Annotated in this window: 58 protein-coding genes and 1 pseudogene (1 of these 59 only partly in view); 12 read left to right on the top strand and 47 right to left on the bottom strand. The window is 39.0% G+C overall.

All coding sequences use genetic code 11. From position 1 onward, the window contains the following. Window positions 1–43: 43 nt before the first annotated feature. Together K7887_RS20250 and K7887_RS20255 are read right to left on the bottom strand one after the other, a co-directional pair. A complete protein-coding gene (locus tag K7887_RS20250) occupies window positions 44–592 on the bottom strand; it encodes a DUF2812 domain-containing protein (RefSeq protein ID WP_223491425.1) in 549 nt (182 codons plus the stop codon). Beyond that, a complete protein-coding gene (locus tag K7887_RS20255; RefSeq protein ID WP_223493715.1) occupies window positions 592–927 on the bottom strand; it encodes a PadR family transcriptional regulator in 336 nt (111 codons plus the stop codon). Before K7887_RS20255 ends, K7887_RS20250 begins: the two co-directional genes overlap by 1 nt. Before the next feature lie 666 nt (window positions 928–1,593). Between K7887_RS20255 and K7887_RS20260 the strand changes: the two genes are divergently transcribed. After that, the gene (locus K7887_RS20260) at window positions 1,594–2,364 is read left to right on the top strand and encodes a TerC family protein (RefSeq protein ID WP_223491426.1); all 771 of its coding nucleotides are present in this window, start codon (window positions 1,594–1,596) and stop codon (window positions 2,362–2,364) included. 373 nt (window positions 2,365–2,737) lie between these two features. Continuing rightward, complete coding sequence (locus K7887_RS20265) at window positions 2,738–3,001, top strand: hypothetical protein (RefSeq protein ID WP_223491427.1); 264 nt, start codon at window positions 2,738–2,740, stop codon at window positions 2,999–3,001. A gap of 83 nt (window positions 3,002–3,084) precedes the next feature. On the opposite strand, the gene K7887_RS20270 is transcribed toward K7887_RS20265, so the two are convergent. From K7887_RS20270 to K7887_RS20300, 7 genes are all read right to left on the bottom strand, one after another. Beyond that, on the bottom strand, window positions 3,085–3,714 hold the full coding sequence (locus tag K7887_RS20270) for a DJ-1/PfpI family protein (RefSeq protein WP_223491428.1): 630 nt from the start codon (window positions 3,712–3,714) through the stop codon (window positions 3,085–3,087). A gap of 75 nt (window positions 3,715–3,789) precedes the next feature. Next, complete coding sequence (locus tag K7887_RS20275; RefSeq protein WP_223493716.1) at window positions 3,790–4,743, bottom strand: helix-turn-helix transcriptional regulator; 954 nt, start codon at window positions 4,741–4,743, stop codon at window positions 3,790–3,792. Between the two features lie 548 nt (window positions 4,744–5,291). Next, complete coding sequence (locus tag K7887_RS20280) at window positions 5,292–5,711, bottom strand: SMI1/KNR4 family protein (protein WP_223491429.1); 420 nt, start codon at window positions 5,709–5,711, stop codon at window positions 5,292–5,294. A 34-nt stretch (window positions 5,712–5,745) separates the two neighbouring features. Continuing rightward, window positions 5,746–6,195, bottom strand: a complete 450-nt coding sequence (locus K7887_RS20285; RefSeq protein WP_223491430.1) for an SMI1/KNR4 family protein — start codon at window positions 6,193–6,195, stop codon at window positions 5,746–5,748. Between the two features lie 55 nt (window positions 6,196–6,250). Next, window positions 6,251–6,670, bottom strand: a complete 420-nt coding sequence (locus tag K7887_RS20290; RefSeq protein WP_317849225.1) for an immunity protein YezG family protein — start codon at window positions 6,668–6,670, stop codon at window positions 6,251–6,253. A gap of 187 nt (window positions 6,671–6,857) precedes the next feature. Next, entirely contained in the window at window positions 6,858–7,397 is a 540-nt protein-coding gene (locus K7887_RS20295) for a SecY-interacting protein Syd (RefSeq protein WP_223491431.1), read from the bottom strand. Window positions 7,398–7,415: 18 nt separating this feature from the next. Continuing rightward, window positions 7,416–9,302 (bottom strand): T7SS effector LXG polymorphic toxin, encoded by a 1,887-nt coding sequence (locus K7887_RS20300; protein ID WP_223491432.1) that lies wholly within the window; start codon window positions 9,300–9,302, stop codon window positions 7,416–7,418. A gap of 700 nt (window positions 9,303–10,002) precedes the next feature. Between K7887_RS20300 and K7887_RS20305 the strand changes: the two genes are divergently transcribed. From K7887_RS20305 to K7887_RS20315, 3 genes and pseudogenes are all read left to right on the top strand, one after another. Then, a complete protein-coding gene (locus tag K7887_RS20305; RefSeq protein WP_223491433.1) occupies window positions 10,003–10,638 on the top strand; it encodes a hypothetical protein in 636 nt (211 codons plus the stop codon). 66 nt (window positions 10,639–10,704) lie between these two features. Then, a pseudogene (locus K7887_RS23095) lies at window positions 10,705–10,887 on the top strand (cell wall-binding repeat-containing protein); the annotation flags it as partial. A 26-nt stretch (window positions 10,888–10,913) separates the two neighbouring features. Next, window positions 10,914–11,255 carry a cell wall-binding repeat-containing protein gene (locus K7887_RS20315; RefSeq protein ID WP_223493719.1) on the top strand — a complete coding sequence of 114 codons (342 nt, stop codon included), beginning with the start codon at window positions 10,914–10,916 and terminating at the stop codon, window positions 11,253–11,255. Between the two features lie 985 nt (window positions 11,256–12,240). Here the strand turns inward: K7887_RS20315 and glyA are convergent. The 29 genes from glyA to spoIIID all read right to left on the bottom strand — a co-directional run bounded on the left by glyA (window position 12,241) and on the right by spoIIID (window position 42,616). Beyond that, window positions 12,241–13,470 carry a serine hydroxymethyltransferase gene (glyA, locus tag K7887_RS20320; protein WP_223491434.1) on the bottom strand — a complete coding sequence of 410 codons (1,230 nt, stop codon included), beginning with the start codon at window positions 13,468–13,470 and terminating at the stop codon, window positions 12,241–12,243. Window positions 13,471–13,510: 40 nt separating this feature from the next. Then, window positions 13,511–14,344: a bifunctional 5,10-methylenetetrahydrofolate dehydrogenase/5,10-methenyltetrahydrofolate cyclohydrolase gene (locus tag K7887_RS20325; RefSeq protein ID WP_223491435.1), complete on the bottom strand. Its 834-nt coding sequence runs from the start codon at window positions 14,342–14,344 to the stop codon at window positions 13,511–13,513. A 93-nt stretch (window positions 14,345–14,437) separates the two neighbouring features. Continuing rightward, the gene (locus K7887_RS20330; RefSeq protein ID WP_223491436.1) at window positions 14,438–15,604 is read right to left on the bottom strand and encodes a nucleotide sugar dehydrogenase; all 1,167 of its coding nucleotides are present in this window, start codon (window positions 15,602–15,604) and stop codon (window positions 14,438–14,440) included. 5 nt (window positions 15,605–15,609) lie between these two features. Then, window positions 15,610–16,518, bottom strand: a complete 909-nt coding sequence (locus K7887_RS20335) for a glycosyltransferase family protein (protein ID WP_223491437.1) — start codon at window positions 16,516–16,518, stop codon at window positions 15,610–15,612. A gap of 22 nt (window positions 16,519–16,540) precedes the next feature. Beyond that, a complete protein-coding gene (locus K7887_RS20340; protein ID WP_223491438.1) occupies window positions 16,541–17,884 on the bottom strand; it encodes a flippase in 1,344 nt (447 codons plus the stop codon). Between the two features lie 3 nt (window positions 17,885–17,887). Next, complete coding sequence (locus K7887_RS20345) at window positions 17,888–19,159, bottom strand: glycosyltransferase family 4 protein (RefSeq protein WP_223491439.1); 1,272 nt, start codon at window positions 19,157–19,159, stop codon at window positions 17,888–17,890. 37 nt (window positions 19,160–19,196) lie between these two features. After that, complete coding sequence (locus K7887_RS20350; protein ID WP_223491440.1) at window positions 19,197–20,483, bottom strand: O-antigen polymerase; 1,287 nt, start codon at window positions 20,481–20,483, stop codon at window positions 19,197–19,199. A 160-nt stretch (window positions 20,484–20,643) separates the two neighbouring features. Beyond that, window positions 20,644–21,861 (bottom strand): glycosyltransferase, encoded by a 1,218-nt coding sequence (locus K7887_RS20355; protein ID WP_223491441.1) that lies wholly within the window; start codon window positions 21,859–21,861, stop codon window positions 20,644–20,646. A 3-nt stretch (window positions 21,862–21,864) separates the two neighbouring features. Then, the gene (locus tag K7887_RS20360) at window positions 21,865–22,722 is read right to left on the bottom strand and encodes a glycosyltransferase family 2 protein (protein WP_223491442.1); all 858 of its coding nucleotides are present in this window, start codon (window positions 22,720–22,722) and stop codon (window positions 21,865–21,867) included. After that, the gene (gene wecB, locus K7887_RS20365) at window positions 22,719–23,852 is read right to left on the bottom strand and encodes a non-hydrolyzing UDP-N-acetylglucosamine 2-epimerase (RefSeq protein WP_223491443.1); all 1,134 of its coding nucleotides are present in this window, start codon (window positions 23,850–23,852) and stop codon (window positions 22,719–22,721) included. Before wecB ends, K7887_RS20360 begins: the two co-directional genes overlap by 4 nt. A gap of 4 nt (window positions 23,853–23,856) precedes the next feature. Then, window positions 23,857–24,966: a capsular polysaccharide biosynthesis protein CapF gene (locus tag K7887_RS20370; protein ID WP_223491444.1), complete on the bottom strand. Its 1,110-nt coding sequence runs from the start codon at window positions 24,964–24,966 to the stop codon at window positions 23,857–23,859. Continuing rightward, window positions 24,966–25,985 (bottom strand): nucleoside-diphosphate sugar epimerase/dehydratase, encoded by a 1,020-nt coding sequence (locus tag K7887_RS20375; protein WP_223491445.1) that lies wholly within the window; start codon window positions 25,983–25,985, stop codon window positions 24,966–24,968. The genes K7887_RS20370 and K7887_RS20375 overlap by 1 nt, the downstream gene beginning before the upstream one ends. A gap of 2 nt (window positions 25,986–25,987) precedes the next feature. After that, the gene (locus K7887_RS20380; RefSeq protein WP_223491446.1) at window positions 25,988–27,223 is read right to left on the bottom strand and encodes a glycosyltransferase family 4 protein; all 1,236 of its coding nucleotides are present in this window, start codon (window positions 27,221–27,223) and stop codon (window positions 25,988–25,990) included. Window positions 27,224–27,227: 4 nt separating this feature from the next. Continuing rightward, window positions 27,228–28,100, bottom strand: coding sequence for an NAD-dependent epimerase/dehydratase family protein (locus K7887_RS20385; RefSeq protein ID WP_223491447.1), 873 nt, complete (start codon window positions 28,098–28,100; stop codon window positions 27,228–27,230). Further along, window positions 28,069–28,755 (bottom strand): sugar transferase, encoded by a 687-nt coding sequence (locus K7887_RS20390; RefSeq protein WP_223491448.1) that lies wholly within the window; start codon window positions 28,753–28,755, stop codon window positions 28,069–28,071. The genes K7887_RS20385 and K7887_RS20390 overlap by 32 nt, the downstream gene beginning before the upstream one ends. Continuing rightward, window positions 28,755–29,579: a formyltransferase family protein gene (locus K7887_RS20395; RefSeq protein ID WP_223491449.1), complete on the bottom strand. Its 825-nt coding sequence runs from the start codon at window positions 29,577–29,579 to the stop codon at window positions 28,755–28,757. The genes K7887_RS20390 and K7887_RS20395 overlap by 1 nt, the downstream gene beginning before the upstream one ends. A 17-nt stretch (window positions 29,580–29,596) precedes the next feature. Further along, the gene (locus tag K7887_RS20400) at window positions 29,597–30,277 is read right to left on the bottom strand and encodes a PIG-L deacetylase family protein (protein ID WP_223491450.1); all 681 of its coding nucleotides are present in this window, start codon (window positions 30,275–30,277) and stop codon (window positions 29,597–29,599) included. A 232-nt stretch (window positions 30,278–30,509) separates the two neighbouring features. Next, window positions 30,510–31,403 carry a UTP--glucose-1-phosphate uridylyltransferase GalU gene (gene galU / locus K7887_RS20405; RefSeq protein ID WP_223491451.1) on the bottom strand — a complete coding sequence of 298 codons (894 nt, stop codon included), beginning with the start codon at window positions 31,401–31,403 and terminating at the stop codon, window positions 30,510–30,512. A gap of 15 nt (window positions 31,404–31,418) precedes the next feature. Beyond that, on the bottom strand, window positions 31,419–33,254 hold the full coding sequence (locus K7887_RS20410; RefSeq protein ID WP_223491452.1) for a polysaccharide biosynthesis protein: 1,836 nt from the start codon (window positions 33,252–33,254) through the stop codon (window positions 31,419–31,421). Window positions 33,255–33,348: 94 nt separating this feature from the next. After that, window positions 33,349–34,059, bottom strand: coding sequence for a CpsD/CapB family tyrosine-protein kinase (locus tag K7887_RS20415; RefSeq protein WP_399208835.1), 711 nt, complete (start codon window positions 34,057–34,059; stop codon window positions 33,349–33,351). Then, window positions 34,049–34,795: a YveK family protein gene (locus K7887_RS20420; RefSeq protein ID WP_223491453.1), complete on the bottom strand. Its 747-nt coding sequence runs from the start codon at window positions 34,793–34,795 to the stop codon at window positions 34,049–34,051. Before K7887_RS20420 ends, K7887_RS20415 begins: the two co-directional genes overlap by 11 nt. Before the next feature lie 477 nt (window positions 34,796–35,272). Then, entirely contained in the window at window positions 35,273–35,503 is a 231-nt protein-coding gene (locus tag K7887_RS20425) for a hypothetical protein (RefSeq protein ID WP_148965337.1), read from the bottom strand. A 119-nt stretch (window positions 35,504–35,622) separates the two neighbouring features. After that, window positions 35,623–36,054 (bottom strand): 3-hydroxyacyl-ACP dehydratase FabZ, encoded by a 432-nt coding sequence (gene fabZ / locus K7887_RS20430; protein ID WP_223491454.1) that lies wholly within the window; start codon window positions 36,052–36,054, stop codon window positions 35,623–35,625. Window positions 36,055–36,134: 80 nt separating this feature from the next. Further along, a complete protein-coding gene (locus tag K7887_RS20435) occupies window positions 36,135–36,431 on the bottom strand; it encodes a DNA-directed RNA polymerase subunit beta (RefSeq protein WP_223491455.1) in 297 nt (98 codons plus the stop codon). Between the two features lie 37 nt (window positions 36,432–36,468). Next, window positions 36,469–37,311 (bottom strand): flagellar hook-basal body protein, encoded by an 843-nt coding sequence (locus K7887_RS20440; protein ID WP_223491456.1) that lies wholly within the window; start codon window positions 37,309–37,311, stop codon window positions 36,469–36,471. 27 nt (window positions 37,312–37,338) lie between these two features. After that, on the bottom strand, window positions 37,339–38,160 hold the full coding sequence (locus K7887_RS20445) for a flagellar hook-basal body protein (RefSeq protein WP_223491457.1): 822 nt from the start codon (window positions 38,158–38,160) through the stop codon (window positions 37,339–37,341). 408 nt (window positions 38,161–38,568) lie between these two features. After that, window positions 38,569–40,572 (bottom strand): acyltransferase family protein, encoded by a 2,004-nt coding sequence (locus K7887_RS20450; RefSeq protein WP_223491458.1) that lies wholly within the window; start codon window positions 40,570–40,572, stop codon window positions 38,569–38,571. 274 nt (window positions 40,573–40,846) lie between these two features. Continuing rightward, complete coding sequence (mreB, locus tag K7887_RS20455) at window positions 40,847–41,848, bottom strand: rod shape-determining protein (RefSeq protein ID WP_148965331.1); 1,002 nt, start codon at window positions 41,846–41,848, stop codon at window positions 40,847–40,849. A gap of 504 nt (window positions 41,849–42,352) precedes the next feature. Further along, complete coding sequence (gene spoIIID, locus K7887_RS20460; protein ID WP_010200304.1) at window positions 42,353–42,616, bottom strand: sporulation transcriptional regulator SpoIIID; 264 nt, start codon at window positions 42,614–42,616, stop codon at window positions 42,353–42,355. A gap of 346 nt (window positions 42,617–42,962) precedes the next feature. Here spoIIID and K7887_RS20465 point away from each other — a divergent pair, with 346 nt between their 5' ends. The 6 genes from K7887_RS20465 (at window position 42,963) to K7887_RS20490 (ending at window position 47,743) form a co-directional block, all read left to right on the top strand. Continuing rightward, complete coding sequence (locus K7887_RS20465; RefSeq protein ID WP_223491459.1) at window positions 42,963–43,829, top strand: DUF4309 domain-containing protein; 867 nt, start codon at window positions 42,963–42,965, stop codon at window positions 43,827–43,829. A gap of 163 nt (window positions 43,830–43,992) precedes the next feature. Next, complete coding sequence (locus tag K7887_RS20470) at window positions 43,993–44,331, top strand: BsuPI-related putative proteinase inhibitor (RefSeq protein ID WP_223491460.1); 339 nt, start codon at window positions 43,993–43,995, stop codon at window positions 44,329–44,331. Between the two features lie 90 nt (window positions 44,332–44,421). Then, complete coding sequence (locus K7887_RS20475; RefSeq protein WP_223491461.1) at window positions 44,422–44,991, top strand: RNA polymerase sigma factor; 570 nt, start codon at window positions 44,422–44,424, stop codon at window positions 44,989–44,991. Further along, window positions 44,966–45,778, top strand: a complete 813-nt coding sequence (locus K7887_RS20480; protein WP_223491462.1) for an ABC transporter permease — start codon at window positions 44,966–44,968, stop codon at window positions 45,776–45,778. Before K7887_RS20475 ends, K7887_RS20480 begins: the two co-directional genes overlap by 26 nt. Then, window positions 45,762–46,637, top strand: coding sequence for an ABC transporter ATP-binding protein (locus K7887_RS20485; RefSeq protein ID WP_223491463.1), 876 nt, complete (start codon window positions 45,762–45,764; stop codon window positions 46,635–46,637). The genes K7887_RS20480 and K7887_RS20485 overlap by 17 nt, the downstream gene beginning before the upstream one ends. Beyond that, window positions 46,637–47,743 (top strand): hypothetical protein, encoded by a 1,107-nt coding sequence (locus K7887_RS20490; protein ID WP_223491464.1) that lies wholly within the window; start codon window positions 46,637–46,639, stop codon window positions 47,741–47,743. The genes K7887_RS20485 and K7887_RS20490 overlap by 1 nt, the downstream gene beginning before the upstream one ends. Window positions 47,744–47,874: 131 nt before the next feature. On the opposite strand, the gene K7887_RS20495 is transcribed toward K7887_RS20490, so the two are convergent. The 8 genes from K7887_RS20495 to K7887_RS20530 form a co-directional block, all read right to left on the bottom strand. Further along, a complete protein-coding gene (locus K7887_RS20495) occupies window positions 47,875–48,015 on the bottom strand; it encodes a hypothetical protein (protein ID WP_223491465.1) in 141 nt (46 codons plus the stop codon). Next, window positions 47,984–48,682 (bottom strand): helix-turn-helix domain-containing protein, encoded by a 699-nt coding sequence (locus tag K7887_RS20500; protein WP_223491466.1) that lies wholly within the window; start codon window positions 48,680–48,682, stop codon window positions 47,984–47,986. The genes K7887_RS20495 and K7887_RS20500 overlap by 32 nt, the downstream gene beginning before the upstream one ends. 64 nt (window positions 48,683–48,746) lie before the next feature. Next, window positions 48,747–49,391 carry a 3'-5' exonuclease gene (locus K7887_RS20505; RefSeq protein WP_223491467.1) on the bottom strand — a complete coding sequence of 215 codons (645 nt, stop codon included), beginning with the start codon at window positions 49,389–49,391 and terminating at the stop codon, window positions 48,747–48,749. 40 nt (window positions 49,392–49,431) lie between these two features. Continuing rightward, a complete protein-coding gene (locus tag K7887_RS20510; protein ID WP_223491468.1) occupies window positions 49,432–51,396 on the bottom strand; it encodes a DUF294 nucleotidyltransferase-like domain-containing protein in 1,965 nt (654 codons plus the stop codon). A 71-nt stretch (window positions 51,397–51,467) separates the two neighbouring features. Beyond that, the gene (locus K7887_RS20515) at window positions 51,468–53,120 is read right to left on the bottom strand and encodes a sodium:solute symporter family protein (RefSeq protein WP_223491469.1); all 1,653 of its coding nucleotides are present in this window, start codon (window positions 53,118–53,120) and stop codon (window positions 51,468–51,470) included. A 110-nt stretch (window positions 53,121–53,230) separates the two neighbouring features. Further along, window positions 53,231–53,533, bottom strand: coding sequence for a DUF4212 domain-containing protein (locus K7887_RS20520; RefSeq protein WP_223491470.1), 303 nt, complete (start codon window positions 53,531–53,533; stop codon window positions 53,231–53,233). Between the two features lie 109 nt (window positions 53,534–53,642). Next, window positions 53,643–53,825 (bottom strand): hypothetical protein, encoded by a 183-nt coding sequence (locus K7887_RS20525; protein ID WP_148979935.1) that lies wholly within the window; start codon window positions 53,823–53,825, stop codon window positions 53,643–53,645. Window positions 53,826–54,243: 418 nt separating this feature from the next. Next, a complete protein-coding gene (locus K7887_RS20530) occupies window positions 54,244–54,750 on the bottom strand; it encodes a hypothetical protein (RefSeq protein WP_223491471.1) in 507 nt (168 codons plus the stop codon). 191 nt (window positions 54,751–54,941) lie between these two features. On the opposite strand from K7887_RS20530, the gene K7887_RS20535 reads away from it, so the two are divergent. Continuing rightward, on the top strand, window positions 54,942–57,548 hold the full coding sequence (locus K7887_RS20535; protein WP_223491472.1) for a calcium-translocating P-type ATPase, PMCA-type: 2,607 nt from the start codon (window positions 54,942–54,944) through the stop codon (window positions 57,546–57,548). A gap of 69 nt (window positions 57,549–57,617) precedes the next feature. On the opposite strand, the gene K7887_RS20540 is transcribed toward K7887_RS20535, so the two are convergent. Beyond that, window positions 57,618–57,671, bottom strand: partial view of a pyroglutamyl-peptidase I gene (locus tag K7887_RS20540; protein WP_223491473.1) — the 3' portion only. The gene runs 600 nt beyond the window's last position; only the last 54 of its 654 coding nucleotides appear in the window; its start codon lies beyond the right edge, outside the window — the gene reads right to left on this strand; its stop codon occupies window positions 57,618–57,620.

Raw genomic sequence — 57,671 nt, forward strand, 5'->3', positions numbered from 1 at the left:
TTAAAGGGAAGACGGGTTGGCGTGCCTGTCCCCTCAGTCCTTTCTACCTTTTCCACTTTCTCACCCGATACACATAACCCAAGTAAGGCAGTCCGGTAAATATGAGGCCGATTAGTGCTATCGCTTCAATGACAGTAAAGGTTAGTTTGATTGGTGTTTCATAGATTTGGTAGAACGATGCAGTGGTGAAAAGATAAAACACGACGGTAAGGGCAATGTTTACGAACAGCATCAAGAGTGCCGCTTTCCCCATCGACTTTTTCTCGATTTGGTACTTTTCTAGAATGGAAGATTGGTCCGTATAGATCGGCGCAATGCCCTTTGGCGCGCTGAACAGATGAATGTATCCACCTGATGTCCCTTCATGCTTCCATCCGGCCTCTTCAAAGTATGCAAAATAATCTTCATCTGCTTCCTTTCGATAATCCAGGGCATATTGCAATTCCTCAGGGGAGGACTTTCTCAACTTATATCCCAGAAACGAAAATTTCTCAAACACCCAACCTTTTCGTGCAAGGTCTGCCAGCTTTCTCATATCCTTTTCTTCATCAAATGCCAACCCACCTGATGATATATATTTTGTTTGTGCCATTACTCCTTCACTCCCCCGTTTAATATTTGCTTTGCGTGCTGGATCATCATTTCTCGCCTTTGAATATCTTTATTCAATAAATCCAAGCCTTTTTTTGTAGCAATATAGGTTTTGCGTTTGTCCGCTTCCTCCGCCAATTGTTCAATCATCCCTGCAGCCAAAAGCTTCTTTATTGTCGTGTACATAGATGCCGGTCCGATGGAAAATTCATTGTTTGTCAGCTCTTCAATGTTCTTCATGATTAAATAACCATGTCGCGCTTCCACTAAAGAGAGCAAGATATAAAAGGAAGTATCGGTAAGCTCCCCTGTCTCCAGTGCATCATTTCTCGCCATCATTTCACCCCTTTTATATCATTTAATGATATATCATTAAATATAATATATCGTTAAATGATATAGTGTGTCAACTATTTTTTGGAGGGGTGTGGGGGACAAGTCACCACAACCACAAAATATTTCTCTTGCAAAATAATTCAGAACATAATATTATAATCTTAATAGCACATGAGTTAGTGCTTCGCTCGATATGAGCCTATATACTCCAAAGGGGAGTAGCTGACAGTTATGTCGACAATACGTGATAGCAATATCACCGGCTTAACTGGCAACGTTAACGTTGTTTGCGAGACCTTTGCCATTATGGTAAAGGGATATATTTGTGTATATTCAAACCTTTACCATTCAATTGGTAAAGGTTTTTTGTATTTTCCAAGGAGGGAATAACCATCTAAACATCACGATTGCAAATACCAATTTAAATTAAAAACTCAACCTAAAAAGGAGAAGAACGTCTAAATTGAACCACCTTTCTGAGAAGAATATATTAATCTGGTTAACCTTCATTGTCACATTAAAACTGTATGCCGTATCGATTTTAATCTTGGACATTCACAACCCACCAAGATCCTTGGCATTGCCGTCATCACCAGCCATTTAAATGAACCTTGTTTTACATGATGGACAAAAATAATAGATTAATGGAGCGGAGGAAGATTTTAGTTGGATATTGGATTATTGCTTGAATATGGTTGGGTGTTACTTATATTGATTGGTTTGGAAGGAATTTTAGCAGCCGATAATGCGCTTGTTATTGCAACAATGGTAAGGCATTTACCGGAAAACCAACGAAAGAAGGCTTTGTTTTACGGATTAGCAGGGGCATTTGTGTTCCGATTCGGATCCTTGTTCCTTATCTCCTACCTTGTACACATTTGGCAGGTTCAGGCTGTAGGGGCACTATATTTGTTGGGGATTGCTATCTATCATCTTCTGAAAAAGCATGTATTAAAGCCTAAGCTCATAAAGCATGCGGAGGAAAAGAAAGGCTCCGGCTTCTGGATGACTGTTATCAAAGTAGAGCTAGCTGACATTGCATTTGCTGTTGATGCAATCCTTGCTGCAGTTGCACTTGCCGTTATGCTTCCGACGACAAACCTACCGACAATTGGTGGTTTAGATGGTGGACATTTCGCTGTTATCTTAGCAGGCGGAATCATTGGATTGGTCATCATGCGATTTGCAGCCGGCTACTTTGTTACCTTGCTTGAAAAACGCCCTGGACTCGAGACCGCTGCCTTCTTTGTGGTCGGCTGGGTAGGGGTAAAACTTGGAGTGTACGCACTTTCCCATCCGGAACTGGCGATTCTTTCGGAGGGATTTGCTAAAGGAGCTCCATGGAAAATTACGTTTTGGGTTGTGCTTGTGTTAATTGGGTTGTTTGGGTGGATTCTTTCCAAAGAGAAACCAAAAGTGCAAAACGCAGAAATTTGATGTGATGGGTTGCAGGGACATGGTGTCCTGCAACCCTTTTTTCTAGATGTATTTCAACACCTTCCAGAAACTATCGCAACATACTATGCGTAAATAGTCGATATTCCTCGATGTAATCTCAGTTCATATTTACCAACTTCAAGAACGAAATTAATCAAACGTTTGTTTTAAAAAAATTATCTAAGAAAAATATGATTCTGGAATACTTCTTAAACCTTACTTTTTTACATTAAAGCGAAAATGGGTAGACATGTTTATCCCAACGACTCCTAATATCATCACTCCATAAACTCCCACAACAACTACAACACACTTTATAAGAAACTGAAGATCAAGCACAAACAACCCAAATGTCCTCCATGGTACCCCGGCAATGATTAGCGATTCCTTCTTCTTAGGCAGAAATGGACTTTTGCTTGGCCACAGCACGGGAAGTTTTGAGGAAACGGATCGCCTGTCCACTCACGGTGAAGTACATGCACTGCTTCAAAATAGAGATGACATTGTGATTATCTCTCATTTTTACGAAGATGAGTCCACTGTTCCGTTGACAGGGGTGGAGGTTTTCAAAAAGAATTGGTTTGCCGGAGAATTTGCTGAGAAGAAAGTGGAATTAAACAACGAAGAAATAAATTAAATGATAATAGCAAGCACCTTAGAAGCTGGGCTCTAAGGTGCTTTTTTGTGGAATGGAAAAGAGGACTGTCCCCCTACTTCCCCTTAAACCGATCTCATCAATTCAAAAAAATATTCTGGTTTTTGCGTTTTGTTAAGTTGATACCATGAGTTTAGTGTTTCGGGTGATAGTACTTCTAGTTTTTGGAGTACTTCCCTTGCGAATTCAAGGGGGGCGATGCCGGATGCGGTAATTAGGTTATCACTGGTAGTTGCCAGGAGGTCTTTTTCGTGAAAATTTTCTCCTTTATAATCGGGACATACCATCTTCAAATAATCCAAATTATTGCTTGTATGCTTTCTATTATTGAGGTATCCCATATTGGCTAGGGCTTCTGTTGCGCCACAAATTGCCGCAACGATGGTCCCTGTATCTAATGCTTTCCCTATTCTTTGTAGGATGGGGTGTTGTTCTTTTTCTCCCCAAGTAAATCCTCCAGGTAAGATGAGCAAGTCTGCTTTATTAAAAGTACATTGATCGAGGGAAAGGTCTGGCGTTATTTTCAATCCACCCATTGTGGTGATGGTTTCTGTGGTTGTTCCTAGTGTCACAATGTTTAGAGGAGGGATGTCTTTTTTAAAATATCTCCCTGTGTTCAGTTCCGCTATTAAGTGACCATATTCCCAGTCTGACATGGTATCACATACATACAGATACGCCTTCTTTGTTTGCATTTTATATTCGCTCCCATCATCATTGATATCACCTAGTATAATAAAACTTCCCTGACATCCGCTGTCAGGGAAGTTTTATTCTTGGTGAAATTTTATCAATGTTGATAAGGTTGTTATCATTTCCTCTTTTAGACTTTGCGGTTCCTTGACTTTGATTGAGGTGCCAAAAGGGATAAGTAAGGATGGAACATACTTGTGCAAGACTTCCTTCTCGAGAAGGAAAGTTGCTTGATTATCTGTTCTTTGTTGTAGGTAATTCTCAAAGAACCAATGTTGGCAAATATCCTTTAGTGCATGCATACTCCCTGTAAGTACGAGCACAGCAGTTTCTTCCTTATCAATAGATGGAAAAAGATTGTTTAGAAAGGCAGCGCTTGTTGAAAAATCCTCTGGTTGTGTAAACTGGTTTTCCGTTGGTACTAGCGTTTCTATTCGATCGACCCTAAAACTTCGAATATCATTTCTAGAATGACAAAACCCGGATACATACCAATTGAGGTTCCAATGAATAATTCGGTATGGATCTATCGTCCGATTTGATGGTTCTTCCATTTTATTTTTGTATTTGATTTCTACGGAATATCCACCCAAAATAGCTTGTTCCAAGGCTTGGAGAGTGGACTGGGGGTGGGAGATTATACGATTTAATACTTCCAAACTAGTAAACTGTTTGGCTATCTTTTCTTCCTGTTCTTGATTTGTATAGTTGTTTAGCTTGGAAACAGCCCTAGCGAGCGCTTCCCCGCCATAATATCCAGCTCCCTCTGCAAATGTGGCAGCATGTAGTAAGGAAGTTTGTTCTTCCTGATCAAAAAAGAGAGGGGATTCATAAAATTGACTCAGTAATGTGTACCCTCCATTATGTCCTGTATCTGAAATGATAGGAACACCGCTTGTAGAAAGTGTATCCATGTAACGATAGACCGTCCTTATATTCATTTCTAGCTTTTCTGCTATTTGTTTGGCCGTTATTTTTTCTCCTGTGCGAAGCATCCAAAGAATCGCAAGGGTATTGTCCGTTTTAGGGATGATGTTTCACCTCCGTGGAGTGATTGTGTGGGCTGAGGGGACAGGCACGCCGACCCATTTTTGTGCATTTCAACGTATTGGACGACGCTTCTCTTGTAAATATATGGATTCTCGATCATTTGAAGTGATTTATTGTATACTTGGACGGTTTTATTGTATACTTCTAGGCTTTTATTGAATAATTCATCTTGTTTATTGACTAATTCATCTTTTCTCGGCTCGATTGGAGAGATGCCCAACTCTCACACTCCTCATACCAAAGGAACCTATCAATATATCAATATACTTTGCAGAAATAGTCGATATTAGTCGTAAAGCTCTCCTTCTCTTCATAACAATACAATAATTCAGGTTAAACAAACGCTTGTTTAAAAATTATTATATGTAGAAAATTTTCGAGCAGAGCGTTCGCGTTCAGAAGGAAGGTCCTATCTTTAAAAACTATTTAGAATGTACCTACTTCGTGCAGGGATTTTGTGAGTTCCACTAATTAATGAGAGAAAAGAAGCAGAGGTTCGTCCCCTGCTAACTCTTAATCATACTTTTCTCTACCAGTTATCTATCGCTTCTTGAAAGCTGTCCTCTAAGTACTCGTCAAAGGAATGATACCTCTCAACTTCTTTCTTGCTGAATTCATCCCATCTGATTATGTTATAATTCTGTTCGGTATTAAGACAATTTATAAACTCGTCTACATTCTCAATAACTACATATTTATGAGGTACACCTAACCCTCTAAACTTTTTAGTAGTTTCCTCCACCGAAAAATAGCTTTCATTTTCTATTCCAAGTACACTAACGCTACAAATTCCACCTGATCCGAATTTTAGTAAAAACTCACGGTATTCATCTGGGAAAACAACTTCTAGCTTGCTTTCACACAATTCAATAATCTGGACCGAAACTTCGCCACTAAAGTCACGTTTTTCCTTAAAGTTCTTAATCATACTTAGTAACTTTTGATTCATTTTAATTTCCATCCTCTTTGTTTTAACCGTCACCTTAAAAATCTTCATTCCATGCTTCTTTTGCGTCTAATAACCTTTGAGATAAGAACTCGTAGAAATTCTCTGCTGTGTAGTAGTCATCAAGACCTCCAACTCTATTCCATGCAATAATTGGACATTCACCATTCTCCATTTTAGATGTATATAGACAATAAGCGTATTCTCCTGCATTTTCGATGACAACTAAGTCCTCTTCCATTCCTAAATCTCTGAATCTTTTTGTATGAACAATAACAGGAGGACGGTTTGATTTACCCACTCCTTGTATATCTACTCCAAACATACCCCCGGAACCATAATTGGATAGAAACCATTTATAACTCTCAGGGAGTTCCACCCCTAATTCATTTTGTACGAAAGTGATTTGCGCTTTATCTACTCCACCTGTGAAATCGTCTAATTCCTTGAACCTGGTAATTAAAGTCGTTAATTCCTTACAATCCATCAGCTGCCTCTTTTCATCTACTTATCTATAAAGTTCAGACGGTTCGATATGCCTCTCAACCCAGTAAATTTTCCTTTTCCCATCTATTCTGCTTTTCTACTGGACTAATTTCAGAGACATCCTCGTAATTATATTTTATGTTCACTTTCCCTTTGTGATTTAAAGTGTATGTTAAGTAGGTCCACTCTTCTTGTCCTTGATTCTTAAACTCTTGTTGAAGTTGTAAGAAAGCATCATACATTTCATCTTCTAGCCTGTCATACTCTTCATCATCCATTGAAAATAAATCAGGAATGTCTAGGCTATAAATATATTCAGAACTACTTGTTGAATAATAGTAAAAATAGCACTTTTTATAACCTTCTCTAATTTCAGCATATAATAAGATTTTTTCCCACTCTTCAGGAATCATATCGTTCACAATATTTGCTATACTCTGGTACAAATGTTCAATTTTTTCAGTATTTATGTTCATGTTTCTCCTCCCAAAATTCACTCACAAAAATTCATAAGGTAGTAGGAGGTATCGGCTATCCTATCGAAATCACTTAAAGATATATAAAGGAAACAGAGAATAATCCCCTGCTTCCTTGTGATAATTTCTTGAATGAATAAGTACTCTCTAATCTGTAATCAATATATTCTTTTTAACCTAGAAAAATTTATATAACGACTTTAAAATTACTTAATAACTCAACTAGGGTATCAGCTAGTACCTCTTGCTCTTGTCTCTCAAAATCCTCTATAGTTATTTGTCCTGTTTCATTGTCAAACATAACTGCCATGTCAACTGGTGAAACAAATCCTATTTGTATATATCTAAGTTCTCTTCCATTGCTCTCTTCATATTGCTTCATCACTTTAAAGAATTCAATTATAGATTTACCGGGTTCAACGGGTTCAAGGTTAATTAACTTTGCCTCGTAGAAGCCTTGTAGATTTAAAAACCAATATGAATTGAAATATTCTTTTAATGTATGATGAATATTCAAGTCTAGTCTTTTTTCAATTTCCTCAAAATCCTCTAAATCATACTTTTCAATTGGTTTCCAACAAACATACTCTTCCTCGTCCGGTTCACTGACATATAATAGTGGATTTATGTCCTCATCTAAAGGTACTTTGGGATAGGTATTATACTCACTTTTCCACATAAGTATAAGATCATTGAAATAATTTTCTAATGCTTTCTTAACTTCCATGTTCTACCTCCTAAAATGTTACTCTATAAATACCTGTAATCTTTCAGCTCTACTTTGGTCTTTCCCCCATACTCCTATTTGTTTCTCTATATTATGAATCCCCCCGCTTCCAGGGTGTAAAGGTTGTGGAATAGCCATCGCTTGCCCGCCTCCACCAATATGGTGGTGAACTAAAGGTTTTCCTTTTAATCCAACAATATCATATTGTGTAAAGTGTTTTCTAAAAACTGCATCATTTACAATCGCCCAACCATTATTAAGATTCCTAATGTTAGCGTTACTAAAATATTCAGGATGTAATCTATATAATTCCTTAAAATAATAATTGTTATCTCTTAACCAACCTTCAGAATTTGTATTTTGTTTCCCTTTTCCAACGTAAGGCATATCCACTACAAGTTTTTCATCGGCTGCTATCTGAGTAACAAACGTGCCTTTCCTAGTCACTATTTCATATTCTTTATTTAGCACAGTGTCATCTATATCACGATACACTCTCACAGGATGGCTTGCATTTCCTTTACCTTCTCCCCCGACAACCTTACTAAGAGTGGTCTTATTTAAATCATTAATCTTTTCGTATAATCCAACACTGTTCATCACATTCGACGGCACACCAGCAAAGGCCATTCCCAACTGGTTGTTTGGGAACATGCCCCCCATCAACTCACGCACCCGCTCCAACCCAGCTGCAGATGAGCCCTTCACCGAACTCATCACTTTCTCCTGCTGATCTTTCAGCTTGATATTAAGGTCTGTTTCCACCTTGGTACCAAGCTTCCCGGCAATACCTCCAACTTTGGAGAGTCCTTTGTCTCCTACGACGGAAGTTCCGATAATGGTGGTTGCGTAGCCTAGCCATTCGCCTCGGCTAGTTGCATCGCCGTGGATGACAGACTCGTTGAAGGAGTTGTAGAGTTCGTGACCGATTTCTAGCAGTATAGCTGGATCAGAGGCTACTGCGTCTAGGAATTCTATGGTTTCTTTTAGCACTTGGTCCGGTTCTGTCGCTAGGCGTTTAATGCCATCCCAGGTGTCTGAAGCAGCGTTGATGATTCCTGCTCCAAAGCCGTTGGTGAAGTCCCAGAATGCTTCTCCGGCGGTTTTCTTCTTCGGCTCCGGCCGTGCACAACCTGGATTTACCCATTGATCAAACGATGCCGCATGCCCTATCGGATAAAACACACCAAGCTCTGGAAAATGTTCGCTGTTCCACCGCTGCATGACGGTCTGGTTATAAAGCTTTGTCTGCAGCTTTCCGTAAGCCTCGAGATCCTGAAGCATTGCCGGTGAGAAGTTGGCCAATTTTATCTTACCAAAAACGAATTGTTGGCTCATTTCTTCTATGTAACTCTGTATGAGAGATAAGTCCTCCATTAACGCCGTGACTGACTGGGTTTGTTGGTGGTCGAAATGGCGCAGTTTGTCCACGGTTTGATTTGCTGATTGTTTGGCTTGTTGGATGCCATGGTGGAACTGGTGGTCTTGCAGCCTTGGGAGGTACACGATGTCACAGATACGGCTGAGCTGGGCATTTGTGTCTCCTGTTAGCTCGGTCACCATTCGGTTTATCTGATTCAAACCATCTTCTAGTTCACTTGTTAGGAAACCCTCATCAATAAATCCTCGGGAATTCCCCTCCAGCCCATCTAGTTCATATTGCAGTTGTTGAAGCTTAGATTGAAAGTTTGTCAGGAACGTTCGGAAGAATTGCAGGAATGGGAGGTGCGCATATTCATAGAACCGCCTGACCGCACTGGCCCCTTTGCCGCGGAAGGAATCCTTTGAGGAAACAAAAGACCGAATCCCATTCTCTACATGATTTAGCTGTTTCTCGAGTTCCGACAGTTGCCGGCTCATTCCCTTGATTCCACCGTGCAGGGAGGATACGTCTAAAACTTTCATGGTTCTCCTCCTTTCGTTATTATTTTACAGATACTGTATATGCATAAATATGACGGTTCGACATTGGTGGGGATATTCCTGCTTGGGTGTGGAAAATGGGAGGAATGGACTATGAAGGGGAATGATATGTGAGGGGATAATTAGTTCGCCTCTTTGCTTTTTTTAAGAAATTATTATTAAAATGTCCATCTATTTTTATTATTAGATTAATAGATGGTTTAGCGAGCACGCCGAACGTAATCGAGGAGAACATTCTATTAAAATTGGCGGACTTCACACTGTGAATATATGGATTATCAATAATTTGGACTATTAATTTGTATTATTGGTCGGTTTTTTTGTATACATTAATTCGATTTTTGATTAATTCACCTGTTTATTTGTATAATTTGACTTGGTTGGATCGAACGTTAATGTAAAAGTAAAATTAAACAGGTCCGTCGCCAAAGCTGGCAACGAATTTGTTTTTATTCGACAGATTCCTTGTTACACGTTCACTTAATACTTTTCTCCCTAAACAATACCTAGTGTCCCCTTAAGCCAAAGGAAGTATAAGACCGTCCCTATGCTTCCCTTGGCTCCTAACTTTCAAAAATTCCACAAATGCCTAATATTTAGTAGTTATCTATCAAAATAAACCTATAATTGTCGATATTACTTATATAAAAACAATACATATGTAGAAGGGGGCTCAGTAGAATTGAACTTACTAAATAATATCCAAAGCACTAGAAATGAAGTAAATAATATTATTAACATCAATAAAAAGATTGGGAACTATTTTAAAGAACCTATCAAGATAGGATTCTCCGGTCATATAGGTGCGCTTTTAATTTCTTTTATTCTTTGGTTGGTGGCATTTTTACTTGTTGTTTTAATCTTAATTTATCCGTTAGAAATGATTTTCGGTGAAGATCTTGCACAATTAATTTTTAATGGTCTGGGGTTATTGCTGTTATTGGGGACAATTATAGGATATGTCTATCTTTATTCTGCCACTAATAAAAAAATAGTTGAAAGCAATATAAAAGCAGATGGAAATGAAGAGGTTGTTAAATTGAGACAGGACCGAGATAAATTATTATTATCCCTTAGTTCAAACTCAATTATTCCTAAGGATTATTGGACAATTGATGCTTTAAATACTTTTGAAAAATACATAATTAATAAGAGAGCAGAAGATTTAAAGGAATGTATCAATTTATATGAGCAAGAAAGTAGACATGATGAACAAATGAGAGAAATTAGTGCTATGCAGCAATTACAGGAAGCCACGTACAGAAGAGCTTCAGAAGCAACTATATTGAGCTATATGAATTTATTATTCAGAAGGTAACTTCACAGGTTTAAATAGTAAAAAGGCTGGGCTGGTGGAGCAGACACAGTTGTATTAGTTAGAGGAGACGCTTTCCCAGATGCTCTAGTAGGTACACCACTGGCGAAAAAACTGGATGGGCCTATCTTACTTACAAAAAATAATAAGATTGAGGATAAAACATTAGCAGAAATTGAAAGACTTGGTGCTTCCAAAGTAGTTATATTAGGTGGAGAAGCAGCCATTTCTACTGATGTGATGGAACGTTAAAGAAGAAGGGCTTAACGGTAGAGCGAATTTCAGGAAAATCACGCTATGATACTGCAGTAAAAGTAGCCGAACAAGTCGGCGGTCAGAAGTCCAGAGCCTTCTTGGTAGATGGAAAAAAATTCGCTGATGTCTTTTCGGTCGCTTCTTATGCGGCGAAGAACGGGTACCCAATCTTCATGACACGCCAAGACTCCATGCCTAGTGAAACATATCAAGCTATCAAAGGGTATAGAGAAGTGGTAGTACTTGGTGGTCAAAGTGCCGTATCAAGCAACGTATTCAGTCAACTACCCAATAAACAAAAGACAAGAATCGGTGGCGTAAATCGCTATGACACTGCTGCTGCAATTGCCGGATTTTCGGATTAGACAATGGCCATCTTGTTGTAGCAACAGGCTATGACTTTGCAGATGCTCTCTCTGGATCTGCGTATGCGGTGAAGACTGTAATTTCGAGTGAGAGTACATTATTTCCTCTGGGTCTCCAAATAGGCCAGTAAACTCGTAACTTCTCTGCTTGAACTAAAAACATTTTTACCAAATAAGGAAGTTCCACTATTAAAATCTAATGAATTTTAGTTGTCAAATGGCGGCTCCACTATTCTTCTGTTAATATTAAAATTGCACGGGTAAGCAAAGGAATGTTATCGCTACTTGACTCTTTAAGCAATTTTTCCTTACAGATGTAATGTTTTTCAATTATTTAAGATGTTTCATTTGAATAGGAAATTACTTCTGTATAGGCTATAATTGCTCTTTTACGAAAGCTTGACTTCTTTTTTGTGATTTTTCTTATACAGGGAACCATTTTTATCTGTTATGGAGGTCAAGTACGATAAATTAAAGAAGTAATTCTATCATACGAAACAGACTTCTTGCTACCTAGTATTCCATAACTACACAGAAATTCAAGTTTGGTTTTCCTCTCAAACTATGAGGCAACAAATCCATAAACCTGCTGTTATCTATTCTATCTTTTTACAGAATAGAAAATCATTTATAGGTTTATTACTTTTGGGAAAAAGATTCCGGTTTAATGAAGAAAATAGAAATAAGGTATAACTCATCAGCAGATATCAGAAGATACTATGGTCCGTTTTCGGAAAGCATTTGCCAAAGGTGACTATGTCGGATTAGAAGTAGTGAACACGGTTTATCACATCGTATGATGTGATTGTAAGAATGTAGACCCAAAAAGCAACCTTGGACATTTGTAGTAATATTAGAAAGGATTAGACTTTAAATTATTGAATAACACACTAACTAAGTTAACAACAAAAGTAAGTTATACACTTAAAACTACGATTTAAATCCATAAAGGTTGAGGGACCTGTCCCTCAACCCCAATGTTGGTTTAATATAATTCAAATCTACTTGTTAATGATTCTACTCGTTTGCTTGCTTTTATTAATATTTTTTTGTCTTCTGGGTTTCTTAGTGTAACAGAGATTATTGATGCTATTTCTTTCATCTCTTCACGTTCAAATCCTCTTGAGGTTACTGCTGCTGTTCCTATTCTTATACCACTTGTAACAAACGGGCTTTCTGTATCGAAGGGAATTGTGTTTTTGTTAACGGTTATACCTACTTCATCTAAGACTACTTCTGCAACTTTTCCTGTTATGGCTAAAGATCTTAAATCCAGTAGGAGAAGGTGGTTGTCTGTTCCACCAGAGAGTAGCTCTATCCCCTCTTTTTTCAGACACTCACCTAAGTATTTGGCATTTTCAATAACTTTCTGTGCGTATTCCGAGAAATTTGGTTGAAGTGCTTCTCCAAATGCTACTGCTTTTGCTGCGATTACATGCATTAAAGGGCCACCTTGTAAGCCAGGGAAAATTGCTTTATCTATTTTCTTTGCATACTTATCTTTACAAAGAATCATCCCGCCACGAGGTCCTCTAAGTGTTTTATGGGTTGTGGTAGTCACAAAGTCTGCAAAGGGTACCGGGTTTTCATGTAGACCAGCAGCTACCAGACCTGCAATATGTGCCATATCAACCATTAGTAGTGCTCCAACTTCATCAGCAATTTCTCGGAAGCGTTTGAAGTCGATACTTCTTGGATAAGCGCTAGCTCCTGCTACAATTAGTTTAGGTTGATGCTTAATTGATTTTTCTCTAACATCTTCATAATCAATTAATTGAGAGTCCTGATCAACTCCGTACTCGACGAAATTGTATTGTACTCCACTGAAATTCACAGGACTACCGTGTGTTAAATGACCACCATGAGAGAGGTTCATCCCAAGGACTGTATCGCCATGTTCAAGGACAGTAAAGTAGACAGCCATGTTTGCTTGAGCTCCAGAGTGTGGTTGAACGTTAGCATGTTCAGCATGAAAAAGCTCCTTGGCACGACTTATAGCTAATTCTTCTGCGACATCAACATGCTCACATCCTCCGTAATATCTTCTACCTGGATAGCCTTCTGCATATTTATTTGTCATAATGGAACCTTGTGCTTCCATTACAGCTTTACTCACAAAGTTCTCTGAAGCTATTAATTCTATTTTTCTTCTCTGACGAAGCAACTCATCTTGTATTGCATTATATATTGCTGAGTCTTGTTGTTTTAAATTCATAGATATATCACCTGTCTTTGAGTATTTTACTTTTTATATGTCAATTGGAATTCTCTTTTTTCCTTTTACTGGCTGATAAAACTGTCTGATATAATAGTGTTGCGATAGTAATTGGACCTACCCCACCTGGAACTGGGGTTATCGCACTCGCCTTTTCCAAACAAGACTCAAAATCCACATCTCCTACATTTCCTCCATTATAGCCGGCGTCAATGACAACTGCTCCCTCTTTTATCCAACTTCCTTTAACAAAGTTGGGCTTTCCAACTGCTGCAATAACTATATCAGCAGTTGAGACAATCTGTTCCAAACCTTCTGTATAGGAATGACATATCGTGACAGTAGCATTTGCATTTAGCAATAATGATGCCATAGGTTTTCCTAGGATAGGACTTCTGCCGATTACCACTGCATGTTTTCCTTCTACTTGAATTTTATAATGTTTCAGTAGTTTCATAATTGCCGCTGGTGTACAGGATGGATTTGCATCCATGCCCAGTGCCATATTCCCAAATCCGGTAGTTGTTACTCCGTCTACATCCTTATCTATATGTATTTTATTAAATGCATCTCTTTCATCTAGATGAGAGGGAATTGGGTGTTGTAGCAAGATACCATCTACTTCTTGATCATGATTTAGTTTTCTAATTAGTTCTAATAACTCTTCTTGAGTAGTTTCAGTGTTAAGATGATATGAAATGGAATCGATTCCAACTCTTGCACAAGCTTTTACCTTCATCCTTACATAAGTCTCGGATGAGGGATTGTTACCTACTAATATAGTTGCTAACTTAGGTACTACTTTTGTTCTTGCAAGCTCTTCCTTAATATTTTTCTCTAATATCAATACTATTGGTCTACCTAGTAATAACAAATTATCTCTCCTTTATTATCAATTGCTTTCTAAGAAAAATGCCAGATTAAAGGACTCTTCAACAATGATATGTTAAAGAGTCCTTTTTTTGAATCAATCCCTACTAAAAATATCTCTAGTGTATACCTTATCCTTAACTTCCACTAAATCCTTAGACAATCGATTTGCTACAATGACATCTGATATCTTCTTAAATGCCTCGAAATCATTGACTACTCTTGAGTTATAGAAACGCTCTTCACTTAGGGCAGGCTCATACACAACTACTTCAATTCCTTTTGCTTTGATACGCTTCATAACGCCTTGTATGGCAGACTGTCTAAAGTTATCGGAATCCATCTTCATGGTAAGCCTATAGATACCTACAATCTTTGGGTTTCTTTGAATAATCATTTCGGCAATATGGTCCTTTCGGGTTCTATTTGCATCTACAATAGCCGTCATGATATTATTTGGCACGTCTTCATAGTTAGCCAGCAGCTGTTTCGTATCCTTAGGGAGGCAATACCCACCATATCCAAACGAAGGATTATTATAATGACTGCCTATTCTCGGGTCAAGCCCTACTCCATCAATAATTTGCTGGGTATTCAAATCCCGAATCTCAGCGTAAGAATCCAATTCATTAAAAAAAGCAACCCTCATCGCAAGATAGGTATTTGCAAATAGCTTTATAGCTTCCGCTTCTGTCGAGTTTGTAAATAAGATATCAATATCGTCCTTTACCGCACCCTCCGCTAACAAATTAGCAAACACTTCCGCACGTTCTGACTGTTCACCAACAACAATTCGCGATGGATACAAGTTATCATACAATGCTTTCCCTTCCCTCAAGAACTCCGGGGAAAAGATAATATTTTCCGTCTCGAACTTTTCACGTATCGCTTTGGTATAACCAACTGGCACGGTAGACTTAATCACCATCACCGCATCCGGATTAATCGATAATACATTAGCAATAACAGCCTCTACCGTTCTCGTATTAAAATAATTCTTCTCAGGATCATAATTGGTAGGAGTAGAAATAATCACATACTCAGCATCCTTAAAAGCCTTATAATTATTCGTGGTCGCCGTTAAATTCAACTCTTTTGTAGCCAGAAATTCTTCAATCTCATTATCTATGATTGGAGATTTCTTATTGTTAATCATATCTACTTTTTCTTGAATAACATCTAATGCGATTACTTCGTTGTGTTGGGCTAATAATACAGCATTTGATAATCCTACGTAGCCTGTTCCTGCGATTGTTATCTTCACAAAAATCACATCCTTAGAAACTTTTTTATTAAACGTTTTAGTTCAATTACACGAAAATCAAAACTTGTTCCATAATGGTTTTGAAAATTCTTTAATATTCTTTTATTTATTTTTGGATCAGTTAATGTGCATTTTATTAAATTTTCATTCAATTTAACGTCGTAATGAGACGTAACCCCACTATGTGTTCCCGAACCATCCAACCCAATATTTTTTATTCGTGATTTAACGGGATAGACAGTGAGCAAGTTCTTTTTCCACTGCGAGTAGCACCAACGAATTGCCCATGAATTTATATTCCCTTCCATTTGTGCATCTAACATATTTGCCATGTCCCTACCGCCACGATTAAACTGCTTTCTCAAAGATTTATTTTTTTTAAACTTTTCATAGTCTTCTACAAACCAATCTACTTGACTCCATCTATTTTCCCATGTTGCCCATCCCCAACTGCATCCTCTATATGAATAGTAAATCTCATCCTTATAATTTTCTGGAATTTTGATTGGTATATTATAACCACTAACTGACCAGATTTTTTCTAAATCCTTGTAATACTTTAACGCATCATTCATGTACGTTAAAAAATCAGGAGCGGAAATTAAGTCATCTTCTAAAACGATTACTTCTCCATACTCATTGATAATTTCGCTTACCCCTTCTATTACTGATTTAGCTAGACCTTTATTTAGTTCTGCTTTATTAATAGTAACTGATTTAAAATAATTCTTTTCTCTGATAGAGTCTATATAATCTCGAACTGCTTGTACTTCTACAGAGTTTTCACTTCGTGCTGCATCCGAAAAAATAAAAATATTGGATTCTTTCGCTAATTTATTTGCAGATAGAGCTTCAATAGTTTTTATTGTATGTTGTGGTCGATTGTATACAAAAAGTACAACTGGAGCTAACATTATTGGCCTCCAATATTTTAAATTATAGTTTTCTAATCTTGAATAGGTTTTTAGGTAAAAAAGCTTTAGTAATCATGACACTTGATATTCGGGTCTTTGCAAAAGCGGCTAAAATAATTACATTTGCAAAAATTTGAGCTATAAGAGTTGCAATAGATGCCCCAATTCCTCCATACACTGGAATCATAATATAATTTAACCCCACATTTACTATTAAACCAGCAAAAGTGTATACTAGTGTATACTTTTGCAGATCTTCAATTAATAACCACACTGAACGAGCCGATCCTAATGTTGCAAAAGTACCAGCCCACACACTTATTATTATTATACTCGCTGCACTACTGTATTCATCACCATATAAAACAGACACAATAAAACCAGAAGATAGAATAATAATTACACCAAATACTATACCAGTCCAAGCTACAATTGAATATAATATTTGCATAGCATTCATATAACTTTGTTGGTTCTCTAATTTTTTCTTCATAATAATAGGCTTAAATGACGTAATAATAGCTAATGGAACAAAATACCACATACTTGTAATTTGAGTTGCTGCTGAATATAAACCTAGTTCTTTTTTATCTATTAATAAAGAACCAAGCATTACCTTGTCTATTTGCATGTATAGAGTAACCATAAGCCCTGAAAGAACCAAATACCAACTCTGTGATAGTATTTTTTTTGCATAAAGAAATTTGAATTTCCATTTCGTTTTTGAACTCCTATGTTTGAAATATGCAACAACTAGTGCAATACCAATTATTAATGTATCGGACATATAAATGAGAGCTAGGTGGACTAAACTTCCCTCTAATACCACAAATACAACTTTAAGTATAGCTGAGAAAACATATGCACCCATACGAATTAATGAAGAAATTTTTGATTTTTGGTATGCTTGTATCCAATATTCAATAACCTCTAAAGATTTAAAAATCATGGTAAATGACATAACCAATACAAGTAAATGAACAAGAGTTTCATTGGGGGCGACAAACCGAATAACTATACTAGTAAGCAAAGTTAAAAAAAATCCACCTAAAACCCTTAACAACAAACTTGTAAAAAGTATTGTCCCTTCTTCTTCTTCTTGCTGTACTATTATTTTTACTGATAGTGTTTCTAAACCAAGTGTAGACAAGGCTGTAAATAATGTTACGAAAGCTAACGCATAATTATAAATACCATAATTTTCGGGACCCAAATATCTAGCAACCAATGCCATTACTAAAATACCGATAGCCATTGTAAAAACTTTGTCTCCAACTAGCCAACTTGCATTCTTAATAGTTTTTGCGAGAATAGCATTATCTTTAATTCTCGAAGAAAGTAATACGATTTTATCTTTAATTTTCAATTTCTATTCCTTCTTTTGTAAAATTTCTTCGTATATCTCGAATAAACGTTTGGTGTTGTTTAGTGGATTATGCGTTTGTAATGCATTTTCTCTAGCATTTCCAGAAAATTCTTTAGCCATAATTTCATTTTCGAATATTTCACATACATAGTGTGCTAACATATATGCTGCATCGTGTTGATATAAAAAACCTTCCTCATTATGTTTTAATCTATCAATTACTCCTCCAACATATGATGCAATGCTCGGTACACCAAGAATTTTGGCTTCACTTAGTGAATTCGATTCATTTTCAATTATTGATGGTGATACAAATATATGCGACTTTAAGAAACGCTCACACATCTGTTTTTCTTGAAGAACCCCAGTAAAAGAAATATGATTTATCAAGTTATTTCTTTCTATCAATTCTTCAATATACTTCGCATACGACGATTTTTTAAGTTTATCTTTTAAGGTTTTTGCTACTGTAACATCGGGTCCTGCGATGTACACCTTTGTCTGTGGGTATTTCTTTAAAATAGAGGGTAGCGCCTCGAGCACATGATGTAACCCTTTTATAGGATAAGATGCTTGACTCAAGAATATCGAGTATTTTTCGCAATTTTCATATACCCACTCATGCTTGTAAAATTCTTCCCTTAAAGTTTCATTGCAAAAATGATAGGCAACATTGGGGTTAATCTGAGCAGCGCATGCCTTATCCCACGTTGTTCGACCGATAATATGATTTGCTTTTTGAATTGCTTCGATCTCAAGTAATCCCCTTTTTTCAAACTGTTTTTGTTGAAGGAGAATATTACTACGTTTAACAAAATCTCTGAATGTGAATCTTGTTTGAACTCTTATTGGTATTCCAGCTGTATAATGTTTTGCAATAACGGAAACAAGGCCCTGAATATTAATTACCGTTTTAATTCCCTGTTCCTTACAAATGTTTATCATTGCCAAGGAATGGGCAAACTCCGTCCCGAAAATATGAACAAGGTCCGGCTTTAACTCTAATAGTATATTTTTTAGATATTTGTTTTGACGGACGGATTCCTTGTCCTTAAAATTTATAGCAGGAAAAGAAAAGTAATTAATTTTTTCTCCAGTAAGTTTTTTTATATCTTTTGATTGTGGGTTAGGAAATGCAATTGAAAGTTTTATATTATCCTTTGTTGACAAATTTTTCGATGCTGTTATAAGCCAACCTCCAAGTGGTAGTGGATTTTCATTCATGAGATCACTTGCTTCAGGAAGTGGGATGTTGGCCAGCCATAGAACATTCATATTATTCTCCTTTAGATTCTATTAAGATAGATAGTGACTATTTTTTCTGTTTACTATAGTAAGATAGAATTAAAAACATTATTATCACTACCCAGGTGTGTGTGCTTGTTCCAATCCATCTCATTGGACTTTCAAAGATCATTAAAATAATCATAATATATGCGCCTTTGTAACCAAAGTTATTAGTTTTAAGCATTTTTTTATAGATAACTAACGAGAGTATTCCAAACATTAATGAGCCAAGTATTACCCCTAAATAACCAAAGTCATAAAAAAATGTATATACCATGGTTGGAAAAGCATTATAAATAGCACCTTCATTACTCACTGTAATATAGGTTTGATTATGTTCACTTATATAAGATGCAATAGGATTAATATCAAAACCAACAAATCTCAGAATGAAAATAAATACATCAATGATTCCCCCAAAAAAAGCACCACCGAAAAATATGGAGTCATCATTCATAGCAAGAGGAAGCATATTCTCAAAATATAGATATGGAGCAGTAAAGTATATTATGACGGTAGAAAGTACACCGCCAATTCCTCCGTCAGTTTCAAGTCTTTTTAGAGAGACAAAGACTAGAGATAAAAGAATAGTTATAATAAATACTTGCATTAATAATTTTTTTAGAAACTTTATTTGATTAATTTGCTTTCTGTTAATAAAATAGGCAGCAATAAAAACTATTCCAAATGATATAATTATACTTCTACCACCAGATGAGAAAACATAAAGTATAATGGATAGTATTGTCGCTATGACAACTAGCTTATTATATTTTTTTTGGAAAAACTGTAATGATACAAATATAATGCTAAAAACAATTACTGGAAGAACAAATAAATTATTTATAAGATGATCGTAGCCGCTCATTATTGTTTCTTGTCTAAAGTAATTATACCTTATTGCAATATAACTAACTCCTGACATTAACAATTGTAATGCCTTTACAGATCTAATAGCCAATATTGTTACCACTATTCCAAGTGACACTAACAATAACTTCAAAAATAAATTATTAATTAACTCTTGACTGAATACTTGTTGTTTCTCTTCATTAATATACTTTGGCTGTTGCTTGAAACTTGATTTTTTCAAATAATAAATTAAAGGGAAATTAAATGATAAGATAGCTACTAACATAATAAAGTAAGTATATTCACTAGGAACATATATACCAAAAAAACCAAAATTCGATATAAAAATTGTAATCCCCCACCAAAAATTAAATAAAATAAAAGGACTGTATATTCTTCTATCGATAATTGCCGAAACCATGATTAAAAAAAGACAAATAAAACTAGTTAGAATTGCCATAATTACTCCCTAATTCTTTACTTAGATATCTGTTTATTACCTTGTTTTTGTTTTGTACTATATAATCCTTTAATATTTTGACAAATACTAAAAAGTAAAGCAATTGAATTGAAAATAATATTTATTGACCATACAATAATAAATTTTATCTAAAACATAATTAAAAAGTTGATTTACTTAAAAAATCAATGATTTTATGTGTCTGTTCTTTACTATTTTTTTTACTTATAATAAAATTTTGTGCTCTAGTTCCAAACCTCCCCAATTCTTTTTCGTCATTTCCAACAAGTTTAATAATCTTATCCTTTATTACCTCATTATTAAGTGTATCTACGGTATATAAATAATCGTAATACTCTTTAGGTATACCAACTAATTTTGTTGTAAGGACAGGAGTACCCGATGCCATATATTCAAACATTTTTGAAGGAAATGAATGCTTAGTATAAATATCATCTGGGTTCCTTAGATTTACAAGCAACTTTGCTTTTTTTAGTTTTTCAAATGCTAAGTGTCGTGGCATAAAACCTAGATATTTAATACGTTTATCCAATTCTGCTCTTTTTTTAATTTCATTAGTCATATCACCTTTTCCAATTAACCATAATTCTATTGATTTATCTTCAATTAATTCGAAAACATCGAGTATTTTTGATATTCCAACTTCTTCATTTAAAGTGCCTGCATGGGCTATTGCGTTATTCTTTGGTGAAACAGCATTTAAATTGATTTTTTCACTATTGTATATACCCTCCATAATTAAGTAAGGTCTATTATTTTGGTTAACTACTTTATTCATTTCTTGTGAAAATAAAATATAAGCATTATAACTTTTTTGTAATTTATTCACAAGAAGTAAATACGGTTTAATTAACAATTTCTTGTACAACCTCATATTCTTTATTCTGTGTTTTGAATAAGTAAATAGAGATAAATCAGTAAATGTAACAACTTTTTTAATTGAGAATACCCAACCCATTATTACTATTGCTAAAGAGACAGGTGGGAAATGGCAACTCGAATAAATAAATTTATTTTTTATATGTCTATTCTTTAAGGCCCAACTCATTATTTTAATACAAGCTGATACAAAAAATGACATTTCTCTCATATAAGGGAAATTAATGAATTTTAAATAACTTAAATTCATTTCTTTCTTGTTTCTTCTGTTAAAAATAAAACTAGCCTTCGGAAAATAATCAGTTTGGTGAATACTAACAATATCAATATCTACACGGTTATCTTTTAAAAACTCGTTAGTTAATGCTTTTTCAAACATGTACTGAGCAATAAAGTAAGGTTGTTGCTGTTGTTCCTTTTGAATAAATAATTCATCATCACAAATCTTTCCAAAATATAACATTTTCACTATTTTCACCACTCAATTTTTCCTAGAATAAAATTTAAAGATAGAATACGGGAGTGAATACAAAATTTTCGAATGGATTTCTACCATTTTATCTTTTTTATTTAGAAAATTAATCCATTTACTTAATAAGGTAGAAACTTTATATGCAAAAATGACTGGCCTCGGTAAAATACTCAACACACTTTTATTCTCTTTTATTTCTTTCCAAGTACTTGCTTTATCATTAATTTGTACAAATGCTCTAAACCCCGCGTTTGATCCTCTTATTCTAAACCTTGTGTATATCCCGTTTATATATCCTATTGGATATTTCTCTGCTATTTGTTTATAAAAGTCTGTATCTTGTCCATATCTTTTCTCAATTGGAAAACGAATATTATCCTTAAACAAAATGTTTCTTTTTACAACCACACATGAAGTCTGCACTTTAAAGGAAATAAAACAATCTTTATAAACATTACCAGAGTAAATACTGGTATCAATTAACTTTGTTTTTTCTTTTCCTTCCCAAAACATCTCATATGAGTGATGACTCCAATGATAGTTATTTACTTCCATTGCACTTATCTGATCTGTAAGTTTATCCTGTAGCCATATATCATCAGAATCTAAAAAAGCAATATAGTCACCTGAGGATTTTTCAATACCTATATTTCTTGCAGAAGCTGGTCCACCATTTTGCTTGTAAACAAAATTAACACAACAATTATAACTTTTCATTAAATCTGAAATATCTTCATTAGAGCCATCATTAATAACTAGAATTTCTTTATTCTCATAACTTTGGTTCAATACACTATCTATTGCTTCCTTTAGCCATCTCTGACCTGAATAAAATGGAATTACTACACTTACTAGTGGTTGATTCATTCTTTTTCTTTCCTCCAAACAACTCTATTCACATAGTCCGTATAAGATAATATTATTCTAACAACTTTATCAGACACATTAGGCATGCTATAATCCCCAACAAGTCTTAAAGTTCCCGTTTCTTGATTTTCTAAAATCTCTAAGCCTTGTAGAATTCTTTCTTTAGTAAGACCAATCATCATTACCGAGGCTTCTTCCATCGCTTCTGGTCTCTCATGAGCTTGTCTAATATTCAATGCTCTAAACCCAAGTATAGAAGATTCTTCACTAATTGTCCCACTATCACTAAGAACCGCTTTCGCTTTAATTTGAAGCTTTACATAATCATTAAACCCTAATGGTTTCATTGTTTTTACTAATGGATTAAACTTTACTCCTTTAGAATTAATCATATTTCTAGTTCTAGGATGCGTACTCACAATTACAGGCTTTTGATACTTTTCTGCAATTGCATTCAAGCTTTCTATTAGATCTAAGAAATTGGTTTCTGAATTAATATTTTCTTCTCTGTGTGCTGAAACTACAAAATAATTTCCTTCCTCAAGCTCTAGTCTCTCAATTACATCCGATTTCTCAATATCATCTTTTCTAGAGTTGAGGACTTCGAACATTGGACTTCCAGTCTTAATAACTCGGTCTGCAGGGATTCCCTCTCTTAGAAGATACTCCCTTGCTATATCACTATAAGTTAAATTTATGTCAGCAGTATGATCAACAATCTTTCTGTTCGTTTCTTCGGGTACTCTTTGATCAAAACATCTATTCCCTGCTTCCATATGAAAAATTGGAATTTGTCTTCTTTTTGCAGCAATTGCACATAAACAACTATTAGTATCACCAAGGACCAAGACAGCATCTGGATTTACTTCTTCCATAATAGGATCAATCTTAACAAGAATGTTGCCTATAGTTTCTACTGCAGTTCCAGTCGCTGCATTAAGAAAATAATCCGGCTTTTTTAAATTAAAATCATTAAAGAACACTTCGTTTAGCTCATAATCATAATTTTGTCCTGTATGAACAAGAGTGTGTTCTATTGCCTTTGATTTTTCTAATTTATTTAAGACAGCCGATAGTCTAATAATCTCTGGTCTAGTACCGACTACAGTCATGACTTTTAATTTCTTCATTTAATTATACCTCCATGAAATAGGTGTCTGGTTTCGCTGGATTAAAGTACTCATTCGCCCACATAATTGTAACCATATCAGAATCACCGAGATTCTCAATATTATGTGTGTAGCCCGTAGGAATATCTACGACTTCCAACTTATCTCCACTAACAAAGTATTCCAGAATTTCATCTTTATCAATTTTTCTAAATCGAATAACTCCATTCCCACTTACCACAAGGAACTTCTCATTCTTTGTATGGTGCCAATGATTGCCCTTTGTTATTCCAGGCTTAGATATATTTACTGAAACCTGCCCTCTATCTTGTGTTTTTATAAATTCAGTGAAAGACCCTCTTTGATCTACATTCATCTTAAGGTCATAACTAAACTTATCTTTTGGCAAGTAGCTTAAGTAAGTACTGTATAATTTTTTGGTGAAAGAGTCGGACATATTAGGAATTGAGCGTTCATCACGACTACTTTTGAATGAGTAAATCAAATCAACAATTTCTCCAAGTGTAATCTTGTGTACGACTGGAACTTTGCAATAATCTCCAATTATATTTGCCTTTCTATTTAGAGCATTTATGAATTCTTCTACTACATTATCAATATATACTAAGTTCATTAGAACACTAGGATCGTTAACGTTAATTGGTAGTTCGTGAGCAACATTGTAACAAAATGTAGCTACTGCACTATTATAATTTGGTTTACACCATTTTCCAAATATATTAGGAAGACGGTAAACAAATACTGTGGACCCTGTTTCTTTCCTATATTCAAAAAGCAAATCTTCGCCAGCTTTTTTACTTTTACCATATGGATTACTTAGTTCAGCTTGAATAGAAGAAGAAATTAATATTGGACAAGTATTTTGGTGCTCTTTTAACTTTTTCAGTAGTGTCGAAGTAAACCCATAATTACCATCCATAAATTCAGACTGATCCTTAGGACGATTTACTCCAGCAAGATGAAACACAAAATCAGCTTCTTTACAGTATTCATCAAGTAATGAAGGGTCTGTTTTTCTACTGTATTCAAAAATATATCCATAATTTCGGTTTTTTAGTTCTGCGATTAGGTTTTTCCCCACAAAGCCTTTTGCGCCAGTAACAAGTATTTTCATTATTTGTTCCAGCCTTTCAGCTCTTCACGAACATAATCAAGCATTAATAACTTATCTTTAATGGCTTCTATTGATAACCTGTCAGTATTATGTGAATTATACTCATCTTCAGAAGATAATTTCTGATCACCTTCTACAAAGTATTTATCATAGTTTAGATCTCGCTTGTCAGCAGGAACACGGTAAAACCCTCCCATATCTTGTGCGACTACATGTTCCTCTCTAGTTAGAAGAGTTTCATATAACTTTTCACCGTGTCGGGTACCTATTACCTTTATTTCATTATCAACATTAAACAATTCCGTTAACGCTTTCGCTAACTCGCCAATAGTCGATGCTGGGGATTTCTGGACCATAATATCACCCGCCTCGGCATTTTCAAATGCGAATACTACTAGTTCTACTGCTTCCTCTAAACTCATTAAGAATCTAGTCATACTTGGATCAGTAACTGTTAATGGTTGTCCGTTTTTTATTTGTTCAATAAATAGAGGGATTACGGAACCTCTTGACGCCATTACGTTTCCATATCGAGTTCCACAGATAAGCGTTTTACTCGAATCTACAGTATTTGACTTTGCAACAAATACTTTTTCCATCATTGCTTTTGAGATACCCATTGCATTAATAGGATAAGCTGCTTTATCAGTAGACAAACAAATAACTTTTTTTACGTTATTTTCAATAGCAGCAGTTAGAACATTTTCCGTACCAATCACATTTGTTTTTACAGCTTCTAATGGGAAGAACTCACAGGAAGGTACCTGTTTAAGTGCAGCAGCATGAAAGATGTAATCAACACCATACATTGCATTTTTTACACTAGCTAAATCACGTACATCCCCTAAATAAAATTTAAGTTTTTCGTTTTTATAAAGCTTTCTCATATCATCTTGCTTCTTTTCATCTCTTGAGAATATACGAATTTCTCTTATATCCGTATCTAAAAATCTTTTCATAACTGCATTTCCGAATGAACCTGTACCACCTGTTATTAATAAAGTTTTATCTTTAAACATATTTAGCCCTCCAGTATTTCTTTCATCAAATATACATATTGTTGAGTACAATGTTCTTTAGTATACTTTTTAAGGAAAACATCCCTACAATTACCGCCCATAATTTTACATTTTTCCTTATCATCACGAAGTTCTTTAATTGAATTTATTAATTTCGGGGTTTCCCCAACTTCCATGGCATAACCCGCATTATTTTCTGTTAAGTCCTTCGCTATATCAGAATCCTCTCCCATAATGGCTATAACAGGTTTGCTAGCCATCATATAACTATATGTTTTACTAGGAACAGCTAAGCCAGTTAACCCTTTTACCAAACTTACTATGAAACAATCACTAATATTAAGTGCATCCTGAAAATCTTGACCATGTAAAAAATCAAATATACTTACATTATCTAATTTTTCTTTTAGTACTATCCCCTTCAAGATATCCATCTTATTTCCGTGTCCAGCAAATACAAATTGAACCTTCCTATCATCTTTGAAGTGGCGAATTGCATTCACTAACGTATCAAGATCCTGACATATACCCATATTCCCAAAATAGGAGACTATGAGGTTGTCATCTTCTTTTATTGAACGAAACAACTTGTTTTCTAAAGCATCTTTAGAATCAGAAATCCCTCTATCTTCATACCAATTTGGTATTACTTCAACTTGCTGTTCAGATAACTTTGTTCTATGTTTAAGTAGATATGCTTTCATCTCATTTGATAAAGCTACTACTTTATTTACATGTTTAAATACACCCATGTTAACTAATTTCATTGTTTTACTTATAATGCTATGTTCCCTAATACTATTAGTAATATGAGCCATCTCTGGATATACATCGTAGCTTATGAATACAACCTTAGTATTAAAAAGCTTAGAAGCTAGAACTGCTATTAGTGGTAATACTGGTGGATTAGAATAAACAACTACTACCCTATACTTTCTTAATTCATTTAGGCGTAATGCAGCTGAGAGAGTGAAAGAAAAGTAGTTAATCAATCTTCCAACAATATTACTACGTTTTAGTTGAATATATTTTAATCTTTTGATCTCAATGCCTTTATGACTTTCTTTCAACGGGACATTATTTTTAAGACTATATTCTTCAGGATAACCCACTAACGCGCCAACAGAAAATCCTGCTTTCTCAAGTGCTTCTGCAGTATCAAAAGGTAGTGTTGCAGACGAAACATATTCAGGATAAAAATACTGACATAAAAATAAGACATCTTTCTTTTTATTCATTTTATTACTCCCTACCTTCAGTACTCATAACTGATTCCTTAAAAGATACAGTCTCATAATCTAATCTCTTATTATTCAGCAAAGTCCCTGGACTACCTGGCAACTCTCTGTCATAAACTAAAGAGCCAAAGACTTTTCTAAATGTTTCTGACCGTTTAAGGCCTAATATTATAGCCCAATTAATAATGCTCGTTACTCTCAAAGGTTTCCCATGAGCATCTGCAATAGATTTTACTAATTTAGTGGAACTTATATAATCTTTGTTTTGCGGAAAGAATAATCCATCAACCTCGTATTTGATTAATAACCTAAGGAATTCAGATAAATTATCAATATAGATCATGCTTCGCGCATTAACTGTATTAGGAAAGAATGGTGCTTTTAAAGCCAAAGTTGCTAGTCTACTATAGTTACCAGGACAATTCTTGCCATAAACTATTGGTGGTCTTAGAATGGATATGCGGAAGTTATGATCTCTTAGCTTTTCAAGTAACTGTTCCGCTTCATATTTCGACTTTGCGTAAGGTGTCTTTGGTACAGGGACTGTAGTATTTTTTATATGTCCTGTTTCCGTACCATAAACCCCCATAGTACTTAAGAAGATGAACTGCTTAACTCCTTCTTTTTTTGCTTTTTCAGCTAGTTCTATAGTAAGGTCTCTATTAATCTTATAGTATTGATCTGAATTATTTTCTTTCACATGAACAATAGCTGCCGTATGAAATATTACATCATACTCTTTAAATGTGCCTTCCTTCCATCGATTATCTCTTACACTCAAAGTTTCTACTATGTATTCATTTGGATATTGAGAAACCCAACTTTTAAAGGAGGTACCTATATAGCTATTCGCTCCTGTTACTAGAATCTTCTTCAATGGAAACAGCCTCCTCTTTTGTAGCTGCCACTTCATTGTATTCATGTTTAATATTGACTAAACTCTTGTCAAGGTATCTATCTTCCCCTAGCACAACTACTCCAATTGTTCTCATGATAATCTTTAAATCAAGCCATAAGCTATAGTTTTCTATATAATAAACATCCAGCTTGTACCTATCTTTTAAAGATAAATGAATATTTCCGCTCACTTGTGCTAAACCTGTCATACCAGGTCTCATGTCTAGTCTTTTAGAAATTTCATCATCATAATCCACAAGGGAAGCAATTCTCTCAGGCCTTGGACCGACAAGACTCATTTCCCCTTTTAGTACATTTAATATTTGGGGAATTTCATCAAGTTTAGATCTTCTCAAAAACTTTCCAATATAAGTGATTCTGTCATCATCTTTCTTAACTTCTTGACCCTTAACCATTACATCTGACCCTGGTTTCATTGTTCGATATTTATATACTTTAAATATTTGTTTATTGAGTCCTGGTCGATCTTGCAAGAAAAATATGGGTCCTTTTGAAGTTACTTTAACTAAAATCGCAATCGTTACCCATATTAGTAGAAAAGGAATTAACACAACCAATGAGATTACAATATCCATCGTTCTCTTTATAGATCTTTGAATCTTTTTCCCTTCCATTACAATCCCTCTATCTCATAATCTATTAATTTCAAATAACCGTCGCTAAGTTCTATTTCTCCATCAGTATCGCTTGTTTTACCTGACCAAATTCTAATAGTTTTATCTCCATCTTTGTAAAATGCACCTGGATACGGGTGTGTAACAGCTCTAATCAATTTATCTGCTTCATCTACAGTCATGTTACTTAGGATTTCGCCATCTTCAGGCTTTCTTCCAGGCCATTCAGTAGCAACAATATTATTTTGCTTTGTTAGTGTAATGTTATTATTAACAATATCTTCCCAATACTTTGCTATAAGTGTAATATGCATATCGTCAACTTTTTGATAGAGCTCTGTAGCTGTTGTAGTTTGATCCAGTTCTATTACCCCTTGGCCAATAATGTCACCAGTATCAACACCTTGATCTAACTTAAACATCGTTACACCTGTTTCATCTAAGCCTTTAATAATTGCCCAGGGTATTGCTGCTCGTCCCCTACCAGTAGGTAATAATGTAGGGTGCATACCAATACAGCCATAGGTAGGTGCTTCAAGAACTTCCTTTTTGGCTATTTGTGACCAACCGATAATGAATAGCCAATCTATTTGGTGATCTTTTAATGCTTGAAGTACATTCTGATCATTAATATTATTGATTTTTAGTAATGGTGCATCATGCTTAGTTGCAACCTCATCCAAATAGATTCTTCCCGACTTATTCCTTGCTTTCTCATCATGAAGAGTGATGAGTAAATCTAAGTTGCCACCTACGCGGTATATTTCTTCAATGCAACTAAGTCCTAACTGGACACATGTCGCAAATGCTATTTTTTTCTTCAATTTACCTCATCCTTTCATTAGAGTCCTCTTCTTAATACACTTTCAAATGCCTCTGCATATATCATTCCCGCTTGTCCACCTCGGTATGCAGCTAGTCCTTTTATTGCCTCATTACTTCTTGGATGTGGAAAATCCCTCATCACACCACGGTACTGTGCTAACGCAGCTATTTTCTTATCAACACTCTCTTCTCCCACTTCAACAAATGTATTTGGAGAGAATTGATTCATGGATTTGTTTAGCCCCCATTCTGTAGACGAAGGCACTTCCATAAACAATAATTCTTTTAGTGGCTTAACATCACTTCGGCGCTGGAATAACCTTGCTGCAGCCTGACATGCTAGTGATGTATGTAAGTGATCGTTATTTAAATCTGCAGGATGATGCGTGAAAATCACATCTGCATTCGTTTCTATAATTGCTTTTTCAATAAATTGTACAAGCTTTAAATGCGGTACCATATTAAACTCAATATTTGGGAAATCTCCATAAATTACTTTATCTACACCGATAATCTCCATAGAACTATCTACATCTGCATACAACTCTTCAGTACTTGGACGGTGGTTTCTCGCATTCACATCACCTGAAAGAATACAAACATTCACAGAGTGACCTTCCTGTGCAAGCTTGTACATGGTAGCTCCTGCGCCTAACACTTCATCATCTGGATGTGCAATTACAACTAAATATGACATTTGATTTACCTCACTTCTATTTCTTTTAGTAGCTTAGTACTTATTCGGAATACATAATCCAACGAACTACTAATCTACCAAAACATAAAAAAACAGGGCATTTAACCCCACCTCACACCACACCATTGATAACTCCTCGTATCTAAGGTGGGGATTCCCCCCACCCACAGTGCAACCGAGTGCCTCCATTGATAAAGGTAAGGAGACATTACCTTGTTATTACTTCCTTCACTTATACACTTGTATTAGCCTTTTCCAACAACTGTTCCATATACATTAGAATTTGCTCTCGTAAATCCTCTCGCTCCAAAGCAAAATCCAACTGGGCCTTTATGAACCCAAACTTATCACCAACATCATGACGTACTCCACTGAATTCATAAGCAACGACCATCTGTTTTTCGTTTAATTCTTTAATTGCATCTGTAAGCTGAATTTCTCCGCCAGCACCAGGTGCTTGTGTTTCCAAAATGTCGAATATCTCAGGGCGAAGTATGTATCTCCCCATGATGGCATGATTAGATGGTGCATCTTCCATCTTTGGTTTTTCTACTAAGCTATCAATATGGAAGCAATGCTCATCAATTTCACCGTTCTTCTTAGAGATAACGCCATACTTGGATACATCCTCTATCGGTACTTGTTGTACACCTAAAACGGAAGAGTTAAAACGGTCGTATACTTCAATCAATTGCTTCAAACATGGTTTCTCTGGGGAGTAAACAATATCGTCTCCCAGCAATACCGCAAATGGCTCGTCTCCGATAAAGCGTTTTGCACATCCAATTGCATGTCCAAGCCCAAGTGGTTCTTTTTGACGGATGTAATGAATGTTTGCAAGTTTGGAGATTTCTTGGATTTCTTCTAGCTGTTCAAACTTACCTTTTTTCGCTAATGTCTCTTCTAGCTCATATGACTTATCAAAATGATCTTCAATTGCACGCTTGCCACGTCCGCTTACAATGATGATATCTTCAATTCCTGAAGCCACCGCTTCTTCAATGATGAATTGGATGGTAGGCTTGTCTACAATTGGAAGCATCTCTTTTGGCTGAGCCTTTGTCGCAGGAAGGAATCTCGTGCCTAATCCTGCAGCTGGAATAATTGCTTTTCTTACTTTTTGCACCTCTTCATCCTCCTCTTAAACCGAAACTTTTCTTTTATATAAGTGCTTTAAATCATCTTCTTTGTTATTCGCAACAGAAAGTAGATATTTTCTTAATTCAGGTTCACTCATCGTTTCGAAGTTTGTTAAGAAGTAACTTAATATTTCTTCCTCTTTTAATGGTGCTTTCCCAATATGAATCTTAGGGAAGATATCCGCTTTATGGATTTCATTTTCGTTTAGTAGTTCTTCATACATTTTCTCTCCTGGTCTGATACCGGAGTAGTTAATCCCAATCTCTTCAATCGAATAGCCGGAAAGAGTGATAAGATTTTTTGCCAGATCGACTATTTTGACCGGTTCGCCCATATCTAAGACGAATACCTCTCCGCCTCGCGCTAGAGTACCTGCCTGTATTACTAATCTTGAAGCTTCTGGTATAGTCATGAAATAGCGGGTCATATCGGGATGAGTTACCGTTACCGGACCTCCAGCTTGAATTTGTTTTTTAAATAGAGGGATTACACTTCCTCTACTCCCAAGTACATTCCCAAAGCGAACGGCTACAAATTTTGTTTTGCTTTCCTGTGCGAGCAGCTGAACGACCATTTCGGCAAATCGTTTCGTAGATCCCATAATATTAGTAGGGTTCACTGCTTTGTCGGAAGAAACGAGCACAAATGTGTTTACTCCGAATGTATCCGCCGCCTCTGCCACATTTTTAGAACCAAAGATGTTGTTCTTAACTGCTTCTTCTGGGTTGCGTTCCATCAATGGCACATGCTTATGTGCTGCTGCATGGTAAACTACATCCGGCATATACTTTTCCATAATGTTGAAGATTTTGCTTCTATCTTGTATGTCTGCAATTTCAGTAAAGATGTTAATAGTTGTATCGTATTTTGCACGAAGTTCTAACTCAATAGAATAAATGCTGTTCTCACCATGACCGAGCAATATTAGGTTTTCAGGTGTGAAGTTTGATATCTGACGACAGATTTCTGACCCTATGGATCCCCCTGCTCCTGTTACAAGGACTGTTTTTCCTGTAATGGATTCTGAGATACTTTCCATATCTAATTTTACTGGGTCTCTTCCAAGAAGGTCTTCCACTTCCACGTCACGGAATTCATTAACGGATATTTTTCCGGACATGAGATCCTCTAGCATCGGTATGATTTTTGTTTTGGCATCTGTTTTTACGCATTCTTGATAGATGGTATTGATGTCTTTCTTACCGAGTGACGGGATCGCAATGATAATATTTTCTATTTCTAGCTTAGATACTATTGTTTCAATATCTTTCACACTACCGAGTACTGGAATCCCCAATACTTGAAGTTTATGTTTCTTTTCATCGTCATCCACAAAAGCAACTGGCAATAACTCAGCTTCTCTATTTTGCAGCAATTGCCTTGCCACCATGCTACCTGCAGCTCCAGCACCTACAATTAATGTACGTTTCTTATCGGTAGACTTTTTATAATAGAAGTCGCGATAGACTCTCCAGGAAAATCTGGAACCTCCGATAAAAATCATGTGGAGCATCCATGTGATTATCAACGCTCTTCCATACACATTGCCAACTACCAACAACTGTACAAACCCAGTTACTGCGACTGAATAAGTAACAGCTTTCAGAATTCCCATTAATTCACCGATGCTAGCGTATTCCCATGCTTTATGGTAAAGCTTGTATGTATAAGCAAATAAATGATGCCAAATGATTAGTGACAAAGAGCTTAATAGTAATGTTTGGGAACTAAAGATGTTGGTATCCGGGATCAACATCCAGAAACTCACATAAATAGAAGACAGGACAATTAGGGAATCAACTAAAATTAGGAATGAAAGCCGTTTTTTATACGTCAAGGTGGAACCTCCTTTTTATTTGTATTTTTTTGTAAATTTAATAGGTTAAAAGTAACTAAAAAATCATAAAAAGAAGAGGAATAGCCCTTTTTGGCTATTTCCCTCCATAATAATAGTAGAGTGCACCGTCCGATTTCTTTTTACCATTTAACACAACGCCTAGTAGTTTAGCTTGTGCTGAATCTAATAATTCTTTGGCTTTTTGTGCATTATCTTTTTCTGTTGCTCCACTTGCCACAACCATGATGGTTCCATCGCACTTGTTTGCTAAGATTTGCGCATCTGTTACTGCAAGTACAGGAGGAGTATCAAAAATTACCATATCATACTGCAGATACGAAGCAGCCAGCATCTCTTCTAGTGCCTTAGAGCTTAATAATTCAGCAGGGTTTGGTGGGATTGGACCACTTGTTAGGATATCCAGGTTGTCAATTCTTGTGGTGTTGATAGTTTCGCGTAATAGTGACTGTCTTGTGAGGACAGTTGTTAATCCTGTTACGTTATTCTGTTGGAAAGTGTAATGTGCTGTAGGTTTACGCAGGTCAGCATCGATGAATAAAACCTTCTTGCCTTGTTGCGCAAATACTACCGCCATATTACTTGCGGTTGTGGACTTCCCTTCAGATGGACCTGAGGATGTCACCATGATGGAGCGCAGGTTCTTGTCCACAGATGAGAACTGGATGTTCGTTCTTATGGTTCTGTATTGTTCAGAGATCGGGGACTTCGGCAATTTGTCTGCAATCAAGTGACGACTAGTTGTAGCACTTGATTTTTGTTTTTTCTTTAAGTTCTTAAGAGCCAACGGTCTCACCTCTCGTTCTTGTAGCTTTTCTCGCAATTTTTTGTGCTTCTTGAATATCTTTATCATCTATTAGAACTACCGTTCCTAGAACAGGAAGACCTAATAGTTTTTCAATGTCTTGTTCTGTTTTCACTGTGTTGTCTAAGAATTCTAGTAAGAAAGCTAGACCTACACCCGCCATCAATCCAACTACAAATGCAATGGCCATATTCAATACTGGCTGAGGCTTGACTGGTGAAGGATTTTCTCCAACTTGAGCTGCAGCTAAGATATTTACATTATCCACATTCATGATGGAAACGACTTGCTTTTGGAAAACTTCCGCTGTTTTATTAGCGATATTTGCTGCCATAACAGGATCCGTACTTTCCACTGTTAACGTTAATACTTGAGAGTTTTGAACGCTTCCAACTGTAATCATATTGTTTAGTTCAGATGAATTATAAGCACCGTTTAACTCTTCACTTACTAGATCAAGGACTGCTGCACTTTTGATAATGACATTATATGTATTAATCAACTGTATATTGGCTTGAATGTCGCCTGTATTATAGGCGGCTTGATCTGTCTTTTCTTGATTTACCAATAACTGAGTAGAAGATTGGTAGACTGGCGTTAATAAAAAGTAGCTCACAAGTCCGCTAGCCGTGGTTAGTACAACCGTAATGAGGACAATGAGCGAAAGACGTTTCTTTATCGTGTGAAATAATTCTTTGAGACTGATAGTTTCTTCCATGTTAACCTCCGAAATTTACTCGTTACTGGTAAAGTTTATTTTTTCTACAAATTTATTCTTTTATTTCCATACTGAACTATTATAGGGCAATTTCTAACATATATCTACATAATAATTGTAATTTATCTGTAATAAAAGAGGAATTTCTTTCAAATCGTCATAAAGCCCTGTGTAAATATTTACAATTATATCGACTTTTGTCGAATGAAATGGGTATTTTGTCGAATATATTAGAACATTGGGTTATTTGTATATATTTGGATTATGCATTGTGTGAAGTTTGGGGGTTATTTATGATTTTAAAGAAAGAAGTAGAATTAAAAAGTGGTTAATTGTTGGTGGAATATTTTGTCGTGAGTTACTAAAGGTTGTGAACTAAGCAACTAGAACTTCGCGTCTCTTTACTAGAAACCCGAAGGGTTGCTTAAACACACAATAAAAGGGACAGTTTGCACTGCCCCCGTTTTATGAAAGAGATTACTGCTGGTCTTCTTCCTCTTCCATTTCCATATCTTCTTCCATGTTCTCTTCGTCTTGCTCCATGTCTTCTTCCATGTTGTTCTCATCTTCCATTTCAGGATCTGCAGGTTCTTCCATTGGTGGCTCTTCTTCTGGCGGAGGAACATCCTGATTGTTTGCTGCACATCCTGTAATTAGCATCGCTGCTAAAGCAGTACCAGTTAATTTCAATAACCATTTGCTGTTCATATAAACCTTCTCCTTTCGTAAATGGAATTTCAAGACCTGTTTAGCTCATGTTGCTTGGTCCCTTTTTATATTCCCCATTTTTTGAGAAAGCTTACATGTTATTTACAAATTTCTTCAAATTACTGCTTTGGTCCTAGCGCAAACATCATTTCCAGTTCACAAACAAGTTGTCCGTCAACCGTCGCAACTCCCTTGCCCTTCCCGATGCTGCCGCGTACACGAGTCATTTCGACCTCCAGGCGAAGCTGGTCCCCAGGAACTACTTGTTTCTTAAAGCGACAGTTGTCGATACCAGTGAAGAATGCAAGGCGTCCTTTGTTTTCTTCTTTTTTTAGCATTGCTACTGCTCCAACTTGGGCTAATGCTTCAACAATAAGTACACCAGGCATTACCGGGAACTCAGGGAAATGTCCGTTGAAGAACTCTTCGTTAGCTGTTACGTTTTTGATGCCAATCGCACGTTGTCCTTCTTCGATTTCAACGATTCTGTCTATCAAAAGGAACGGATATCTATGTGGAATGATCGCTTTAATTTCATTAATTTCAAGCATGTTTTTATGACCTCCTACTAATAGTTACTTATAATTATATAGGAAGGCATAAAAAATAGGAAGTCCTTTGTCGGACTCCCTTATTCTTTGTTAACCAGATCGAGAATATGCTGCCAAGTTTCTTTGTTGAGTACATCCATCGGATTGCCGCCACCTAGCACCCCATACCCGAACATCGCCCCAGCAACTACCGCCACTGCCATGACAACTACCATTATGATTAAGCGTAGCCATATTGGGATAAGTCGGATTCGAAACTTATATTTTTTGGGACGTTCTTCTGTTGCACTTACTTCTTCTTGTTGACTTGCTTTATTTTTTTGAGCTTTGCGCAACTCTTCCCTGGATAAGCTCTTTTTGCCTGTTTCTTGCTCCATTGCGCAACCTCTCCTTTTTCTTGGATTTCCTAAACGATTATGATTTCAATCCGTTTACAAGTCCCATCATCTGGTCTGCAAACTGGACAGATTTAGCATTAAATTGATACGAACGTTGCATTAACGTCAGCTCCGTCATTTCTGAAGCAAGGTCAACGTTGGACTGCTCCAACACACCTTGCTGCATGCGGATATCCTGACGCGCTCCACCTTGTATGTATCCTACCACGGCTTCCGGGTCGGCAACATTTGCTAGAGGAAGCGCATAAAGAGAACCTGGTCTCGCCTCAAGCATCTGCGGTCTAATCACCTCTGCCATCCCAAGCTCACGTGCAATGGCTTGTCCATCTGTCATAATGGCAGAAAGAATGCCGCTTTCCTGAAGTTTGACTTCCTTCACATTTTCCGGCAGGATGATTGGCTGCTCGTCACTATCCAGCACCGGATGTCCTTCAGAAGTAACAAGCATTACTTCTGCATTATTGATTGGCGACAAATAGAATACACCATTTCGTGTAAATTGTGTACTAGTTTGCCCATTTTGCGTAACTTGAACCGTAAAGAACTGATCTTCCTTTGTCAGTGCAAAGTCTAACATACGATCCGTCGCTTTCATAGGTCCTTGGGTTAAGTGAAGCTGTGTTTTACTTAATCCTGACCCAGAGCCAACTCTAATGCCTAGCTCAGATTGACGGGCCGTTTGGTTATCATATTGTGATAGTGGCTGGTTATTCGATTGTTGGGCAAGTAACTCTTGAAAGGAAGCACTTCTCTGTTTATATCCAACTGTATCCACATTCGCCACATTGTGTGAGATTAAGTCCAATTGTTTTTGTAGCTGATTCATCGTATTTGTTGCATTTAGCATGATTCTATTCATTTATTTTCTCCCTCCGTTAAGGGCTTTTTAGTTGATGCGACCAATTTCATTTGCTGCTTTTTGCATGCTCATATCATAGGCTTGAATTACCTTCTGATTGGCTTCAAATGCTCTGTAGGCGGCAGTCATATCACTCATCGCTTGGGCGGTGTCTACATTGGATCGTTCAATATGACCTTGTGAAATGGAATAGTCCACTCCAGGTGCTCCTGCTGCATTTTGAAGAGGAGGAACATCTTCTGCAGTTCTGTATAGGCCGTTACCTTCTCTAACAAGCTCATCTGGGTTATTGGCAAGTGCTATTCCAAGACGCGTATTTCGAATATCGCCTTCAAGAATCGTGCCGTCTTGCTGAACAAGCATTGAGCGTGACCTTATCTGAATACGGTTTTCATTTTCATCCAACACGTAAAGACCGCTATTTGTTGTTAAGTAGCCATCAGGATCAATGGAGAAGTTTCCGTTCCTTGTATAGCGCGGGGTGCCATCTACTTGCTCCACCGTGAAATAAACCGAAGCATTCTCGGGAAGGTTTTGGTTTAGGATTGCAAGATCTGTATCATTTCCGGTAGGACGCAAGTCACCCTGTGTATGTTTAGGCTTCGTTTCTTGCAAGTACACACCAGTACTAAGTCGTACTGGATTATTCGGATTCGACATAGGACTGAATGTTTTCGTACCGTTTGCTTGCTCCATTCGTTGTAAGAGTAAATCAGGGAAAGATCTTAATGAACCTTGATCCGCTTTATAACCAGGCGTATTGGCATTTGCCAGATTGTTCGACATCATTTCCATGCGGCGCTGCTGAGAAATCATCCCCGCTGTAGCAGTATAGAATCCACGTAACACTCGACTTCACCTCAAATTTTATAACGTACAGATTTTTCTAATTTCTATTATAGTACAAATGTGAGTTTGTCGATATATGTAATTTTATGATTATTGGATTTTTTTAGGAATAACTTATACGCGGCAAGAAAAAAAGCCCGCTTCCATCACTGGTAGGGGCTTAATTCCTGCATTTCATTCAGTTTTTGTCTATGATAGTTGAGTTTATTAATTAAATTCTTTCGTAATGTTTCATCCAAACAATCGTCAATTAATATTTCATGATAACTCACTCTGTAAGAATGCCATTGCCTCAAAATTCTTTGGTACATGTTCTGATGCACCTCCAGGGTTTTGTGATGTATTCTTTCTATACCCTTCGTGGAGGATTTCTAACATGAGTGGGTAGTACTCAGGGTAGACTCTAAATTATTTTTTCAAAACAGCGAAGAGTTCCTTTTTCAGAATAGGGGCCATCGTCCTAGCATATGTTGCTGTGATGTGGTGTTTGTCTCTATAGACCAGCACATTACCTTTAACCGGTTTGCAATAGTCCTCATCACACAAGTAATCCGTCAGATCCACATAGTGCACATTAGCTGGTACGTCCTCCAATTTACTGAACGGACTTTCAGAAGGCAGTGCCTTTTCCCTCTCTTGCGCGCATTCTAAGGAATCTTCCCCCTTTTCCTCCACACAAGACGGAACATCAAATTCAAACCATGCATTGTCTCTTAGTGCGAATACAGAGATGTCCGCTTCATTTAAAGTTTCCCACTGTTGTACAAACCCTTGTGGTACTTCTGCTTTTCGACCAACATCTGCTGTCGTAAACACAAGATCCGGTTTGGTTGATATTAGTGTCTGAATCAATTCCTTGTTCCACTCATAACAAGATTCAGATGTAGCTGCATTCACTTCTTCAGCAGTAAAACGACAAGCACTTTTCGTGTAATTGATAACCTTAATCTTTTCTTCTTGGGCAAATTCTTCAAGTGCTGGCAGCCATTGTGCTGAATGAGATCCACCAACAAGAGCCACTGTATATTCAGCGTTATCAGTTTCTCCATACTCACATGCTATTACTTCCGAGTCCGATAAAGACTGATGACACTCGTCCTCATAAACCTTTGGAAGATCGTTCTGTGCCTGTAGTGGTGTTGGCAAGACTGGGACATCTTCTTGGACATTAGTTGCGAAGACCTCAAGCGCACCAGGGTATTCCTCGTTCTCTACCAGGTTGGCAAGTTCCGCTTCTGCCTTTGAGATTTGATTTGCCCAAAGTGACGCCGTCAACACAACTGGCACCATGCAAGCGAAGACTACTGATCCACGCTTCCACTTTGGACTTTCTTTTTTCATGGAACGGATCGGTTTTTCAATCAGGTCGGTTGTAATGTATGACAAGATTATTGAGGCAATGATAATAATTAATCCATCTAGCAATGGAACTGCCTCTTTGCCTGAGATAATGAAATAAAAGACCAAGATTGGCCAGTGCCATAGGTAAAGGGCATAAGAAAGGTTACCGAGTTTTGCTAATGGCTTTAGGCTTAGGAATCTGTGGACTCCCAAAGTTCCTCCGTTATTGCCGGCCAAGATGATAAAGATGGCTGCAATGGTTGGCCAAAGTGCAGCGTATCCTGGGAATATGGTGGATACTTGAAGGATAATACCACATAAGACAATGGCAAGTAAGCCAATCCAGCCGATAATAAAGCTTATGGATTTGCGTAAGACGATCTGCGAGCCAAGTACAGCGACTATACCGCCAAGTGCGAACTCCCATACACGCGTAAAAGTGTGGAAATAGGCAAGTGCCTGGTTGGTAGATGTGAGATAGATGGAATAGGTTAGGGATGCTGTGAAAACTGTTAGTAGTACAGTTGTGAGCGTCGTTTTGAGTTTCATGTTAAATAATTTGCGCATGATTAGTGCCAGTCCGAATACAACGGTTGGCCAGAGCAGATAGAATTGTCCTTGGATGGACATTGCCCAGAAGTGTTGGACCGGGCTTGCTTGGTTATTCTGCGCCAAATAATCAACTGCGTTGAAGGCTAGTTGCCAGTTTTGATAATAGAAAGCTGATGCAAATATTTCTTGGAGCGTCTGTGCCCACTGAACCTGGGGGAGCCAGAGCATACTTGCTACTGTCACGACAAGCAACACAAAGAAGGCTGCCGGAAACAGGCGTTTTGTAAGGCCTAAGATGAAGTCTATTATGTCGATTTTTCCTTCTCTTTGTACCCTACCTAGTAAGGATGTGGTGATAAGGAAACCAGAGACAACAAAGAAGACATCGACTCCCCCAGAGACGTTGCCGAGCCAAATGTGATAGATTGCGACCAAGAGCGCTGCGATTGCGCGAAGCCCTTCTATTTCGGTGCGGAAGCGTTTTTTGGTTGGTGTTAGTGATTGGTTGATGGATGACATGGTGGTGCTCCTTTTTATGGGACAATTATTGGTTGGTATGTTGTCATGGATTATGATAACGGAGATTTTTTGGGGTGTAAACTGGTAAGTCGTTTGGTGGTTGGTTTAAACATTGAAGAGCGTGAAGGGGTCAGTCCCCCGCAAGAGGGATTTAGTTTTTAAAAGGAGTTTTTAAAGGGGGACAGACCCCTGAGTTGTTGCTTTTGATATTGTATTTTTCAAAGCAAAAGGAGCTGCCCTTTCGGGGTGCTCCTTTTGTGGTTGTTTTTAATTTTTAGGCGAAGCTTTTGGATGGTAGGCGGTCGATGTGGTCGAGCATGATACCTGTTCCGATTGCTACGCAGTCCATTGGTTGTTCTGCTACTAGTACTGGGACTTTTAGTTCTTCTGCTAGGAGTTGGTCCATTCCGTGCAGGAGTGCTCCTCCGCCTGTCAGGATGACGCCGCGATCGATGATATCTGCGGATAGTTCAGGTGGTGTGCGTTCTAGGACGCTTTTTGCTGCTTGTACGATCACTTGAACGGATTCTCGTAGTGCTTCTTCGATTTCTGTGGATGTGACTGTGATCGTTTGCGGCAGTCCGCTTACCATATCGCGTCCGCGAATGTCGATGGATTCGTTACGGCCACCAGGGAATACTGTTGCAATTTCGATTTTGATGTTTTCGGCTGTGCGCTCACCGATTAGAAGCTTGTACTTCTTTTTGATGTACTGAAGAATTTCATTGTCGAATTTGTCTCCGGCCATTTTAATGGAGGAAGCAGTTACGATGTCGCCCATGGAAAGAACTGCAACGTCTGTTGTTCCGCCACCGATATCGACTACCATGTTTCCGCTCGGTTGGAAGATGTCCATGCCCGCTCCGATTGCTGCTACTTTTGGCTCTTCTTCTAGGTAGATTTTTTTGCCCCCGCTCTTTTCTGCCGCTTCTCTGATTGCTTTTTGCTCAACGGATGTGATGTTGGTTGGGCAGCAAATAAGGATACGCGGCTTAGATAAGAAGCCTTTTACGTTCAGTTTTTTGATGAAGTGCTTAAGCATTGCTTCTGTTACTTCGAAGTCTGCGATAACGCCGTCTTTTAGGGGGCGCATTGCTACGATGTTTCCTGGGGTACGGCCAACCATCTTGCGGGCCTCTTCCCCTACTGCCAATACTTTGCCTGTGTTTGTGTCAAGTGCTACTACAGAAGGTTCGTTCAAGACGATCCCTTTTCCTTTTACGTGGATGAGTACGTTCGCCGTACCCAGGTCAATTCCAATATCCCTTGCAAACATCTTTCTATTTTCCTCCTTGCGTCATTGCTTTTATTGGCGACTTTTATCTGAATGTTCTTTGATTGTTTGGTTGCAATTGCTAATGAACACTATCTTTAGTCCTAATTGTATATTCTATCACATTTTACAAAATAAAGGTGAAATTTAACAGTAGTTCTGTGTCATTTTTTTGAGTATTTTGTCGAAAGAGGTGGGGATAGTGAAGGTGTGAGTTTAATGAAGACCTGTGTTGCTTGGATTTTCTGGGTGGAAGGTCTTCATTGGCTTGATGAAGACTTATCTTGCTCGGATTTTCGGCTTGGCAGGTCTTCATACGCCTGATGAAGACTTCTCTTGCTCAAAAATCCCGCGTGGCAGGTCTTCAAGCTTCACCCGCTCCATGACTACATGAAATAGCGGTTCCCTCCGACTGCCCGCTTTTCATTCATCCTACAAACCTAGGAGCTTACACGCACCAAAAAACCAAAAATACCAGAGCATCTCCTTCGCCCTGGTATCTCTGCTTTATTTTACGGCTTCTTCTTCTTTCTTGTACTTCATCTTGGTTGCTTCGCCGCCCCGTAAATGCCTGATGGATTTATGGTAATCAAGGATTGTTTTGACTTCGTTTGCTAAGTCTGGGTTGATCTCCGGCAGTCTTTCGGTCAGATCCTTGTGGACAGTACTTTTGGAAACGCCAAATTCTTTCGCTATCACGCGAACTGTCTTCTTTGTCTCCACGATATACTTTCCAATCTTGATAGTTCTCTCTTTGATGTAATCGTGCACACCACTCGCCCTCCCTAAATTGTGGATGTTGAGAAGTGTGAAATGAGACCCGCTTATTCCGATGTAACGAAGTGCATATAATGATAGTTGTATATAAAACATAAGTAGGATGGCTGGTGTAATTCTTCGAGACAATCTACGATCCCTCACCTCAAACACTCTCTTTGTATGTTTGGTTTGTATCAGTTTATTAGCTTGGTTGGTTGTTTATGCCAACAATGTCAAGAGGGACAAGGCTTTTGTTTGATTTTTTTGAAAAAAACTCTCTTTTTAATATGAAAATGCTATAATTAGTCCGAAAACCATTATTTAGGGGGTTATTGTTATAAATAGATTATTCTTTCCGGTGAGCTGTTTATTATTAGTTTTTCTCGCAGCCTGTCAAGGTGGTTCAAGTGAAGATGCACAAATAGCCGCAAAGGATGGGAAAGAGGAAACTACTTTAGAAGAGGAAGTTCACTTGTCCGATAGTTGGCAAGGAGATTGGTTTACTTTTTCCCCCCCAGCCATCATTGGCCAATTAACTATATATGAAGAAACGGATGAAGGCTTTTCTTTTATTATTGAATTATCCAATGATGAGCTTACTCCAAAATCTAAGGATTCTTCCGAACTTATCGTTTCCTTTAAAAGTTTAGGTGGATATGCGAAAAAGGATGGACCCGTTGCAGTTTCTGAAAAAAAAGACAATGGCTGTGTGCTCACTTTGCAAAAGGGTGCAGAAGGTATAGAGGTGAAAGAGTCGGAGGAATGTGCCGACCCAGAGCTTACGGTCGATTTCAACCATTCCTTTACCCCTGCGGAAACCTTTGTCATAGATGAACATTTCTTAGCAAGCATTAAAGAAGGCAAGTTTACTCCAGATGGTTATGGCATCGGAACGCCGATTAGGACAATCATCGATGAGCTTGGGAAACCAGATGCCGAGATCCAGCGAAATGAAGCCTTTTATCATATTTATTCCCATACCGGTTATGGCACAGCTGTAGGTGAAAATACCGTTGGATTGCTGACAGTCATTCAACCTGAACCTCTGACACCAGAGGATATTAAGAAGCTGATGGGTGAGCCGGAACAAGAAGGACCAAACGAAATGGAAGGTTTATATTTCTATTACTACACGATTGACGAAAAATATGAATTGTATTTTGAATTTTTACCAGAGGAGAAAACATTATTACGCTTCCACTTACGGGAGTTAAAGTTGATGTAGTCGCAAAAACAAAGCTTACAAATAGTGTTATGTTTTTCCTAATTATTACATTTTCTATTGCTGATTTATTCTCTTTTTTCCCATTCTCAAATCATAAAAGGTATAGCCTTCGTTTTGTCGAATAGTTTAGTAGAGGATTAGATTGCGATGGGAGTGTTGTAGCATGAGTTTGGAAGCAAAGTTGACTTATTCAGAGAGTGGCCCGGATTCGGTCATGTTGCATTTTGTCGTAGAAAATAATGGCGGTGCTTCGGAAAAAGTAACATTTCGTAGTGGGCAGCGATATGACTATATCTTGTATCGGGACGGCGCGCGCGTGGAGCAATTTTCAGAAGGAAAAATGTTCACGATGATCTATGAGGAGATTATGGTGGGGCCTGGGCAGGAGTTAAGCTTTGATATTCCGTTGAAGAATTTGCAGCCTGGTAGTTATAAGGTGATCGTGTGGCTGGCTGACTCGGGTTGGCCAGGTGCTAGAGATCGCTTAGAATTTGATATATAAGTGTGTGAGACCCGTCATGAGGACGGGTTTTTTTATTTGGTTTAAGTCTTTTTTGAAACTGATTCGTCTTAATAGGTGAGGTGATAAGGGATGGCGGAGGATTATGAGTTGATCGAGGAAATTATCCGGGGCAGCGAGGCGGCGATGGAAGTGCTGACTCGCAGGTATTATCGTGATATTTTTGCGTTTGTTTATCGGAAGGTCGGCAATCGGGATTTGGCCTATGACTTGACCCAGGAGATTTTTGTGAAGGTGGTGCAGCGGGTTGGCAGTTTGAGAGATAAGACCGCATTTAAGAGTTGGCTGTATCAGATTGCGGTAAACCATTGCCGGGATTATTGGCGAAGTGCCGCCTACCAGCAGGAAAGTAAGCAGGTCGAGATTCCGGAGCAGATGAAAAGTGACGGCAGTGATGTGCCTTACATATTTGAGAGAAAAGAAACGCGCGAGCAAGTGAAAAAAGCGTTGCACTCATTGCCAGATATGCAGCAGGAAGCAGTTATATTGAAATACTTTCATTATATGAAAATACAAGAAATTGCTGATGTGACACATGCGAACATTTCAACGGTGAAATCCCGGTTGAAACAAGGCTTGACGAAGCTTGCGGCTATTTTAAAGGAGGGTGAAGAAGATGAGAAGAAACGACTACGAAGATAAGTTTCGGGATGATGAGGATTTTGATTTGGAGTTGTTGGAGCTTGAGAATGAGGTGTTTTGCAATTTAAAAGAGTATGATGTGGAGTTTCCGAGTGAGGAAGAAATGATGTCCACCATCGAATCCATCCGCCCTCATGTGCCGAGGAAGCAGAACATGTTTAAACCTTTGGCGGATTTAGTAAGACACTCCGGACAAGAAATTTTCCGGATCAGCCCCCTCTTTTGGGGAGCAAATGGACTGCTTGTGCTGATTTCGTTGGTTGCCTTTTTCATGGCGGATGAGTTGGACCCCTATTTTACTATAATGATTCTTGCCCCCCTCCCCACCATTGCCGGTGTGTTGGAGCTGATGCGCAGTAAAAACAGCGGGATGCTGGAGTTGGAGTTGTCGTTGAAGTATAGCTGGCAGGAGTTGCTGTTGTCTCGAATGTTGGTGATTGGCGGGTTTAATGTGTCGGTAAATATCGCGTTTACGGCGGTGCTTTCGTTTGTGGTCGCAGACGTGTGGTTTGCCAAGATGACGTTGTACTGGTTGACACCGTTTACTCTTCTGATGGCTGTGTCGCTAGTGATTATTTCTCGTTTCAGGAAGTTTCATATTGTTACGGTCACGCTGGTGAGTTGGATTGGGTTAGGGATGGTCATGAGTCAGACTACGCTTTTTGAAAGACTTGGCGATGTCCCGTCCTACGTGATTGTGTTGGTGATCATAGCGGCGTCGATTTTTAGCTTGTGTAAAATGATGTGGATCTATAAAAGGGGGATTTCGTATGAACTTAACCATTAAAAATTTGAGTAAATCGTTTGGCGATAAAAACGTGTTGGATGATGTGAGCATTAAATTTTCTGCCGGCGTGTATGGCATTCTTGGGGCAAATGGTTCCGGAAAAACGACGCTGATGCGGATCTTGGCGAGTGTGTTGAAGCCGAGTGGCGGCCAGGTTTATTTTAACAATCAGGATATTGTGGGCATGGATGAGGCATACCGTGATGTGATTGGCTATTTGCCACAGCATGTGGGGTTTTATAAAAATTTTACGGCGGAGAAGTTTCTGTTATATATTGCGGCGTTGAAGGGCTTGCCTAAAGATAAGGCTAAAGTGAAAGTGGACGAGGTACTGGAGCTGGTTGGGTTGTCTGCTGAGCGCAAAGGAAAGGTTGGCAGATTTTCCGGCGGGATGAAGCAGCGTGTCGGGATTGCGCAGGCATTATTGAATGATCCGAAAGTGTTGATTGTCGATGAGCCTACTGCAGGACTGGACCCTAAGGAACGGATTCGTTTTCGGAATCTATTAGCGAAGATCGCGATTAACCGGATTGTGCTATTGTCCACTCACATTGTGTCTGACATTGAGTTTATTGCTCGAGAGGTTGTTATTTTAAAAGATGGCAAGCTGTTGCGCAAGGATTCTCCTCAGGATTTGTTGGACGGCATTGCCGATAAGGTATGGTCGGTAAAGGTTCCAGAGTCTGAGATTGCAAGCTTTCAAGCTGAATTTAAGGTCGGGAATATTGGCCGGGTTGGGGATGGTGTGTTTGACTTGCGCATTTTAAGTGACAGCAAACCCCACCCTGCTGCACTGAACGAAGCACCTAACTTAGAAGATTTATATCTTTATTATTTTGATGAAGAGGTGGCCTCCTAATGGAATTGTTAAAGTTTGAGCTTTATAAGATATTTAAGCAAAAAACGGTGTATATCACGTTTTTCCTTGCCATTCTTTTCTCAACAGGATTTACTTTTCAGCTGACAGAGCAGTGGGAGAAGGACTTGTATAAGGAATGGGAAGGACCGATCACCGCAGAGAAAGTGAAGTTGGCGGAGGAAAAAAATGCAGTGCTGATGAAAAAGTTAGAAGATGCGCCGGATGACGAGCCTTTTTTCTTTTCAGAACGAGAGAATGCGGAGATGGCTGTTTATGAAGGGGTCGTGTGGGCTGCTGGTGTAGAGCGGAATACTGTGGCGTATATAAAGGAGCTGGATCGTGCAGACGCAACTGCTGCTGATAAACTTAATGTGGCGATGCTTAATAAGTTAGACACTTCGTACTTTGCATATAATGTTGGTCCTGGCAAGGTCATAGATTTTGCGAGTGTGTTCTCGATATTTATTACTGGGGCGATGTTGTTGATTGGGTTGTCTGCAATTTATACACAAGAGTACAGCTCTGGTGTGGAAAACTATTTATTGAGTGCTAGAAAAGGTCGCAAGCAACTGTTATGGGCGAAGGTTGGGGCGGCGTCTGTTTATACGGTGGTTATCGTTTTGGCATGGGAAGTGTTTAACTTGGCATGGAATACGGTGCAGTTCGGCAGCGAGGGCTGGGGAACGCCATTTCAGCATTATTTTAAATATTACTTCTCCCCTTATGATTTTACTATGTTGGAATATCATCTTGTTCAGATGGCGTTTCATTTATTGGGTGCAGTTAGTTTTGCGGTGTTGATTGTACTGGTGTCCAGCTTTAGTAAAAATGCGTTGATCTCGTTTTTTGTTTGCAGTGCGTTGTTTGGGATGCCGTTTCTGGTGGTGGAAATGCTGATGCTGCCACAGTGGGTGGAGAATCTTTTCACTTTCACTCATATTTTTACAATGAATGTGGAACCACTTTTTGACTTCTTTAAGACTGTGAACGTGTTTGGGACTCCTGTCCTTTACCCTTTTGTAGCCGTTGTGATGATGGTGATTGTTTCTGGTGTAGCTGTTTTGGTGAACTTGAGGTATATGAAGAGGAAGGAATTGTCGGTTTAAGGGTATAGTGACAATCTCATTTTCCATTGATGGATATCGAGCTATTTTTTCCTGTGCTTCAGACAATGACATTATTTTAGAATCGCATCGCCTAAAAGTGATGCGGTTTTTATAAAAATAGCTTTATTACTTCAAGAAATGACGGGTTGATAGATACCTAAACGGGCTATCCTTAGCAAACTGCGATTTGCTCCATCTGTTAAGAGTGCACCACATAATACTGTTGTATCCAACATGGCTTTAGGAGTATTCAATGTCGATATCAAACTCATCAATTGCTTCTCCTATGTGGCTTTTTGTATTGTTGTCTAATTTACGAATCCACTTCTCTGCGGATTCAGCTTGGTTCGAGTTGGTCTTCAAATACTTTTGTGGAATTCTCCAATGTCCTCCTTCAGTTTGGAAAGCTTCTGGGAATTTACCTTTTTCACACCAACGTCTTATTGTCTGATCTGTTACACCACCTATTACTGCTGCTTCCTTTGTTGTCACGTATTCGCTTTCTTTATATTCCACTACTTGGGCGTTAGGCTCATGGATTAATGAAGCCGCACTTTGCTCTTTCATACGTTTGTGGATAATGGAAACTAATATTTCTCTTTTAAATTTCTCTACGTCAGCCTGTGAACTAAAAAGCAGACTAATTACTCTCTCTATATAATCTGACATTAAGCTCGACGCTCTCATTTGATTGTTTTGTAAGACAAACTCGTTTATCTGTTTTGCTAATGAGATGATATCAGTTATTTCAACTTCATCAACTTTAGAGTGTATATTGGAAGGTAGATCTGTAGCAGATACCTGTCCTCCTATAGAATTTATGGCCTGTTGGGCAATTGTCTTTAATACTTCAATGGCTTCTTCATGATGCTGCCCTTGAACAAGGACATAGACACTTTTCCACAAACCAATATTTATTTGCAATTTATATTCATACACGGAAATAACCTCCTTTTCTTTAATTATACCCATAAACACAACAAAAACCCAACAAAGTCAACATTTAGTTAGTCCCAATGTTCAACAAATCCCCCCATGTCTTTATTCCACGTTCTTGGCAGATCTGGAGCAGTTCCGTGAATAGGAATGCGGTGGTAAGCGCGTCTCCAAGAGCTGAGTGTCTTTGGTAGATTCTTGTGCCGAAATCCCTTGCGTATTTTTCAAGATCTCGCATGTCATAGTTAGGGGCGATATAACCGATCAGGTCCAGGGTGTCGAGAGTTTTCGGTTGTTTCCAGGTCAAGTTGTTGCGCTTAAGTTCCGATTTGATCACTTGCATATCAAAGGCGATATAGTGACCAACATAACAGGCTGATTGTCCAGCTGCGAGGTCCCTTAAATCTTCTATGGCCATCAGCGCTGTTGGTGCTTCTATCGTTTGTTCTTGTGTGATGCCAGTGAGCTCGGTAATTTCCCGAGGAATTTGTCGATTCGGGTTGATGTATGTTTGGTAGGCGCTGTCCTCTATTACCTGCAGGTTCTTTATTTTGACGGCGCCAAGTGCTATCAATCTGTCATCCTTGGCCACGTTGAAACCCGTCGTTTCGGTATCGAATACGGTGAATTCCAGTTTGTCGACAGGTGTGGAAAGTGGGATGTTTTCTGCTAAATTGCTCGGGAAATAATGTTTTTTTGCGAATGAGAACATATTTTGTAGGTACCTCCTTCATGTCTGGTTAGCTCCTTTTTTAATAGTAGGACAGCATGTGGTTTTGGAGTTCTTTTATGAGTCTTATGCTGAGCATCAGCTCTTCTTTTTCACGGGTTGATAGTGTTGTCAGTGATAAGGATGACGTTAGGTCTTCTCCGTTTTGGTGTTGGTTGTATCGATTGCGGACGTAATAATTAAGGATGGTGCTGATTGATGCTTTGAGATCCTTTTGGAAGTTTTCCGAGAGGATCTTTTTTTCGTGCAGTTGGTCTATTTTTTCTATTGGCGTTCCATATGTGATGCCGTGCATGAGTGCGAGTATCTGCAGGCTGTGATGATATGGGAACAGGACTTCTTTTTTCAGGTCGAGTTGTTTTTTGTTACGGCGGAACATGGATCGGATTGGTTGTTCTAGGGTCGGGATCGGGTTTTCCCGTTCGAGTTGGGACAGGCGGTATAGGAATATTTTAGCTCGGTCCAGTGAATCCAATATTGTTTGTTGGAATTGCTGGTGCAGCGTATCGTCCCCCGCTATATGACGATAGGAGAAAAAGTTCTGGGCCAGAAGCAGGCGGTCGTTGGTGGCGTTTAACGTCCATTCGTGAAGGCGGGATTCCCATTTTTGGAGGGTGCCGCGCCAGATTGGGTTGGATGCCATCATATCGCCTTTGCATTTTTGGTAGCCGGCGAGTTCTAGGTTTGTGACGATTTTTTGTGATAATTCTTCGAAGTATCGGGTGGCGATCTGGTCGCTATGACCATCCGGGTAGTCGTGCGTATCGCCCTCTCCCTCGTAGACGAGGAAGTGATCCTGGTCGGTGAGCAGGAACTGTTCTTTTCTTGCCCCGCTGCCCATTAGGTAGAAACAGAATTTTGCCGGTGGTGCTGTTGGCATTTCTATTATGGAAAGGTCGATGCAACGCTTGATGAGCTGGTCGTAAAGGGTATTCATGACTTCAAGCGTTGTCAGAATTGGAACTTGTTGTTGGAGCATGGTGGTAATCATTGCGTATAGTTGCTGTTTGATTTGTGGTAGCTCTTCTTTGGTGACTGTTTTGAGTGTTTCTGTGTTTTGAAGCATAGCGGTCGGTTGTTTGGCTTGCAAGAGGTCTGTCAGGGTGACCAGTCCTGCGAGTTGGTTGTTTTCTGTGGTGACTGGCAGGTGTTTGATACCGTTCAGAAGCATGGTAGTGAGTGCTTCGTAGTAGTAGGCGGTTCTTGGGATAGTGATTGGATTTTCTGTGATGATGGTGTGGACTTGTTCTTGGGTGCTTTTGCCACTGGTGATGACGCGATTGACGAAGTCGTGCATTGTTACGATGCCTTTGATTTGGTTGTTGTTTAGAATGATGGCGGCGGTTTTCGTGTTATTTTGGGACAGCTTTTCTGCGACGGATTGGATGCTGTCGGTTCGTTTAGCTTGAATGGTGGTCGTTGTTGGCTGCATGATGTCTCGGACCCGGAGAATGGTCGGGTCTGCTGTTCGCCCCATGGTGGTGCTCATGTTAATCTGTTCGGCGAGTGAGTGGTAGACATCGTGAAGGCGGGAGCTGACCTGGTCTAATAAGTAGTCTCGGAGGGCAGGTTCGCTCCATCTCTCTTTTAGCACCGTATAGGGAATGAAAAGTGCTTCTGTATCGTCGATTGCGCGGACTTGGACGAGGGTTTGGTTGTGCTGCACCGGCTGGCCTGGGAGTTGATCGGGATATATTGGTGTGGTTGGATCCGGTTGTTGAGTTTGCGGGAAATTCGTGATGAGGAAATGGTGGAGGTTGGATAGCCCGATGAGTTCATTCGGTTTAATGATTTCCAGGACTTCGTCTTGGGATTTTTGGAATGGGAGATAGACTTCAGCCATGCCGGAGAGCACAAGAAAGACGCCTTCGCGGTGTTCGTTGGCTTGGAGGATGATGTCGTTTTGGTTGTAGTGAAAGGTTTTGCATTGGTTTTTTATGTTGGCTGCTTCGGTTGCGGTCAGGTTTTTGGTTAGGAGATGTTTCATTTTGGCTGCTCCTTTTTTTTGCAGGAAAGAGGAGCAACGTGGTTGGACGCTGCTCCTCCCTACTATTTTGATTATTTGTCGATCCAGACGTTTCCATCTTTGTACGACATTTGTTCTGGATAACGAAGGTCGACTACTTCATCTTGAAGTTTTTGTGATGGCGCTTTTGTTCTAAGCGATACGATAACGATCGAGATGATGGCTGCTGCTGCTCCAAAGACCCCTGCACCTGTATCGATGATGCCAAGGATGGTGAAGCCGCCGTATTTTGCAGCGAAAATATAGGACAGGGTGACGGTAAGTCCTACGAGCATTCCGGCGATGACCCCTTGTGCGTTGGCACGTTTCCACCATACTCCAAGAAGTAGTGCCGGGAAGAAGGTTCCGGATGCGAGCGCGAATGCCCAGGCAACGATCTGTGTGATGGCCCCTGGTGGGTTAAGCGCTACAAGACCCGCGAGTACGGTTGCGGTTACGATGGTAACACGACCGACCATTAGGCGGTTTTTGTCGGTTGCATTCGGTCTCATGACACGATAGTAGATGTCATGCGCGAATGAGGACGATATGGCGATCATCAGTCCACCGGCTGTAGAAAGTGCGGCTGCCATAGCGCCTGCCGCTACGAGTCCGATGACAAACACGCCAAGGTTGGCGATTTCCGGTGTGGCCATTACGACGATGTCATTGGCGATGATGAGCTCACTCCATTGGAGTGTTCCGTCGCCGTTAGTGTCAGCGACTTGCAGTTTCCCTGTATTCACCCAAGATTGTGTCCATGCCGGAAGCTGGTCGATCGGGCTTCCTGCTACTTGTTTCATGAGGATGAAGCGTGAAAATGCTGCATAGGCAGGTGCAGACAAGTATAACAGGCCGATGAAAAGCAGGGCCCATGCGCCTGACCAGCGAGCTGCTTTCATGGTGGAAACGGTGTAGAAACGTACGATTACGTGTGGCAGACCTGCTGTGCCGGCCATCAGTGTGAACATGAGGGCCAGGAACTGCCATTTGGTGCCGTTGGTGAACGGTGCGAAATATTCGGATACTCCGAGTTCCCGGTCCAGTTCTCCAAGCTGGCTGACAATGCCCCCGTAGGATAGCCATGGCAATGGGTTGTTGGTTAATTGCAGGGACATGAAAATAACAGGAACCAGGTATGCGATGATCAGGATGATGTACTGTGCAACCTGTGTCCAAGTGATCCCCTTCATCCCACCGAATGCTGCGTAGAATGCGATTAGTACAACCCCAATCATGGTTCCGATTCTTGCATCCACTTCCAGTAAGCGGCCGATTACCACCCCGGAGCCGGAAAGCTGTCCGATGGAGTAGGTGAAACTGATGATGATGGTACAGATTGCCGCGATAACGCGTGCCGTGTGACTGTTAAAACGGTCGCCGATGAATTCTGGTACGGTGTAGCGCCCGTATTTTCTAAGTTGCGGTGCCAAGAGGAAGGTCAGGAGCAGGTATCCGCCTGTCCAACCCATTATGTATGCAAGTCCGTCGTATCCTAGTAGCATGATGGTTCCGGCCATACCGATGAATGACGCTGCACTCATCCAGTCTGCGCCGATGGCCATTCCATTGAAGATTGGTGGAACGCCGCGGCCTGCAACGTAGAAGTCGGAGGTTTGGCGTGCTTTGTTGTAGATGGCGATTCCGATATATAGTCCGAATGTGATCAGGATTAGTGTGAGTGAGACGAGAAACTGATTATCCAAACGTTTGGCCCCCTTTGGGATTAGTTGTTTTTGTTTTTTAATTTGGGTTTGTTAGTTCTTTTTAAGTGGCATAGGTGGGAGTCTTGGTGTGGGTGTGTATGTTTGTGAGTTTAGTGATCTAGTGTTTTGCCTGCGCTTAGGACTTCGTTGGCCTTATCGTCGATGCCGTATTTGGCGTCAATTTTGTCGCTGACTTTGGCGTTGACGAATAATAGGATGATGAAGGTGATGACAGAGCCTTGTGCTCCCATGAAGTAGTGGAATGGGAAGCCACCGAAAATGGTGAATTGCAGTGACTCGGCAAACAAGACAATGCCAAATGAAACGCCAAGCCAGATAGCTAAGTAGATTAAAATATACATATTCTTTTCTCTGAAATAAGCATCAGCAACGGACTTTTCGATTTTTCTCAAGGGTTAGCCTCCTTTTGGTTTTGCGGGTGTGGGGTTTCGACGTGAGTGGCGAAATTCCTGCCGGGGTCTGACCCCTTTTGGGTTAAATTTTTTTGTTGGCCTTTGTTTGTTATTTTAGACTGAAGATGAATTTGATGGTGTCGAGGAAGGGTGCCGGTACTAGGGCGATTTCCACGACGGCGTAGGTGATTAGGGTTGCTATTGGGACTGATAGTAGGATTGGTTTTTGTTTTTTGATTGCCAGAAAGATGCTGGTGACGGTGATGATTAGGAATAGGTAGAATAATAGCATGTTGTGCTTGTCTCCTTTTTGTAAGCGCTTTAGTTTTTTGTGTCGAATCTCCCTCCCCTTTATTGCGTGGTTTATCCTGTATTAAGACAGAATTTTATAATAATTCTAATAATTAGATTATGGTATAAGGGCGGTTTCAAGTCAACTGTTTGTTTTGGAATAGAAATCTACATTTTTTGCGGGTTTGTTTTTGGTGTGTATTAGTACAATGGTTTTTTAGTTTTAAAGAGGTGTATTACTGGATGAAAATGTTAATTTTGTTAGTCTTTCGATTTAGTAAGATGGTTTTTTCGCGATATGTGGATTCCTTGTTTTTGCTGAGTAATTTCATCGTTTCTATTAAGGAGGATTGATTGTATCGGTAGGCGATATGGTCTGGAGCGCTTTAGTATATCGGGCGCTCCAGATCTTTTTGCTTTTATAACATTTCCTCTTCCCATTCGACTTCGTGTTCTTCCATTAGTTCTTCAAGTTCGTCTTGAAATTGACGAAGTTTGGTGCGGCCTTCGTCGAGGAGTTCGTTGGCTTCTAGGATTTTGTCGTAGCTTTGGAGTTCGAGTGCGATCAGGATCATTTTCATGGCACGGAATTGGGTGTTGCTGGCGTCGATGTAGATTTCGTGGACGGCGCGTACTTCTTTTGTTTCGGGTCGGATGCTTTCTAGTTTTTCGATAAATTCGGTATAGGCTGGGATGGTGACGGTGTCCATTGTTTCGTACATGGTCCAGTCGTTGGTGTAGTTGTTGCCGGATACGCTGGAGTAGGAGTCGACTGCTTCTGCTTCGAGTTCAAAGATGCTCATCAGGTCTTCGTTTACGTAGGTCATCAGGTCCTCTTGGACGGGGTCGGCGCTGCAGGCTGAAAGTGCTAAAAGTGACAGGATTGCCAGGAAGCACAGGAGTTTTTTCATCGTTGGTTTTGTCATGGTGGTCCTCCATGGGTGTTGGTTTTTGACACTTTAGTATGGTATTCGGGGTGGACGGTTTTTAGCACGTGAGGGTGTTGTACTTTTTGAGGGTATTAAATACGGGTATAACAGTATTTTTTTTAGGAATAGTATGTAGTGAATAAAGTTCGGGTATAGACAGTATAAATCTGTTATGAAAGGAGCTATATATGGATAAATTTTATAAGTTGCCCTTTGAAGAAGTGATGAAGACTATTGAGGTTACAAAGGATGGTCTTACTGATTCGGAAGTAAAAAAAAGACAGGAGCAGTATGGCTTTAATGAACTTGGAGAAGAACAGCGAAAAAGCACTTTTCAGGTCTTTTTGGAACAGTTCAAGGATTTTCTTGTCATTATTCTTATCGTAGCAGCTTTACTATCTGCCTTTTTAGGAAAATTTGAAAGCACCATTGTAATCGTGGTCGTTGTTATCATCAATGCCATTCTTGGAACCGTTCAGCATGTAAAGGCGGAGCAATCGCTAAAGAGCCTAAAAAGCCTGTCCTCGCCCACTGCCAAAGTTTTAAGAAATGGAGATAAAATCGAAATACCATCCAAGGAAGTCGTGGTTGGAGATATACTCTACCTGGATGCAGGGGATTACATAAGTGCGGATGGCAGAATTATCGAAGCCCACAGTCTTCAGGTAAATGAAAGCTCCTTGACCGGAGAATCCATCAGTGTTCTTAAAACCCTTGATCCGATTAATGAGGACGATGTTTCCATTGGCGATAAGACGAATATGGTATTCTCCGGGAGCTTTGTTACATATGGAAGAGCTGTCATTGTGGTTACAGAAATCGGACAGAAAACGGAAATCGGTAAAATCGCCAATTTGATGGAAAGTGCGAAAGAGAAGAAAACACCGCTTCAGATGAATCTTGATAATTTTGGGAAAAAGCTTGCCATTGCTATTATCATCATTGCTGTTCTTATTTTTGCGATCGACATCATTCGGGGACGGACATTGATTGACTCATTCATGTTTGCCGTTGCCTTGGCAGTCGCGGCCATACCGGAAGCATTAAGCTCCATCGTGACAATCGTGCTTGCATTTGGCACACAAAAGATGGCAAAGGAAAATGCCATTATCCGAAAGCTTCATGCAGTAGAGAGCCTCGGAAGTATCTCTGTCATTTGTTCAGATAAGACCGGCACCCTGACACAAAATAAAATGACCGTGCAGAAAGTGTTTCTAGATTCAGAAATCCATGAGCATGACAAATTGAGGCTGGGTCAGGCGCTGCATGAAAAATTCCTTCTTATGCAGCTTTTGTGTAACGATGCAGAGACCACCAAGGATAAGGAGATTGGAGATCCAACCGAGATTGCCTTGGTGGATTTTGGGGAAGAAATCTATGAATTGGACGAAATGGAAACAAGAAAATCCTACCCTAGACTGAAGGAAGTCCCATTTGATTCTGACAGAAAACTTATGAGTACTGTCCATACCCTAGATTCCAAACAGGTACTGATCACTAAGGGTGCTGTTGATGTTTTAATGGATAGAGTGGTAAAAATAGAAACTTCAGATGGCATATCCAATTTTTCAGAAGAGGACAGGAAGAAAATCGAGGAAGTAAATCATTCCTTTTCGGAAAGCGGACTGCGAGTGCTAGCCTTTGCTTATAAAGAGGTGGAGAATTATGAGAATATCTCGACAAAGGATGAACATGACTTAATATTTGTCGGATTGACTGCCATGATGGATCCTCCCCGTGCGGAGTCTAAGGAAGCGGTCGAACAATGCATTTCAGCAGGCATCAAACCGGTGATGATCACAGGAGACCATAAAATAACCGCCTCTGCGATAGCAAAGGAGATCGGGATTTTCAGAGATGGCGATAAAGCGGTTGAAGGATTTGAGCTCGAAAAGATAAATGACGAGGACTTAAAAAGCATGGTGGAGGACATTTCCGTCTATGCACGAGTATCTCCAGAGCATAAAATACGAATTGTGCGAGCATGGCAGGAAAAAGGGAATATCGTTGCCATGACCGGCGACGGAGTCAACGATGGTCCTGCATTGAAACAGGCGAACATTGGAATCGCCATGGGAATCACAGGAACGGAAGTGGCCAAGGATGCCTCGTCCATGGTCTTGACAGATGATAACTTTTCCACCATCGTTAAGGCGATTGCCAATGGAAGAAGCATCTATGCCAACATCAAAAATTCCATCAGGTTCCTACTTGCTGGTAACACCGCTGGAATTCTATCTGTTCTATATGCTGCTATAGGCGGATTACCTGTTCCGTTTGCGCCAGTGCATCTGCTGTTCATCAATTTGCTGACAGATAGCCTGCCAGCGATTGCCATTGGACTTGAACCTCATAATAAAAAAGTGATGGATGAAAAACCGAGGGATGTGGAAACCCCGCTTCTCAATAAAGTGTTTGCAGCCCGGCTCCTTAGTGAAGGTTTCCTGATTGCCGTCGCTACCCTGATTGCTTTTCATATCGGACTAACCATGGATGATCCTTTGACAGCCAGTACCATGGCTTTTTCCACACTGTGTCTTGCCCGGTTGTTTCATGGCTTCAACGCACGTTCCAGACAGTCGATATTCAAAGTCGGATTGTTTTCAAACCTCTACTTGATAGGGGCAGTCGTCATAGGCATCGCGCTCTTGCAGCTTGTTCTGCTGGTTGATCCTTTAAAGGGGATTTTTGAAGTTGCCACACTAACTTCTGCCCAGTTCGGCTATGTCTATGCTCTGGCACTTATGCCGCTTGTGCTGATTCAACTGTATAAGTTGATTTTTGTGAAAGATTGAAAGAGGAATGTGCCATGACCTGTATTCCATATGGAGTACAGGTTTTTTTGCGTTGATTGTTCCCTTCACTCACATCGCTTCAATTGTCAGTTTGATCGCTGCAGTCAGGTCTGCCTGGGACCA

The sequence above is a fragment of the Sutcliffiella horikoshii genome (assembly GCF_019931755.1).
In the GTDB taxonomy this organism is placed as follows: Bacteria; Bacillota; Bacilli; order Bacillales; family Bacillaceae_I; genus Sutcliffiella_A; species Sutcliffiella_A horikoshii_E.

Bases quoted from the DNA above. Each gene is read 5' to 3' on its own strand.
- K7887_RS20250 (WP_223491425.1), bottom strand. From the start codon at position 592: ATGGCACAAACAAAATATATATCATCAGGTGGGTTGGCATTTGATGAA.
- K7887_RS20255 (WP_223493715.1), bottom strand. From the start codon at position 927: ATGGCGAGAAATGATGCACTGGAGACAGGGGAGCTTACCGATACTTCC.
- K7887_RS20265 (WP_223491427.1), top strand. From the start codon at position 2,738: ATGATTAGCGATTCCTTCTTCTTAGGCAGAAATGGACTTTTGCTTGGC.
- K7887_RS20270 (WP_223491428.1), bottom strand. From the start codon at position 3,714: ATGCAAACAAAGAAGGCGTATCTGTATGTATGTGATACCATGTCAGAC.
- K7887_RS20280 (WP_223491429.1), bottom strand. From the start codon at position 5,711: ATGAATCAAAAGTTACTAAGTATGATTAAGAACTTTAAGGAAAAACGT.
- K7887_RS20285 (WP_223491430.1), bottom strand. From the start codon at position 6,195: ATGGATTGTAAGGAATTAACGACTTTAATTACCAGGTTCAAGGAATTA.
- K7887_RS20290 (WP_317849225.1), bottom strand. From the start codon at position 6,670: ATGAACATAAATACTGAAAAAATTGAACATTTGTACCAGAGTATAGCA.
- K7887_RS20295 (WP_223491431.1), bottom strand. From the start codon at position 7,397: ATGGAAGTTAAGAAAGCATTAGAAAATTATTTCAATGATCTTATACTT.
- K7887_RS20300 (WP_223491432.1), bottom strand. From the start codon at position 9,302: ATGAAAGTTTTAGACGTATCCTCCCTGCACGGTGGAATCAAGGGAATG.
- glyA (WP_223491434.1), bottom strand. From the start codon at position 13,470: ATGAATTTAAAACAACAAGACTCAGCAATATATAATGCAATACAAGAT.
- K7887_RS20335 (WP_223491437.1), bottom strand. From the start codon at position 16,518: ATGTTAGCTCCAGTTGTACTTTTTGTATACAATCGACCACAACATACA.
- K7887_RS20345 (WP_223491439.1), bottom strand. From the start codon at position 19,159: ATGAATGTTCTATGGCTGGCCAACATCCCACTTCCTGAAGCAAGTGAT.
- K7887_RS20350 (WP_223491440.1), bottom strand. From the start codon at position 20,483: ATGGCAATTCTAACTAGTTTTATTTGTCTTTTTTTAATCATGGTTTCG.
- K7887_RS20360 (WP_223491442.1), bottom strand. From the start codon at position 22,722: ATGAATCAACCACTAGTAAGTGTAGTAATTCCATTTTATTCAGGTCAG.
- wecB (WP_223491443.1), bottom strand. From the start codon at position 23,852: ATGAAGAAATTAAAAGTCATGACTGTAGTCGGTACTAGACCAGAGATT.
- K7887_RS20370 (WP_223491444.1), bottom strand. From the start codon at position 24,966: ATGAAAATACTTGTTACTGGCGCAAAAGGCTTTGTGGGGAAAAACCTA.
- K7887_RS20375 (WP_223491445.1), bottom strand. From the start codon at position 25,985: ATGTTTAAAGATAAAACTTTATTAATAACAGGTGGTACAGGTTCATTC.
- K7887_RS20380 (WP_223491446.1), bottom strand. From the start codon at position 27,223: ATGAATAAAAAGAAAGATGTCTTATTTTTATGTCAGTATTTTTATCCT.
- K7887_RS20390 (WP_223491448.1), bottom strand. From the start codon at position 28,755: ATGGAAGGGAAAAAGATTCAAAGATCTATAAAGAGAACGATGGATATT.
- K7887_RS20400 (WP_223491450.1), bottom strand. From the start codon at position 30,277: ATGTCATATTTAGTTGTAATTGCACATCCAGATGATGAAGTGTTAGGC.
- K7887_RS20420 (WP_223491453.1), bottom strand. From the start codon at position 34,795: ATGGAAGAAACTATCAGTCTCAAAGAATTATTTCACACGATAAAGAAA.
- K7887_RS20425 (WP_148965337.1), bottom strand. From the start codon at position 35,503: ATGAACAGCAAATGGTTATTGAAATTAACTGGTACTGCTTTAGCAGCG.
- fabZ (WP_223491454.1), bottom strand. From the start codon at position 36,054: ATGCTTGAAATTAATGAAATTAAAGCGATCATTCCACATAGATATCCG.
- K7887_RS20435 (WP_223491455.1), bottom strand. From the start codon at position 36,431: ATGGAGCAAGAAACAGGCAAAAAGAGCTTATCCAGGGAAGAGTTGCGC.
- K7887_RS20440 (WP_223491456.1), bottom strand. From the start codon at position 37,311: ATGAATAGAATCATGCTAAATGCAACAAATACGATGAATCAGCTACAA.
- K7887_RS20450 (WP_223491458.1), bottom strand. From the start codon at position 40,572: ATGTCATCCATCAACCAATCACTAACACCAACCAAAAAACGCTTCCGC.
- mreB (WP_148965331.1), bottom strand. From the start codon at position 41,848: ATGTTTGCAAGGGATATTGGAATTGACCTGGGTACGGCGAACGTACTC.
- K7887_RS20470 (WP_223491460.1), top strand. From the start codon at position 43,993: ATGAGTTTGGAAGCAAAGTTGACTTATTCAGAGAGTGGCCCGGATTCG.
- K7887_RS20475 (WP_223491461.1), top strand. From the start codon at position 44,422: ATGGCGGAGGATTATGAGTTGATCGAGGAAATTATCCGGGGCAGCGAG.
- K7887_RS20480 (WP_223491462.1), top strand. From the start codon at position 44,966: ATGAGAAGAAACGACTACGAAGATAAGTTTCGGGATGATGAGGATTTT.
- K7887_RS20485 (WP_223491463.1), top strand. From the start codon at position 45,762: ATGAACTTAACCATTAAAAATTTGAGTAAATCGTTTGGCGATAAAAAC.
- K7887_RS20490 (WP_223491464.1), top strand. From the start codon at position 46,637: ATGGAATTGTTAAAGTTTGAGCTTTATAAGATATTTAAGCAAAAAACG.
- K7887_RS20495 (WP_223491465.1), bottom strand. From the start codon at position 48,015: ATGAGTTTGATATCGACATTGAATACTCCTAAAGCCATGTTGGATACA.
- K7887_RS20505 (WP_223491467.1), bottom strand. From the start codon at position 49,391: ATGTTCTCATTCGCAAAAAAACATTATTTCCCGAGCAATTTAGCAGAA.
- K7887_RS20510 (WP_223491468.1), bottom strand. From the start codon at position 51,396: ATGAAACATCTCCTAACCAAAAACCTGACCGCAACCGAAGCAGCCAAC.
- K7887_RS20525 (WP_148979935.1), bottom strand. From the start codon at position 53,825: ATGCTATTATTCTACCTATTCCTAATCATCACCGTCACCAGCATCTTT.
- K7887_RS20530 (WP_223491471.1), bottom strand. From the start codon at position 54,750: ATGACAAAACCAACGATGAAAAAACTCCTGTGCTTCCTGGCAATCCTG.
- K7887_RS20535 (WP_223491472.1), top strand. From the start codon at position 54,942: ATGGATAAATTTTATAAGTTGCCCTTTGAAGAAGTGATGAAGACTATT.